Source organism: Marinobacter vinifirmus (assembly GCF_002258215.1).
Classification (GTDB): Bacteria; Pseudomonadota; Gammaproteobacteria; order Pseudomonadales; family Oleiphilaceae; genus Marinobacter; species Marinobacter vinifirmus.
In genome coordinates this window covers 57,672-114,144 of record NZ_NEFY01000003.1, presented here as the reverse complement: position 1 = coordinate 114,144, position 56,473 = coordinate 57,672, and the positions used below count along the sequence as shown (strand labels likewise).

Annotated in this window: 50 protein-coding genes, 1 tRNA gene and 1 pseudogene (2 of these 52 only partly in view); 24 read left to right on the top strand and 28 right to left on the bottom strand. The window is 61.0% G+C overall.

Going from position 1 to position 56,473, the window contains the following annotated elements; translation table 11 throughout:
- Positions 1-3,509, bottom strand: the 5' portion of a protein-coding gene (locus tag B9Q17_RS05000; protein WP_244177316.1) for a response regulator. Its footprint begins 37 nt before the window's first position; only the first 3,509 of its 3,546 coding nucleotides appear in the window; its start codon is at positions 3,507-3,509; its stop codon lies off the left edge, out of view.
- A 101-nt stretch (positions 3,510-3,610) separates the two neighbouring features.
- On the opposite strand from B9Q17_RS05000, the gene B9Q17_RS04995 reads away from it, so the two are divergent.
- Positions 3,611-4,711 carry a hypothetical protein gene (locus B9Q17_RS04995; RefSeq protein WP_094624362.1) on the top strand — a complete coding sequence of 367 codons (1,101 nt, stop codon included), beginning with the start codon at positions 3,611-3,613 and terminating at the stop codon, positions 4,709-4,711.
- A gap of 3 nt (positions 4,712-4,714) precedes the next feature.
- On the opposite strand, the gene B9Q17_RS04990 is transcribed toward B9Q17_RS04995, so the two are convergent.
- Both B9Q17_RS04990 and B9Q17_RS04985 read right to left on the bottom strand, forming a co-directional pair.
- A complete protein-coding gene (locus B9Q17_RS04990) occupies positions 4,715-4,942 on the bottom strand; it encodes a hypothetical protein (protein WP_094624546.1) in 228 nt (75 codons plus the stop codon).
- Between the two features lie 144 nt (positions 4,943-5,086).
- On the bottom strand, positions 5,087-6,373 hold the full coding sequence (locus B9Q17_RS04985) for a serine hydrolase domain-containing protein (protein ID WP_094624361.1): 1,287 nt from the start codon (positions 6,371-6,373) through the stop codon (positions 5,087-5,089).
- A 131-nt stretch (positions 6,374-6,504) separates the two neighbouring features.
- Between B9Q17_RS04985 and ybaK the strand changes: the two genes are divergently transcribed.
- The gene (ybaK, locus tag B9Q17_RS04980; protein ID WP_094624360.1) at positions 6,505-6,975 is read left to right on the top strand and encodes a Cys-tRNA(Pro) deacylase; all 471 of its coding nucleotides are present in this window, start codon (positions 6,505-6,507) and stop codon (positions 6,973-6,975) included.
- A 4-nt stretch (positions 6,976-6,979) separates the two neighbouring features.
- Complete coding sequence (locus tag B9Q17_RS04975) at positions 6,980-8,179, top strand: cation:proton antiporter (protein ID WP_094624359.1); 1,200 nt, start codon at positions 6,980-6,982, stop codon at positions 8,177-8,179.
- 79 nt (positions 8,180-8,258) lie between these two features.
- Here the strand turns inward: B9Q17_RS04975 and B9Q17_RS04970 are convergent, their stop codons facing one another.
- The 4 genes from B9Q17_RS04970 to B9Q17_RS04960 all read right to left on the bottom strand — a co-directional run bounded on the left by B9Q17_RS04970 (position 8,259) and on the right by B9Q17_RS04960 (position 13,339).
- Positions 8,259-10,502, bottom strand: coding sequence for an NADP-dependent isocitrate dehydrogenase (locus B9Q17_RS04970; protein WP_094624358.1), 2,244 nt, complete (start codon positions 10,500-10,502; stop codon positions 8,259-8,261).
- 107 nt (positions 10,503-10,609) lie between these two features.
- Positions 10,610-10,825 (bottom strand): hypothetical protein, encoded by a 216-nt coding sequence (locus B9Q17_RS18005; RefSeq protein ID WP_145840293.1) that lies wholly within the window; start codon positions 10,823-10,825, stop codon positions 10,610-10,612.
- A 120-nt stretch (positions 10,826-10,945) separates the two neighbouring features.
- A complete protein-coding gene (locus B9Q17_RS04965) occupies positions 10,946-12,934 on the bottom strand; it encodes an acetoacetate--CoA ligase (RefSeq protein ID WP_094624357.1) in 1,989 nt (662 codons plus the stop codon).
- A 45-nt stretch (positions 12,935-12,979) separates the two neighbouring features.
- Positions 12,980-13,339, bottom strand: coding sequence for a DUF6164 family protein (locus B9Q17_RS04960; RefSeq protein ID WP_094624356.1), 360 nt, complete (start codon positions 13,337-13,339; stop codon positions 12,980-12,982).
- An 82-nt stretch (positions 13,340-13,421) separates the two neighbouring features.
- On the opposite strand from B9Q17_RS04960, the gene B9Q17_RS04955 reads away from it, so the two are divergent.
- The 4 genes from B9Q17_RS04955 to B9Q17_RS04940 are packed head-to-tail and all read left to right on the top strand — an operon-like array spanning position 13,422 to position 17,921.
- Positions 13,422-14,831 carry a DUF2868 domain-containing protein gene (locus tag B9Q17_RS04955; protein WP_094624355.1) on the top strand — a complete coding sequence of 470 codons (1,410 nt, stop codon included), beginning with the start codon at positions 13,422-13,424 and terminating at the stop codon, positions 14,829-14,831.
- Positions 14,831-16,261: a GTPase/DUF3482 domain-containing protein gene (locus tag B9Q17_RS04950; RefSeq protein ID WP_094624545.1), complete on the top strand. Its 1,431-nt coding sequence runs from the start codon at positions 14,831-14,833 to the stop codon at positions 16,259-16,261. The genes B9Q17_RS04955 and B9Q17_RS04950 overlap by 1 nt, the downstream gene beginning before the upstream one ends.
- A 50-nt stretch (positions 16,262-16,311) precedes the next feature.
- The gene (locus tag B9Q17_RS04945) at positions 16,312-16,707 is read left to right on the top strand and encodes an ectoine synthase (protein ID WP_094624354.1); all 396 of its coding nucleotides are present in this window, start codon (positions 16,312-16,314) and stop codon (positions 16,705-16,707) included.
- A gap of 11 nt (positions 16,708-16,718) precedes the next feature.
- Positions 16,719-17,921: an MFS transporter gene (locus tag B9Q17_RS04940; protein ID WP_058342227.1), complete on the top strand. Its 1,203-nt coding sequence runs from the start codon at positions 16,719-16,721 to the stop codon at positions 17,919-17,921.
- A gap of 188 nt (positions 17,922-18,109) precedes the next feature.
- Here the strand turns inward: B9Q17_RS04940 and B9Q17_RS04935 are convergent, their stop codons facing one another.
- A complete protein-coding gene (locus B9Q17_RS04935) occupies positions 18,110-19,285 on the bottom strand; it encodes a type III PLP-dependent enzyme (RefSeq protein ID WP_094624353.1) in 1,176 nt (391 codons plus the stop codon).
- A gap of 106 nt (positions 19,286-19,391) precedes the next feature.
- Positions 19,392-19,583, bottom strand: a pseudogene (locus B9Q17_RS18555) (hypothetical protein); the annotation flags it as partial.
- A gap of 155 nt (positions 19,584-19,738) precedes the next feature.
- Here B9Q17_RS18555 and B9Q17_RS04930 point away from each other — a divergent pair.
- Positions 19,739-20,110, top strand: coding sequence for a DUF6746 family protein (locus B9Q17_RS04930; protein ID WP_022990464.1), 372 nt, complete (start codon positions 19,739-19,741; stop codon positions 20,108-20,110).
- A gap of 15 nt (positions 20,111-20,125) precedes the next feature.
- On the opposite strand, the gene hrpB is transcribed toward B9Q17_RS04930, so the two are convergent.
- The 7 genes from hrpB to B9Q17_RS04895 form a co-directional block, all read right to left on the bottom strand.
- Entirely contained in the window at positions 20,126-22,600 is a 2,475-nt protein-coding gene (hrpB, locus tag B9Q17_RS04925; RefSeq protein ID WP_094624352.1) for an ATP-dependent helicase HrpB, read from the bottom strand.
- Between the two features lie 469 nt (positions 22,601-23,069).
- Positions 23,070-24,272, bottom strand: a complete 1,203-nt coding sequence (locus B9Q17_RS04920; RefSeq protein WP_094624351.1) for a YbfB/YjiJ family MFS transporter — start codon at positions 24,270-24,272, stop codon at positions 23,070-23,072.
- Between the two features lie 91 nt (positions 24,273-24,363).
- A complete protein-coding gene (locus tag B9Q17_RS04915) occupies positions 24,364-25,029 on the bottom strand; it encodes an SCO family protein (RefSeq protein ID WP_094624350.1) in 666 nt (221 codons plus the stop codon).
- Positions 25,030-25,065: 36 nt separating this feature from the next.
- On the bottom strand, positions 25,066-25,986 hold the full coding sequence (cyoE, locus tag B9Q17_RS04910; RefSeq protein WP_094624349.1) for a heme o synthase: 921 nt from the start codon (positions 25,984-25,986) through the stop codon (positions 25,066-25,068).
- Positions 25,983-27,056, bottom strand: a complete 1,074-nt coding sequence (locus B9Q17_RS04905) for a COX15/CtaA family protein (protein WP_094624544.1) — start codon at positions 27,054-27,056, stop codon at positions 25,983-25,985. Before B9Q17_RS04905 ends, cyoE begins: the two co-directional genes overlap by 4 nt.
- Before the next feature lie 82 nt (positions 27,057-27,138).
- The gene (locus tag B9Q17_RS04900; RefSeq protein ID WP_094624348.1) at positions 27,139-27,780 is read right to left on the bottom strand and encodes a redox-active disulfide-containing membrane protein; all 642 of its coding nucleotides are present in this window, start codon (positions 27,778-27,780) and stop codon (positions 27,139-27,141) included.
- Positions 27,781-27,842: 62 nt separating this feature from the next.
- Positions 27,843-28,538, bottom strand: coding sequence for an SURF1 family protein (locus B9Q17_RS04895; protein ID WP_094624347.1), 696 nt, complete (start codon positions 28,536-28,538; stop codon positions 27,843-27,845).
- A gap of 60 nt (positions 28,539-28,598) precedes the next feature.
- Between B9Q17_RS04895 and B9Q17_RS04890 the strand changes: the two genes are divergently transcribed.
- On the top strand, positions 28,599-28,802 hold the full coding sequence (locus B9Q17_RS04890; RefSeq protein WP_094624346.1) for a twin transmembrane helix small protein: 204 nt from the start codon (positions 28,599-28,601) through the stop codon (positions 28,800-28,802).
- A gap of 8 nt (positions 28,803-28,810) precedes the next feature.
- Here the strand turns inward: B9Q17_RS04890 and B9Q17_RS04885 are convergent, their stop codons facing one another.
- From B9Q17_RS04885 to coxB, 4 genes are read right to left on the bottom strand one after another with little or no spacing between them, the layout of a single operon-like run.
- Complete coding sequence (locus B9Q17_RS04885) at positions 28,811-29,698, bottom strand: cytochrome c oxidase subunit 3 (protein ID WP_022990455.1); 888 nt, start codon at positions 29,696-29,698, stop codon at positions 28,811-28,813.
- Positions 29,699-29,714: 16 nt separating this feature from the next.
- Entirely contained in the window at positions 29,715-30,314 is a 600-nt protein-coding gene (locus B9Q17_RS04880; RefSeq protein WP_094624345.1) for a cytochrome c oxidase assembly protein, read from the bottom strand.
- 13 nt (positions 30,315-30,327) lie between these two features.
- The gene (gene ctaD / locus B9Q17_RS04875; protein ID WP_094624344.1) at positions 30,328-31,911 is read right to left on the bottom strand and encodes a cytochrome c oxidase subunit I; all 1,584 of its coding nucleotides are present in this window, start codon (positions 31,909-31,911) and stop codon (positions 30,328-30,330) included.
- 57 nt (positions 31,912-31,968) lie between these two features.
- Positions 31,969-33,030 (bottom strand): cytochrome c oxidase subunit II, encoded by a 1,062-nt coding sequence (gene coxB, locus B9Q17_RS04870; protein WP_482805297.1) that lies wholly within the window; start codon positions 33,028-33,030, stop codon positions 31,969-31,971.
- 322 nt (positions 33,031-33,352) lie between these two features.
- Here coxB and B9Q17_RS04865 point away from each other — a divergent pair, with 322 nt between their 5' ends.
- From B9Q17_RS04865 to B9Q17_RS04855, 3 genes are all read left to right on the top strand, one after another.
- On the top strand, positions 33,353-34,624 hold the full coding sequence (locus tag B9Q17_RS04865; protein ID WP_094624543.1) for an MATE family efflux transporter: 1,272 nt from the start codon (positions 33,353-33,355) through the stop codon (positions 34,622-34,624).
- Between the two features lie 190 nt (positions 34,625-34,814).
- Complete coding sequence (locus B9Q17_RS04860; protein ID WP_022990449.1) at positions 34,815-35,459, top strand: hypothetical protein; 645 nt, start codon at positions 34,815-34,817, stop codon at positions 35,457-35,459.
- A gap of 89 nt (positions 35,460-35,548) precedes the next feature.
- A complete protein-coding gene (locus B9Q17_RS04855) occupies positions 35,549-35,935 on the top strand; it encodes a DoxX family protein (protein WP_022990448.1) in 387 nt (128 codons plus the stop codon).
- 3 nt (positions 35,936-35,938) lie between these two features.
- Here B9Q17_RS04855 and B9Q17_RS04850 read toward each other — a convergent pair whose 3' ends face one another.
- Positions 35,939-37,654: a sensor domain-containing diguanylate cyclase gene (locus tag B9Q17_RS04850; protein ID WP_244177315.1), complete on the bottom strand. Its 1,716-nt coding sequence runs from the start codon at positions 37,652-37,654 to the stop codon at positions 35,939-35,941.
- A gap of 199 nt (positions 37,655-37,853) precedes the next feature.
- Between B9Q17_RS04850 and B9Q17_RS04845 the strand changes: the two genes are divergently transcribed.
- On the top strand, positions 37,854-38,084 hold the full coding sequence (locus B9Q17_RS04845; RefSeq protein ID WP_094624342.1) for a DUF1653 domain-containing protein: 231 nt from the start codon (positions 37,854-37,856) through the stop codon (positions 38,082-38,084).
- A 114-nt stretch (positions 38,085-38,198) separates the two neighbouring features.
- Entirely contained in the window at positions 38,199-39,521 is a 1,323-nt protein-coding gene (locus B9Q17_RS04840; RefSeq protein ID WP_094624341.1) for a Na+/H+ antiporter family protein, read from the top strand.
- Positions 39,522-39,931: 410 nt separating this feature from the next.
- Here the strand turns inward: B9Q17_RS04840 and B9Q17_RS04835 are convergent, their stop codons facing one another.
- Both B9Q17_RS04835 and prlC read right to left on the bottom strand, forming a co-directional pair.
- The gene (locus B9Q17_RS04835) at positions 39,932-40,201 is read right to left on the bottom strand and encodes a YheV family putative zinc ribbon protein (RefSeq protein WP_022990444.1); all 270 of its coding nucleotides are present in this window, start codon (positions 40,199-40,201) and stop codon (positions 39,932-39,934) included.
- A gap of 55 nt (positions 40,202-40,256) precedes the next feature.
- Positions 40,257-42,302, bottom strand: a complete 2,046-nt coding sequence (prlC, locus tag B9Q17_RS04830; protein WP_094624340.1) for an oligopeptidase A — start codon at positions 42,300-42,302, stop codon at positions 40,257-40,259.
- Between the two features lie 212 nt (positions 42,303-42,514).
- On the opposite strand from prlC, the gene B9Q17_RS04825 reads away from it, so the two are divergent.
- Together B9Q17_RS04825 and B9Q17_RS04820 are read left to right on the top strand one after the other, a co-directional pair.
- Positions 42,515-43,054 (top strand): gamma carbonic anhydrase family protein, encoded by a 540-nt coding sequence (locus tag B9Q17_RS04825; protein WP_094624339.1) that lies wholly within the window; start codon positions 42,515-42,517, stop codon positions 43,052-43,054.
- Between the two features lie 189 nt (positions 43,055-43,243).
- Positions 43,244-43,693, top strand: coding sequence for an Hsp20/alpha crystallin family protein (locus B9Q17_RS04820; RefSeq protein ID WP_022990440.1), 450 nt, complete (start codon positions 43,244-43,246; stop codon positions 43,691-43,693).
- A 9-nt stretch (positions 43,694-43,702) separates the two neighbouring features.
- On the opposite strand, the gene aroE is transcribed toward B9Q17_RS04820, so the two are convergent.
- The 5 genes from aroE to B9Q17_RS04795 form a co-directional block, all read right to left on the bottom strand.
- Positions 43,703-44,530, bottom strand: a complete 828-nt coding sequence (gene aroE / locus B9Q17_RS04815; RefSeq protein WP_094624338.1) for a shikimate dehydrogenase — start codon at positions 44,528-44,530, stop codon at positions 43,703-43,705.
- Positions 44,520-45,449 (bottom strand): oxygen-dependent coproporphyrinogen oxidase, encoded by a 930-nt coding sequence (gene hemF, locus B9Q17_RS04810; RefSeq protein ID WP_094624337.1) that lies wholly within the window; start codon positions 45,447-45,449, stop codon positions 44,520-44,522. Before hemF ends, aroE begins: the two co-directional genes overlap by 11 nt.
- 8 nt (positions 45,450-45,457) lie before the next feature.
- Positions 45,458-46,030 carry an L-threonylcarbamoyladenylate synthase type 1 TsaC gene (tsaC, locus tag B9Q17_RS04805; RefSeq protein WP_094624336.1) on the bottom strand — a complete coding sequence of 191 codons (573 nt, stop codon included), beginning with the start codon at positions 46,028-46,030 and terminating at the stop codon, positions 45,458-45,460.
- 46 nt (positions 46,031-46,076) lie between these two features.
- Positions 46,077-47,222, bottom strand: a complete 1,146-nt coding sequence (dprA, locus tag B9Q17_RS04800) for a DNA-processing protein DprA (RefSeq protein WP_244177314.1) — start codon at positions 47,220-47,222, stop codon at positions 46,077-46,079.
- Between the two features lie 83 nt (positions 47,223-47,305).
- Positions 47,306-48,322 carry a LysM peptidoglycan-binding domain-containing protein gene (locus B9Q17_RS04795; protein ID WP_022990435.1) on the bottom strand — a complete coding sequence of 339 codons (1,017 nt, stop codon included), beginning with the start codon at positions 48,320-48,322 and terminating at the stop codon, positions 47,306-47,308.
- 299 nt (positions 48,323-48,621) lie between these two features.
- Between B9Q17_RS04795 and def the strand changes: the two genes are divergently transcribed.
- The 8 genes from def to hsdR all read left to right on the top strand — a co-directional run.
- Positions 48,622-49,125, top strand: coding sequence for a peptide deformylase (gene def / locus B9Q17_RS04790; protein WP_058342206.1), 504 nt, complete (start codon positions 48,622-48,624; stop codon positions 49,123-49,125).
- A gap of 92 nt (positions 49,126-49,217) precedes the next feature.
- On the top strand, positions 49,218-50,153 hold the full coding sequence (gene fmt / locus B9Q17_RS04785; RefSeq protein ID WP_094624333.1) for a methionyl-tRNA formyltransferase: 936 nt from the start codon (positions 49,218-49,220) through the stop codon (positions 50,151-50,153).
- Positions 50,154-50,155: 2 nt separating this feature from the next.
- Entirely contained in the window at positions 50,156-51,457 is a 1,302-nt protein-coding gene (rsmB, locus tag B9Q17_RS04780; protein ID WP_094624332.1) for a 16S rRNA (cytosine(967)-C(5))-methyltransferase RsmB, read from the top strand.
- Positions 51,454-52,857, top strand: a complete 1,404-nt coding sequence (trkA, locus tag B9Q17_RS04775) for a Trk system potassium transporter TrkA (RefSeq protein WP_094624331.1) — start codon at positions 51,454-51,456, stop codon at positions 52,855-52,857. The genes rsmB and trkA overlap by 4 nt, the downstream gene beginning before the upstream one ends.
- 135 nt (positions 52,858-52,992) lie before the next feature.
- The gene (gene glyQ, locus B9Q17_RS04770; protein ID WP_022990430.1) at positions 52,993-54,015 is read left to right on the top strand and encodes a glycine--tRNA ligase subunit alpha; all 1,023 of its coding nucleotides are present in this window, start codon (positions 52,993-52,995) and stop codon (positions 54,013-54,015) included.
- A gap of 2 nt (positions 54,016-54,017) precedes the next feature.
- Positions 54,018-56,099, top strand: a complete 2,082-nt coding sequence (glyS, locus tag B9Q17_RS04765) for a glycine--tRNA ligase subunit beta (protein WP_094624330.1) — start codon at positions 54,018-54,020, stop codon at positions 56,097-56,099.
- Positions 56,100-56,186: 87 nt separating this feature from the next.
- Positions 56,187-56,263: transfer RNA gene (locus B9Q17_RS04760), tRNA-Pro, on the top strand.
- 126 nt (positions 56,264-56,389) lie between these two features.
- On the top strand, positions 56,390-56,473 hold the 5' end (the start) of the coding sequence (gene hsdR / locus B9Q17_RS04755) for a type I restriction-modification system endonuclease (protein WP_094624328.1). It continues 3,444 nt past the right edge of the window; the window shows 84 of its 3,528 coding nt (coding positions 1-84); its start codon is at positions 56,390-56,392; its stop codon lies beyond the right edge, outside the window.

Below are 56,473 nucleotides of genomic sequence, written 5' to 3'. Positions count from 1 at the left end.
GAAACCAGTGCCTTCAGAGCCTGGTCAATCATATGGTTCAGTTGTTCCAGCCGTTGTGCGATTTCCGGCCAGTCGTATTCACTCTGTCGCAGGCACTGCTCCAGCCTGCCCGCCTGTTCCGTCATCATCGGGTAGCCCATGGCACCGGCCGTACCCTTGATCTGGTGGCTCTCGGTGCGCAGCACGTCAACATTCCGGTCGTCCAGGGCCAGCTTCATACGGCGCTGGCGCTCCGCAAGGCCTGACAGGAAGCGGGAAACAAGGTGCGCCAGGTCATCATCAAGGCCTGAGCTGTCCACGGTCTGCGCTCCCAGATAGCGATCCAGCAGGGCCTGCAGGTGGCTCTGGTCGATGGGCTTGTTGAGCACGCCATCACAGCCGGCTGCCAGCAGGGCTTCGTTCTCGGCCTGGTCACCTGCGGTGAAGGCTATCAGGGGCCGGCGGAATCCGGCCTGGCGAAGCAGGCGGGTAGCTTCCACGCCGTCCATTCCCGGCATGTGGCGATCCATCAACACCAGGTGCACGGTATCCGACAGTGCGCGGCGCACGGCTTCATCCCCCGAGGCCACCAGAACCGGGTCCAGGCCCAGGCGCCGGAGCATGCGCTCCACCAGCCGGCGGTTGTCCTCGTTGTCTTCGGCCACCAGAACCCGGCCGGAATAGCTCCTGTCCGTAGCAGTAACCGGCTCCGGGCAGTGGGTCAGGTAGCGGGCCAGCATCTCGTAGAACCGCTGCTTGTCGATCGGCTTGGCCAGGTGCTCGTTACAGCCGGCCATCCGATATTCCGCAATATCCTCGGCCATAACATTAGCCGTAAGGGCAATAATGGGCGTATTGATACCTGCTTCACGAATCGCCTGGGTGGCATCCCGGCCGTTCATGACCGGCATCTGGATATCCATCAGGATCAGGTCGAAGTCTTCGCGCCTTACCCGTTCCAGGGCTTCGGCACCGTTAGCCACATGCACCAGCTCGGCGCCGGTACGGGCCACCAGCAGGGATACCAGCCGCCGGTTCACTTCGTTGTCTTCGGCACACAGGATACGGCCTGACAACCTCGGTGCCAGCACCATGGCAATAGCCCGGCGACGCTGGCTGAATTCCGAGGCATCCCGCAGGAAGTGCACCTGCTGCAGGCTGCCGGTGCTGATGGAAACCTCGAATTCGCTGCCCTCGCCGTAGGTACTGGTTACCCGGATATCCCCTCCCAGCAGCTCCGCCAGCCGGCGGGAAATACTCAGCCCCAGCCCGGTGCCACCGTACTGGCGGGAAATGGCGGTGCTGCCCTGGGCGAACGGATCAAACAACCGCTCCAGCTGCTCCGGCTTCATGCCGATACCGGTATCGACCACCCGGGCAATCAGGGTTTCGGCCTCGCGGTCACAGCGGATGACCAGGGAAATCGAGCCACTTTCCGTGAATTTCAGCGCATTTGCACACAGGTTGATGATAATTTGCCGGTATCGGGTGGGGTCCGTGCAGATCTGCTCCGGCAGCGGATACTCGCAGACAATGCGGAAATCCAGGCCTTTCTCCCGGGCCCGTGGCTCGAAGAACGCGCGGACTTCATCCAGCAACTCCGGCAGGTTCACCGGCACCACATCCACGTCCAGCTTGTTGGCGTCGATCTTGGAGTGGTCCAGGATATCGTTCACCAGCTCCAGCAGGTGCCGGCCACTGCGTACCACGGTTTCAGCGCTGCTGCGCTTTTCCCGGTCGTCCAGGTCCGGGTCCAGCAGGGTTTCGCCGTAACCGATGATCGCCGCCAGCGGCGTCCGGATTTCATGGCTCATGTTGGCCAGGAACTGGCTCTTGGCCTTGGCGGAGTTGCGGGCCAGCTCTTTCTCCAGCCGTTCCTGTTCCCGTTCACGTTCGATCTGCTGGCGCTGGTGGCTTTCGGTGGCATCGATGCAGGTGCCTTCCAGGTGCACTGGCATGCCCTCGGCATCGTAGGCGGTGTGCAAGGAGATGGTCGCCCAGCGCTCCTCGCCCTCACGGGTAAAATACCGGGCTTCGATGCCTTTAACCGTGCCCCGTGCTTCCAGCTGCTCCACCACCAGCCGCCGCAGGCGCTCATCGGCTATGCAGGTTTCCAGCACGTCCGGATTTTCACCCAGCAGTTCACGGCTGCTGTTGTAACCCAGAAGCTCTGCCATGGCCGGGTTGGCGGTCACAAATTTCCGCTCCGGTGACATCTGGAACACGCCTTCGATGGCGTTGTTGAACAGCGACTGGTAACGCCCAAGGTTGGCCAGGGCCCGGCGGTTCCAGGCCATGGCTTCACCCTGCACCTGCTTGATGCGGTCGGCCAGGGCAAAGGAGAACAGGATGATCTGGGCAGTCAGCCCGAACTGCGGGGCGTAGGTGGTAAAGGTATTCAGCGGCAGGTAGCCCATCACCGTCAGGGCATAGATACCAAAGCCGATCAGCGCCATGGTCCAGGCGTAGAAATAGGCCCGGGCGGCCGGGTTGTAGTAACGCCAGGACAGGTAACTGACCACGATCAGGATAATACTGAGCAGGATCGAATCCAGCACGATCCATTCCATCGCCACCGAATAGGGCATAAAGATGGACAGGCCAAAGGTGAGCACCACCGAATACAGGCACAGCCGCAGTACCTGGTCGAGGTCTGGTGAACGCTCACGGGTTTCCAGCAGGGAGCGGGCCATCAGCAGGCCAAAGAACCAGGTCAGGATGATCTGGTAGTGCAGGTAATCCTTGTTCAGCAAGGCTGGCCGTTCATCCAGCAACTGCACCCCGTGGACCTGCTCGGTAGAAATAAACACCGCCGCACCCACCAGGTAGAGCACATAGTAGATGTTGCTGCGTTCGCGCACCGACACCGCCACAAACAGGTTGTAGGCCAGGATCGCCAGGATGGCACCGAGCAGAACCCCGCGCACCGCTTCATCAATAGAAACTTTCTCGATGTATTCGTTCGGGTGCCAGAGGGTGATGGGCAGGCGGAAGGTGTTGGTATTGGTGATGCGCAGGAATACCCGCGTGCGGCTGTCAGGAGGCAGCTTCAGCCGGAAAGTGGGGTTGGGCACGGCCAGGTCGCGGTCTTCCCAGTTGTCCTGGTAGCCGGCCTGGCGCTGATCTACCAGCATGCCATCCCGCTCAAGAAACAACTCGACGCTGTCCACCAGCGGTAGCGCCAGCTCCAGTATCCAGTCGGTCTCGCCCTGCAGGGCATGGGTACTCAGGTCAAAGCGGGTCCAGTAAGCAGACCCGGTGTAGCCGAAGTTGAGCACGCCGGCTTCATGCTGGGTGAAGGCGTCGGCCTCAAGGTTTCTGAGATGATCGATCGACAGGCTCTGGTCCGGATCTTCCAGGTACCGCAAGCATCCGCCCAGGTCACGGATGGCACCGGTGTTCCGGTCAAGCCGGACTTCGCCACTGCGGCAGGCATCCTGGGCCATGGCCGGGGCCGGCAGAATAAGGGCTGCCAGTACAAGAAACAGAACCAGCACCGGAATCCCGGCCTGGGCGAACCGTTGCTGCAAAATGTGATCTCCGCGCGGGTAGCTGCGTGCTTTATCGTTTATTGTCAGCACAGCTCACTTTAGCCTTTCACAACGAATTTCGCACCCCGGGGCCTTCTGAAATGAGACATTCCTGCCTTTTTGTTGCCATATCACTGGCGTTGCTGACCCTGAGCGGATGCCGTGTGGAGAGTGGTGGCAGCGATGACTCCTCCGCCTTCAACCCGGCCGATGATGTCGACCTGACCTTCCGCACCTTTGAGCTGGCCGACACCGAACAGGCCCCGGACACTCTGAGCTTCACCCGTTTCAGTGATTTTTATCCGGGCATTGAGCCGGCCGGAAACGACGATACGGCCGGGAACCAGGAGCTTGTCGAAAGCATCCGGCGTCACATCGACCAGTTTATCGGCGCGCAACCGACAGACGATGGCAAGGCCTATACCCGGGCTCGAAACCCGCTCGACCTGATGAACCAGGTAATCAGCGTGGGCCGTGTGGATAACTTTGATGAAGGCAGGCGCTATATCCGCGAGCGAATCGCCTCGGGCGAAGCCGGTAATTACAACACCCGCAGCGCCGGCGCCATCATCCGGTTTACCGACCAGGATGCCGTGGCCAATCAGGAAGCGCTCAACAATCGCCAGTGGTTTTACCAGACCCTGGACTGGCGTTATCAGCCGCCCGCGGAAAACCTCGATGGCAAGGTTTACCGGGTGATTCAATATGTCGCCCGCAACGTTGAGGAAACGGAGCGCGAGCAGCAACCGCAGCTGCTCAGCCTGCTGTCCGGCAGCCGTTTCAACGCCAATGAATTCAGTAACCTTGGTTACAACCAGCCGGAGTTTGCCACCGTCGATTATGTCAGCCGGAGCTACGGCGGCATTGAGTTAAGGCAGGAGTTTGCAGCAGAGGCGCAGAAAGACACCCTGTACATCAAAAGCCCGGACCAGCAGATACTCGACCTGAGCAGCTATCAGAGTGCCGACGCCGACCCCAGTCCGGACTGCATCCGGGTTGAGCTGAACTACGCCATGAGCGAGGTACGCCTGTACACTTCCAATAACGAGCCGGCAAGAGTTCCGGACCCACAAGCGGATCCGGTCGACTACCCGACCGAAGAAGATATTCCCAGGGTACCGAACGAGAACAACTGTACCTACCAGCCGGAAGACCAGGCCATAACGTTCTGGAGTGCTGAATCGGCCGCCAACCGGCAGTAACGGCTACAAATCCCAGTTCTGCAAAAAACCCTTCTTGCGGCTGATCATGCGTTCATAGGTAGAAATCATCAGGGCAGCGTGGGGGGCCTTGGTCATGCGCAGGGTTTCGATACGGCGTTCAAGCCGCTCTACTTCGTTGCACAGCTGTTGCTGGACCTGGGAGCGCATGCTCTCGTGATAGTCCAGTTGCACACGGCGGGGTTCGAGCGGGGATAGCCTTGATTTTGGCATAGGGGTCTCATCCATTGAGTCTTTGGTAACTTCCACATCCTGAAAGTCTTGCGTGAAAAAGTGTGCCGGACTGTCCGACAAAGTTCAATTAAAATGAACAAGCTTTCACTTTTTTTAACACTCCGTTAACCCCAGTGCCCCAACTCACGCTGCCACCAGCCTGCGGCGATGCTCCGGCAATAACGGAAACTGCTTGCACACAGTATAGACAAACTTCCCCAGCGCGGGTAAATGATGGCCGACTATCGGGAAGCCGGTATTGAGCAGGCTGACCGAAATATCCCGGGCCGGGTCCGCCCAGCAGAACTTGTTGATCAAGCCCACGTGGCCAAAGGCATAGCGACTTTGCGGCCCCCAGAGCCCCACCGGATTGCCGCCCAGCATCATGCCGGCACTGAAGCGCATGGGCAGCATCATGGTACGGTCCACCTGGAGGGATCCGAACTGCTGGATCGCACGCCGAATGGTGAGTTCGCTGCAGATCCGCTGGCCATTCCAGGTGCCGCCATTCAGCATCATCTGAAAGAACCGGCTCATCTCCTCAGCGGTGCCACACAGGTTACCGGCGGGAATCACCGCTTCCTGGAAACGGGGATCATTGGTCACTCGCTCAACGGTCCCGATGTCGCCGCCCAGAGCCCGGTTAACAATCCAGGACACCGGAAACCTCGGGGTAGGCCCGGTGGCGTAGTTACTGGCCAGGTCCGGAAGGTGTTCCGCACCAATACCGTAGGTGAACCACTTCATGCCCATGGGCCCGCGCAGGTACTTGTCCAGGTAGGCATCAATGCTGTCGCCGGTCACCTTCTCCAGCACCCGCTGCAACACAAAGCCGCCGGTGATGGCGTGGTAAGCCACCTTGGCGCCGTCTACTTCCACCGGCCGGGCGTTACACAGCAATCGCCAGATTTCGTCTTTATCCCACAACACATCAATGGGGGTTTCCCGGGGAATGGCCGGAATACCGCCCCGGTGCGACAGGATCTGGTGCACGGTTATGGTGCGCTTACCGCTGCTGGCAAATTCCGGGCAGTAGTAGGACACCGGGTCCATCAGGTTCACCAGCCCCTGCTCGGCCAGCATATGCATCAGCAAGGCAGTCACCGCCTTGGAGGCAGAGAAAAAGCAGACGGGGGTTTCGGTAGTCATCGGCACCCGGGGCATCGAGCGGGGATCGTGGGGCCCGTTACCCCGGCTATGACCGATGGCGCGATGCAGCACCTGCTCGCCCCGATAACGCAAAGACAGCTGGATACCGGGATGAACCCCGGTCCGGTAAAGGGCTTCCACGCTGCGCCACACGGCTTCCGGAACCTCTGGGGCCAGGTCGACCCGTTCCGGGTGCTCCGAGGCAGTGTCCCGGAAGGTGACCGAGTGCAGGTCCCGGGGAATGGCGCTGAGGTTCAGGGCGCGGCGAGCCAGTGAATGCATATTGTTGCCTTTGTTTTATATCTGAATGGTTTCACTATAGATCAAAGCACATCATCCGGCAGCAACCGGGATGCAGTTACCGGCGCCCCGTGGTTTAATTCCGGCAAACCGTGATTGCAACAGGAGCCTGCATGACCCCCGGAATTCTCGCCGCCCAACGTGCCAGGGTAGCTTTTACCGTGCACGAGTACGAGCATGACCCGGCCGCCGAAAGCTACGGCAACGAAGCCGTGGAAAAAACCGGCGCCAATCCGGACCAGGTGTTCAAAACCCTGGTTGTCTCGCTGGATGGCAAAGACCTCGCCGTCGCCGTGGTGCCGGTATCCGCCATGCTCAGCCTGAAGCTGATTGCCCGGGCCGCCGGGGCCAAGAAGGCCACCATGGCCGACAAACAGCTGGTTCAGCGCACTACCGGCTATGTTCTGGGGGGCGTCAGCCCGCTGGGGCAGAAGAAGCAGCTGAAGACGTTTATCGACGACTCGGCCAGCAACTTCGCAACCCTGTTTGTCAGCGCCGGAAAACGGGGACTGGAGATCGAACTGGCTCCGGAAGACCTGGCCAGGCTCACCGGGGCCACCTTCGCGCCCCTGCAACAGGACTGACCCGGTGAATCACGCCAACGACCTTATCCTGATTGGCGCCACCCTGTTATTGGCCCTGGCGGCCCATGCGGTCGGCCAGAAAGTACATGTGCCCCGGGTCACCCTGTTGCTGTTGCTGGGCGCCCTGGCAGGGCCGGACCTTCTGGACCTGCTGCCGGCAGATGCCAGCCAGAGCTTTCACCTGATTACCCAGCTGACCCTGGCCATGGTGGGCTTTCTGCTGGGCGAGCGGATGTCTGCCCGGGACCTCAAGCAGGGCAAGGAGGCGCTGATTGTCAGCCTGGTGGTCACCTTTGTGACCGCTGCAGCCGTTACCTTCGCTACCTGGTGGGCCACCGGCAACCTGGCGGCAGCGCTCTTGCTGGGTGGCATTTCCACCGCCACGGCGCCGGCCGCCACGCTGGATGTACTGCGGGAATCCGGCGCCAACGGCCCGCTGACCCGGCTGGTGTTCCAGGTTGTAGCCATCGACGACGCCTGGGGCGCCATCCTGTTCAGTATCCTGCTGGTCAGCGCCGGACTGCTGATTGGCAACGGCGATACCCATGGCCCTACGGCTATGCTGCACGGGGTGATGGAGGTCGGAGGCTCGGTACTGCTGGGCATTGTCCTTGGCCTGCCCATGGCGTGGCTGACCGGCCGGCTGCGGCCCGGTGAGCCCATGCTGCTGGAATCCGCCGGCTTTGTGTTTGTAGCCGCGGGGCTGGCCGGCTGGCTCGGCCTGTCTTACCTGCTCACCTGCATGACCCTGGGCGTGGTCGTCGCCAACCTCGCCCGGCACCACGTGCGGCCATTCCGTTCAATCGACGGTATTTCCGAACCCTTCCTGGCACTGTTCTTCTTTATGGCGGGCTACCAGCTGGACTGGCTGGCACTGCCAACACTGGGCGCACTGGGAGTGGCCTATGTCCTGGCCCGGGTGGCAGGGCGCTTTGCCGGTGGCTATCTGGGCAGCGTGCTGGCCGGCTCGGCGCCCGACACCCGTAATCGCATCGGAGCCTGCCTGATGCCCCAGGCGGGCGTGGCCCTGGGCCTGGCGCTGGTAGCCACCGAACGGCTACCGGAACTGGGTTACATCCTGCCACTGGTCATCGGCGCGACCGTGGTATTCGAGATCATTGGCCCGCCACTGACGCTGATCCAGCTGCGCAAGGCGGGTGAGACCGGCAAGGGCTACCAGGAAGACCCTGACGAGGACGACTAGACAACAAAAAACCGGAGAGCCAATGGCTGTCCGGTTTTTTTGATCAGGGCCGGGAACCATCCCGGCCTGACACTGAGCCTCAGCTCACAGATGCCTGGGCGTCGACCAGGATCTTGTTCAGCGTAGCGCTGGGCTGCATAACGGCAGACACTTTCTCCGCCGGCGCGTGGTAGTAACCACCGATATCCGCCGGATTGCCCTGTACCACCGTCATTTCTTCCAGGATCTTGTCCTTGTTCTCTTCCAGCCGTGCTGACAGCTTGGCAAAGAACTCTTTCAGTTCCTTGTCCTCATCCTGCTTGGACAGCTCTTCCGCCCAGTAACGGGCCAGGTGGAAGTGGGAACCCCGGTTGTCCAACTCGCCGGTCACACGGGACGGAGACTGGTTGTTCTCCAGCAGCTTTTCGGTAGCCTTGTCCAGGGTCTGGCCCAGCAGGCGGGCGCGCTGGTTGTTCTGCTTCTCGCCCAGCTCGTCCAGGGACACTGCGGTGGCCAGGAATTCACCCAGGGAATCCCAACGCAGGTGGTTTTCCTGGATCAGCTGCTGTACGTGCTTGGGTGCGGAACCGCCAGCACCGGTCTCGTACAGACCACCGCCGTTCAGCAGCGGCACGATGGACAGCATCTTGGCGCTGGTGCCCAGCTCCAGGATCGGGAACAGGTCGGTCAGGTAGTCACGCAGCACGTTGCCGGTTACGGAAATGGTATCCAAGCCACGGATCAGGCGCTCCATGGTCCAGCGGATAGCGCGAACCGGAGACATGATGTGGATTTCCAGGCCTTCGGTGTCCAGCTCGGCCAGGTACTTCTCGACCTTCTTGATCAGCTGGGCATCGTGGGCACGCTCGTCATCCAGCCAGAATACCGCCGGCATACCACTGGAGCGTGAACGGTTGACCGCCAGCTTGACCCAGTCACGGATCGGCAGGTCCTTGGTCTGGCAAGCGCGCCAGATATCACCTTGCTCAACGTTGTGCTCAGTCAGTACAGTGCCGTCTTCAGCGACAACGCGAACGATACCGTCTTCCTTGATTTCGAAGGTCTTGTCGTGGGAGCCGTACTCTTCCGCCTTCTGGGCCATCAGGCCGACATTCGGCACAGTACCCATGGTGGTGGGATCGAACGCGCCGTGGGTCTTACAGAAGTTGATCACTTCCTGGTAGATGGTGGCGTAGGTGGACTCAGGCATCACCGCCTTGGTGTCCTTCAGCTTGCCATCACGGGCCCACATCTTGCCGGAGTTACGGATCATTGCCGGCATGGAGGCGTCTACGATCACGTCGCTCGGTACGTGCAGGTTGGTGATACCTTTCACGGAATCGACCATGGCGATTTCCGGACGGTGCTCGTAGCAGGCGTGCAGGGCTTCCTGGATTTCTTCCTGCTTGGATTCCGGCAGCTGCTTGATCTTATCAACTACGGAAGACAAGCCGTTGTTCGGGTTTACGCCGATTTCATTGAACACGTCGCCGTACTTGTCGAACAGCTCCTTGAAGAACACCTTCACCGCGTGACCGAACACGATCGGGTGAGAGATTTTCATCATGGTGGCTTTCACGTGCAGGGAGAACATCACACCGGTCTTTTCGCAGTCTTCGATGGCGTCTTCGAAGAACTTCACCAGCGCCTTCTTGCTCATGAACATGCCGTCGAGCACTTCGCCTTCCTGCAGCGGCAGGTCGGATTTCAGAACGGTTTGCTCACCCTTCTTGTTCTCGAACACGATGCGGGCGTTGGTGGCCTTGTCCAGGGTTACAGACTGCTCGCTGGAGTAGAAGTCGCCACCGCGCATGTGCGCCACGTGGGTACGGGAAGCCGGGCTCCACTCACCCATGGTGTGCGGGAACTTGCGGGCAAAGGCTTTTACCGCAGCCGGTGCACGGCGGTCGGAGTTACCTTCACGCAGTACCGGGTTAACGGCGCTGCCCAGTACTTTGGAGTAACGTGCGTGGATTTCTTTCTCTTCGTCGGTTTCCGGGTTTTCTTTGTACTCGGGAACCTTGTAGCCCTGCTCGTTCAGCTCTTTGATGGCAGCACGCAGCTGGGGAATGGACGCAGAGATGTTCGGCAGCTTGATGATGTTGGCGTCCGGATCCTTGGTGTACTCACCCAATTCAGCCAGGGCATCCGGCACCCGCTGGTCTTCCTCGAGGTAGTCCGGGAAGCCTGCCAGAATACGCGCCGCGAGAGAGATGTCGCTGGTTTCGAAGTCGATACCAGCCGGCTTGGCGAAGGTTTCCAGGATGGGAAGCAGTGACCGGGTAGCGAGGGCGGGTGCCTCGTCGGTCAACGTGTAGACAATCTTGGATTTGGAGTTGCTCATTTTCGTCCTCAGGCTATGGGGTGGGTTCAGGACGGTCATGGCGCATTCGGGCGTCTTGTGAACGTCCGGTTTTGCCAGTGACTGATTCGGAACTTTTGATAGAGCTACTAAGATAGCATTTTTTGCGGAATTTTGATTACGATCTTAGTATAAGAACGTACGGATAATGCCTGATCTTCGGTTACAGGCTGATGAAATGGCGGGAATTTACGAAACTTTCTAACATTTGTTCGTTTTTCTGGCTTTGGAGTGATCGCGGTGGGGGAAAGCCCTCCCAAAACACGCTCCTTCGGCCCATCCATGGGGCGCTTGGGCTCCGCCATCCATGGCTCCGCACAGTTTTGGGAGGGCTTTCCCCCACCGCTTATCGGACTGCCGAGCTGGTTTCCGCAACCCTTTGCTCAGCGATGACGGCCGTCACTTTGTCAACAAAACACCCCTGATCATTCCGGTAACAAGCCGGCTGTAGCCAAACGCTCCCGAATCCGGTCCAGCGCTTCCGGGTTACCCAGGGCATCCCGGTTATCGGCTTTGTTCGAGCCGTTGATCAGTCGGGCGACTGCCAACTCGACCTTCTTGCCGCTGCGGGTGTAGGGGATGTCGGGCACTTCGACGATGTGCCTCGGTACGTGCCGGGGGCTGGCGCCTTCGCGGATTCGGGTTTTCAGGGTTTTGACCAGGTCGTCGGTGACGGTCTGGCCTTCGGCCGGGACGACGAACAGCACCACTTCGACATCGCCATCGATCTGGCGGCCGACCACGAGGCTGTCTTTCACTTCGCTGATGGTTTCGACCTGGCGGTAGATTTCGGCGGTGCCGATTCTTACGCCGCCGGGGTTGAGGGTGGCGTCGGAGCGGCCGTAGATGATGGCGCCGCCGTGTTCGGTGAATTCGATGAAGTCGCCGTGGGCCCAGACTCCGGGGAAGGTGTTGAAGTAGGCGTCTTTATAGCGTTCGCCGTCCGGGTCCTGCCAGAAGCTGACGGGCATGGACGGCAGCGGCTGGCGGCAGACGAGTTCGCCGCGGCCTTCGCTGACCGGTTGGCCGTCGTCGCCGTAGGCCACAGCATCCACCCCCAGCAAACGGCACTGGATTTCGCCTCTTCGTACCGGCAACAGCGGGGTAGACCCCACAAAGCAGCCGCAGATGTCGGTGCCGCCGGCGATGGAGCCCAGCAGCGCGTTGGGGGCGCCGTCGGTGTAGATCCAGTCGTAGTCTTCCGGCAACAGCGGCGAGCCGGTGGAGAACACCACGCGCAGAGGATTCTGGTCCAGGGTTTTCGCCGGTTGCAGTTCGGCTTTGCGACAGCCGGCGATGAAGCGGGCGCTGGTGCCGTAGTGGGTGACTCGTTCCCTGGCCACGGTTTCCCAGAGGAAATTGAGGTTCGGGTAACCCGGGGAACCGTCGACGGTGATCACGGCGGCACCAGTCATCAGGGCGGAAGCCTGCCAGTTCCACATCATCCAGCCGCAGGTGGTGAAGTACAGGAAGCGGTCTTCCGGGCCCACGTCGCCGTGCAGCATCAGTTCCTTGGCGTGGTTGACCAGCAAGCCGGCGGTGCCGTGCACGATGCACTTGGGTTTGCCGGTGGTGCCGGAGGAATAGAGGGTGTAGACGGGGTGGTCCGGGTCCACCGGGGTGAACGAGGGCGCCTGGCCTTCGCCGGCCTTCAGGGCATTATCCCAGGTGGTAACGAGGTCCCCGGGTATCGGGGCCTCATCCGGCAGTTGGGCAATGCTCACCACAGTCTTGAGGGACGGCAGGCTGGCGATCAGTTCCGCGAAGTCGTCCTGGCGGGCGAACACTTTGCCGCCATAACCGTAGCCATTCACCACGATCAGGGCCGAAGGTTCGATCTGGCCGAAACGGTCGTTGATGGCGCCGATACCGAAATCCGGGGAGGCAGAGCTCCAGATGGCCCCGAGACTAGTGGCCGCCAGCATGCCGACCAGGGCTTCGTAGCCGTTGGTGACCACACCCGCCACGCGGTCGCCTTTCTGGATGCCCTTGCTGCGCAGAAAGGCTTCGAGGGCGCCGGCATCGGCTTTCAGTTCGGCATAGGTCTTGCGCAGCACCGGGCGGGTTTCGCAGTAGGCCACCACGGCTTCTTTGTCGGCATGGTCGCCATCAGCCAGCCGCAGCAGGTTGGCGGCGAAGTTCAGCTTCATGCCCGGGAACCATTCCGCGCCGGGCATTTCACGGTTGCCAAGCACCCGTTTGGCCGGTGTCTCGCAGACCAGGCCACAGTAATCCCAGACTTTCTTCCAGAAGGTGTCCAGCTCGGTGATCGACCACTGGTGCAGGGCGTGGTAATCGGCAAAGGGCCCAAAGCCCTGCTGTTCCAGCCAGGCCTTGAACTGGCCCATGCGGGACCGAGTGAGAGTGTCCTGGTCCGGTGTCCAGACCACCGGTGTTTGTACTGTGTTGCTCATCCGTTTCTCCGGATTGTTGTTAGTGTTCAGCTATAGCGGGCACTTCTAGCCAAGACGCACAAAGGGTAGTAAGGAAAATCCCAGAATCACGACAATCGCCACCAGCGCCGCCAGAAAGGTCGCCGGTCGTTTGCGGAACTGGTACCACAGCCCTGTTTCACCCCGCTCGCAGCGACTCTGGTATTGCTCACGCTGGCTTTCCAGCCTCTGTGCCTGGTACTCATCCAGTAACGCCCGGGCCCGGGCGGCTTCGTCGTCATCATGGGCCCAGAAGCCGCCCATGCTGATGCCCCAGCGGCTGGGCGGAGTTTCGTAGTAGCGCACCTCGTATTCTTCAAACAGGGCGCGGATTTCCTCGGCCTCGTCATCGGGTACGTTACGCAGGTTCATCAGGTGGTGGGGCATGGGTTTCCCGGCTGGCTTCGTTAGTGTTATTGGCTATATCCTAGCAGGAAAGCCAATCCGACCGAATTCATCAGGACACTGCATGAGCCACAACCCCCTTCGTCTGCTGCTGGATTTTGATGATCGCATCCAGCGGGACAGGGACCAGGCCCCCGCCTTTCTGCACCGCCGGGACCGGCGCTTTGCCCTGGACTGCCAGCAACGGGGCCAAAGCCCGGATGCCGCCCTGTGGCTGGAACAGATGGAGCGCCTGAGCGGCCCCGGTAACGCACGCCAGGCAGGCAGGGCGGTGCAGCAGCGCTGGCGGCGGATTAACGGCGGCTTTGCAGCGGCGGGGGCGGTGTTCGGCGTGCTTACCATGGCCGGCCTGCTGTTTTACGATGGCGGCCAGCGCATCAATGTCACGGTGATCATCGCGTTCGTGTTACTGCAGCTTTTGCTGGCACTGGCCACCACCGTGCAATCGCTGGCCGGATGGCAACCCTGGAGCTGGCTGCAACGGCGCCTGCAAGCACAGCCTCCCGGAACAACCCTGGCGCAATTGCAACCTGCGCTGATGGCCCGGGCCGCCCACACCGGTGGCAGCCTGTTTGCCCTGACTGGCCTGCTGACCTTGCTGGTGATGCTGGTGGTTCAGGACCTGGCCTTCGGCTGGAGCACCACGCTCAACACCGCCGCCCAGAGCTACCACAGCCTGATCCATGCCATTGCCAACCCTTGGAGCTGGCTGTGGCCTGCCGCAGAACCTTCCCGGGAACTGGTGGAAGCCACCCGTTTCTTCCGCGCCTCACCGGGCAGTACCGGCACCGATCCGGTTCAATGGGGGCAATGGTGGCCCTTCGTGGTGATGCTGTGGTTGACCTGGGTACTGCTGCCCCGCCTGCTTCTGCTGGCACTCAGCCAGTGGTTGCTGGCCCGGAAGGCGGAGCGCTTGCTGCAACGTCATCCCGGTATGCAGGCCCTGATGTACCGCATGGAAACTCCGACCCTGGACACCGGCAACCAGCACAACGATGCCGACGATTTGCCCGATACCCGCACCCGGGCCAGGCCCGGGCAGCTGCAGGACAGCCAGTACATTATCTGCTGGGCCGGAGCGGGGGAGCCGGAACTGCCGCAAGCATTGCTGGCGCAGGACAGCCGGGTACTCAAAGCCGGTGGCCGGGCGTCCCTGGCGGAAGATGACGGGGTACTGGAGAGCCTGGCTGAACAACTGGCCGGGGAGCGGGCTCCTTCTGTTGTGCTGGTTACCCGCAGCTGGGAACCGCCGACCGGGGAACTCCATGACTTCCTGGAGCAGGCCCGGGCACGCTGGCCGGATGGCACCACCCTGACCATTCTGCCACTGGCACCCGATGCCAACCGGGAACCGGCGGAACACCTGGTACAGCCCTGGCTGCGCTTCACCGAACGCCTGCCCGCCGGGTTTGCCAATGTTGCCCTGCTACCGGCGCTGCCGGATAACCCGTATCACACCGGGAGTACCGCATGATGAACCAGAAACCGGTGTTTGCGGTGGTGGGCCACCCCAACAAGGGCAAATCCAGCGTGGTGGCCACCCTGTCCCAGAACGACGCCATCGCCATTGCCCTGGAACCGGGCACCACCCGGGCCGGGCAAGCCTACCCGCTGACCGTCGACGGCCAGGAACTGTACACCCTGGTGGATACTCCCGGCTTCCAGCGCCCCCGAAGGGTATTGCAATGGCTGGAAGCCCACAGCCTGTCGGCCTCAGACCACCCGGAAACCGTGCGCGCCTTCGTGTTGCAGCATAGGGGCGACGACCGCTTTGTGGATGAATGCGAACTGCTGGCACCGATCACCGAAGGGGCCGGCATTATCTACGTGGTGGACGGCTCCGTACCCTACAGCACCGAACACGAAGCGGAGATGACCATTTTGCGCTGGACCGGGCGCCCCAGCCTGGCCCTGATCAACAGCATCGGCGACGACGATTACAGCGACACCTGGCAATCTGCCCTTGGCCAGTTCTTCCAGGTTGTCCGCAAGTTCGACGCCGTACGCGCCCCGTTCGAACAACATCTGAGCCTGTTGCGGGCCTTTGGCCAACTGGAGCCGGACTGGGAACAGCCCCTGGAACAGGCCACTCACCTGCTGTCAGAACAACGTCGCCAGCGCCGGCAACAGGCGGCCCAGCTGATCGCCCGGGCACTGGAAGACCTGATGTCCTGGCAGGAAAAGCGCACCCTGACCCTGGACCAGATTGCCGGCACCAGCGATGCCACCCTGGCCGAAACCCTCCGGGAACGCTGGTATCAACGTCAGCGCAAACGGGAGCAAACCCTGCGGGTGAGCATCGAACACCTGTACCAGCACCAACGCATACAGCGGCAGGAAGCGGAACTGGAGTGGGCCAGCCAGCATGACCTGTTCTCGGAAGACACCCGCCAGCACTGGGCCGTGAGCAAGAAATACCTGGCCGGAGCCGGCTTTGGTGCCGGGGCCGTGGGCGGTGCCGGGCTGGACGCCCTGACCCTGGGCTCATCCCTGGGTGCCGGCGCTCTGATAGGTGGTGTACTGGGGGCAGCGGGCAGTTATTTTTACGGAGACAGACTGGTACTGCCGGCCCTGAACATCGGCCCCATAAAAGACGGCCTGAAAACCGCCAGTTTTGGCCCTGTACAGGACAGCCAGTTCGGCTATGTTGTTTTAGGTCGGGCCGTGGACCACTGGTGGCACATCAGCCATCGCAACCACGCCGGCCGGGATTTACTGGAACTGGAACCGGCGGATCACCACTGGCTGGAACAGCTCGACAAAGCCAGCCGAAGGGAGATCCAGAAAGCCTTCGACCGGTGCCGCAAACAGCGCTCCCTGAGCCATTCCCAGCGGCAGGACCTGGCCTCGGCCATCGAGCAGGCCATGGCGGTTTATGATGACTGGCGGTTGAACCGGGCCTGACAGACATGTTTATACTGTATGGCTATTCCATCACCAAATGAGGAATGCGAATGAAAATCGTACGAGTGCAAGACATCATCGGTACCGAGCGCGAAGTCAGCGCCCAGCAATGGACCAGCCGCCGCCTGCTGCTGAAAAAGGACGGTATGGGTTTCTCTTTCCACGAAACCATCATCCCGGCCGGCACCGAGCACACCTTCTGGTACAAGCACCACCTGGAAGCGGTTTACTGCGTAGCCGGTAACGGCCGCATCAAGGACCTTGCCAACGGTGAAGTGCACGAAATTACCGACGGCACCCTGTACGCCCTCGACAAGCACGACCGTCACACCCTGTACGGCGGCACCGAAGACATGCGCCTGATCTGCGCCTTCAACCCGCCGGTTACCGGCCAGGAAGTGCACGACGAAGACGGCGCCTATCTGCCGGACACCAGCGAAGACTGATTCGCACCATCGTGGCAAGCAACTCCGCCGCGACCACACCGCCACCGCCAGCCAGGTTGCTGCCGGTGGCGGTGCTGCTTTGGCTGGCCGGTGTTTACCTCCGGGTACCTATACTGGTCGCCCCGCCCCTCGCGCCATTTATTGCTGACGAGCTGGCCCTGAGCCAGGCCCTCACCGGCGCCCTGACCACCCTGCCCATCCTGATGCTCGCCATCGGCGCCATGCCCGGCTCCCTGTCGATCTCCCGCATCGGCCCCAGAAACACCCTGGCCATGGCCATGGTTATTATGGTGATCGGTTCCGCCGGCCGGGGCCTGGTGCCCGACACCTTCACCCTGATGCTCGCCAGCGCCGTGATGGGGCTGGGCGTTGCCATGATGCAACCGGCACTGCCGGCACTGTTACCACGCTGGCTGGAACCCCACCACATTGCCATGGGCTCTGCCATCTACATGAACGGCATGCTGATGGGTGAATTCATAGGCGCCGGCATCACCCTGCCGGTACTCATGCCGCTATTGGACAACAGCTGGCGTGCCACCCTGCTGGTCTGGTCGCTACCGGCCCTGCTGGTGGCCGCCGCCCTGTTCCTGCCCAAACGGGACATGGCCCGCCCGGTACGCCGCGCCGCCTGGCTGCCGGACTGGAAAAACCCGCTTACCCTGCGCATTGGCCTGCTACTGGGCCTGTCCGGCTCCATGTTCTTCGGCCTCAATGCCTACATGGGCAACCTGCTGGAGCAGCAGGGCAAAATCAGCATGCTCTCCGAAGCCCTGTTCTGGTACAACATTGCCCAGGTCTTCGCCTCCCTGGTGGTGCTCAAAATGGCCCGCCGCTGGGTAGGCAGCCGCACCACCATCGTCATAACCGCGGCCCTCAGCATCCTCGGCACCACCGGCACCGTGTTCCTGGAAGGCTGGTGGTTCATCGCCAGCGCCACCGTCATGAGCTTCGTCGCCGGCATCCTCCTGATCCTGCTCGTCGCCCTGCCACCGCTCCTGGTCAGCTCCGCCGAAACCGGCCGCCTCTCCGCAGGCACCTTCCTGGTGGGCTACACCATGGGCTTCTGCGTGCCCATGCTCGGCGGCCTCATCGCCGACACCACCGGCGACCCCAGACACGCCATCATCACCATGATCGCCTACAGCGTACTGGTCCTGCCCCTGGCCTTCACCCTGGACCTGGAACGAAAAAAGGACCAGCCCGAAAGCTGATCCTTTGTTTCCTTCCAATATCCAACAGCCGTGCCGGCTCCCCGCAAAGAGCTAGCAAGCCGTGGGGCGGGGGTGAGCTTTCCGCCGGAAAAAAGATGTCTGAGCGAAGCGAGTTGTTTTTTCCAGAGGAAATCTCACCCCCGGCCCTGCGGCTGGACTCCGAAATAAAGCGGAGCCAGACTCCGAACTTAGATGTAGTAGTCCTTCAACGGAGGAAACCCGTTAAACTCGATGGCACTGTAAGTGGTGGTATAAGCCCCGGTCGACAGCCAGTACATCCGGTCCCCAATCGCCAGGTTCAAAGGCAACGGATACTTATGGTGCTCATACATAATGTCGGCACTGTCACACGTCGGCCCGGCAATCACACAGTCCTCGCCTTCACCGGTCTTCTCGGTCCAGATCGGAAACTTGATCGACTCATCCAGCGTCTCGATCAGGCCGGAAAACTTGCCCACATCGGTAAACACCCATCGGTGCAGGGCCGTGCGGGACTTGCGTGAAATCAGCACCACCTCACTCACCAGCACCCCGGCGTTCGAAATCAGCGAGCGCCCCGGCTCGATAATGATCTCCGGCAGCTCCTCACCGAAATCCTCCTGCAGGAAACGCAGGATCTCCCGGGCATAGACACTCAGCTCGTTGGTACGGGTCAGGTAATTGGCCGGGAAACCGCCACCCATGTTGATCATCTTCAACTCGATGCCGTCTTCTTCCTTCAGGCGCTCGAAGATCACCTTCACCTTGTTCAGCGCCGCATCCCAGGCACCGATTTCCCGCTGCTGGGAACCAACATGGAACGACACGCCATAAGGCACCAGGCCCAGATCCCGGGCCAGGATCAGCAGGTCCATGGCCATATCGGTCTGGCAGCCGAACTTGCGGGACAGTGGCCAGTCGGCCGTCAAGGTACCTTCCGTCAGGATACGCACATACACCTTCGAACCCGGGGCCGCCTTGGCAATGTTGCGCAGGTCTGCTTCGGAGTCGGTGGCATACAGACGCACACCCTTCTCGTAGAAGGTGCGAATGTCCCTCGCCTTCTTGATGGTGTTGCCGTAGCTGATGCGGTCGCCGGTGACACCCAGCCCCATGACCTTGTCCAGCTCATACACCGACGCGATATCGAAATTGGCACCCTTGTCCCGCAGCATGGTCAGAATCTGCGGGGCCGGGTTGGCCTTCACCGCATAGTAGACGCTTGCGTAGGGGAAACCGTCGATCAGCTCATCGTACTGGCGTTCGATGGTCTGGGTGTCGATCACCACAAACGGGGTTTCCTTGCCATCGGCAAAGTCCTTGATCCGCTTGAACGTCTCGGCGCTGTAGTAATCGGCGATATCGGCGTTGGGGGTCTGGTTCATGGGTGGTGTGTCCCTCCACAGGGTAAACGGACATAAAAAAGGGTAGCACAGACTCGCCGTGCCACCCGTGAATGGCGCGATCATCAGGCTTTTTTCTGATCACCACAAATGCGCATATGTACCCATAAATCAGGCATTTCAGGCCGTGCACCAGGGCACTGAGCTGCCAGTATTCGGGGAACAACACCCAGTCTGCTTCCTGCAGCAAAGGCTTGTGGCGCAAAAAATGTTCAGGTTTGAGGACCGTGGTGTCCGGAAAGCCGAGAGTACGGAACACGTTGAAGGAAACAAGGTGCATGGTTATCGCCGCACAGGATAGAAAGTGGCGGCATTTTATCCAGCTTCCGGCCACTGGCAAGCGGTATTTTTCCGTTTGTACGCGAATTCCTGTTGCACGCCCAGATATTATTGGTAATAATTCGCATTAACGTTTAACAGTGAAGAGGATGCTCCATGAAAACCACCCTGCAAATTGCCGCAGCCGCTGCGGCCCTGCTGTTCGCCGCCCTCGCATTCGCCGATGACGACTACGAGCATTACAAGGGCGAACCTTCAAAAACCCTCGAACAGGCGGTTGCCAACCTCTCCGAGTACAACAACCGGCTGGAAAAAGTACTTGCCGGCGAGCTGACCCCGGAAGCCATGAACGAAGTGCACCAGCTCACCTACACCCTGGAAAATGCCCTGGGCAAGATGGATGACGAGCTGGAAGACATTGCCGAGCGTCTGGAACTGGTCCACAAGGCTTCCGAGCGCGCCGACCCGGATACCGTGAAGCAGGAAGGCGCGGTGTACCTGGAAAAGAGCCGCACCATCGTAAAATAACCGTTACGGTCAGGCTCACCTGGCCGGGCGTTTTTTCGTACCCTGCTGGGCCACGGCAGTGAGCGGGTCTTCCGGCCAGGGATGTTTGGGGTAGCGGCCCCGCAGTTCCTTGCGCACTTCGGGGTAGGCGTTCTGCCAAAAACTGGCGAGATCCGCCGTTACCGCCAGCGGCCGTTGGGCGGGGGACAGCAGGTGAATCACCACCGGCACCCGGCCGCGGGCCACTTTTGGGGTTTCTGTCCAGCCAAACAGCGCCTGCAGCTTGGCCGCCAGCACCGGGCCGTTGTCGGCGCTGTAATCCAGGGTCACGTTCTGGCCCGTAGGAATGGTCAGAGATCGGGGCGCCAGCTCTTCCAGTTGCTGTTGTTGCGGATAATCCAGCAGAGAATTCAGGGCCTGGACGAGGTTGATACTGGCCAGGTCTGACCAGCGCTTCATGCCCGCCATAAAAGGCGCCAGCCAGGTCTCCAGAGTGTCCAGCAAAGCCTGGTCGCTGACCTCCGGCCAGTCACCGGGAAACTGAGCTGCCAGCAATCGCACCCGGGCAACCCACTGGCGGGCACCCGGATTCCAGGGCAGGCTGTCCAGCCCCTTGCGGCGCACCGCATCCAGCAAACCCTGCTGGATCAGTTCCGGGGCTACCTGTTGCAGGGGCTTTTCCGCCAAGATCAGGGCACCGAGTTTGCGAACCTTCCGGGCCACCACGGTGCCGCGTTTGTCGTCCCAGAACGCTTCTTCCCGCTCTTCAATGTGCCCGGCCAGATCCTGCTCCAGGTCCACCAGGTCTACCGGCGCCGCGAGGTACATCGTTGCTTCCCGGGCCTTGCCGTCCAGGTCGGCGGCCACCAGCCACCCCTGCCGGGCCAGCAGGTCTTCATCTCGCAATACTGCGCCCTTACCGTTGCTGAGCTGGTAACGGGGTGTTGTGCCCGGTCGCCGGCGGGCTATGCGGTCCGGATAGGCCTGGGCCAGCACCCGGCCGACATCGGTTTCTGCCGGTAAATCCTGCACAAACTGGCCCCGACACAGCCGCTTCGCCGCCTGCTGAACCGCTTTCAACCGAGCCGGATCCAGGCCCCGGTGACCACGCTCGCCCCGCAGCACCCGAATCCGTTCATGCAGGTCGGCGCCAGAGCCCGGCCCCAGCAAGTCCCGCTCTTCCAGCAGCGCCGCCAGTTCTGCCGCCAGTTGCTCCAGCCCCAGCGCACGGCCCCTGATCACCATATGGGCCAGCCGCGGATGCAGGCCCAGCTCCCGGGCCGCCTTGCCGTGGTCGGTAATGGCCCCCTCGGCATCCAGCAAATCCAGCCACTGCAATAACTCCACCGCCTGCTGCCAGTGCGCCTTCGGCGGTGCATCAATCCAGGCCACCTGCTCCGGCGACCGGGCACCCCACTGGGCCAGCTCCAGCACCAGCGGTGCCAGATCCGCCTGCTGGATCTCCGGCGGCGTGTAATCCGCCAGCCCGAACTGCTCGGACTCGCTCCACAACCGGTAACATACCCCCGGCTCAACCCGCCCGGCCCGGCCTTTACGCTGCTCGGCAGAAGCCTTCGACACCCGGCCGGTGACCAGCCGCGTCATCCCGCTGTTCGGATCAAACACCGCCCGACGCTGCTGGCCGGCATCAATCACCACCCGCACGCCCTCAATGGTCAGACTGGTCTCGGCAATGGCCGTGGCCAGCACAATCTTGCGGGTTCCCTCTGGCGCCGGAGAAATCGCCCGGTCCTGCTCCTCGGATTTCAAATTGCCATACAGCGGCGCCAGCACCACGTTATCCGGCAACGGCCCCGCCAGCTGCTGCGCCACTCGCCGGATCTCGCCAGCGCCGGGCAGGAACACCAGCAGGGAACCGGTCTGCTCCCGAAGCGCCTCCTGGACCACCGCCACCACCTGGTCCACAACCCGGCCATTGCGGGGCAAGGGCCGATACGCCACCTCCACAGGAAACGCCCGCCCCTCCGAAGTAATCACCGGCACATCCCCCAACACTCGGGCAATGGGCGCGGTATCCAGCGTGGCCGACATCACCAGCAACCGAAGATCCTCCCGCAACGCCTGCTGGCTCTCCCGTACCAGGGCCAGGCCCAGGTCTGCCTGAAGTGATCGCTCATGAAACTCATCAAACAACACCGCGGCATAGTCTTCCAGCATCGGGTCGTTCTGAATCAGGCGCGTGAGAATGCCTTCGGTAACCACCTCAACCTGCGTGGCCCCGGATACCTTGGTATCCAGCCGGGTCCGATACCCCACCGTCTGCCCCGGAGCTTCCCCCAACTGCTTCGCCATATACCGAGCCGCCGACCGGGCCGCCAGCCGCCTCGGCTCCAGCATCAGGATCTTCCGGTTCTCCCGCCACGGGGCATCCAGCAAAGCCAGCGGCACCCTCGTCGTTTTACCGGCGCCCGGGGGTGCCTGCAGCAGGGCTGTGCTGCCCTCGTTCAGGGTTTGTTTTAGCTCTGGGAGTATGTGTTCTATTGGGAGCATGTTTTGGGTTGGGTTTAGCCTGGTTGTTTCGGGGGGTGGCGCGGGGGGTGTTTTAATTTTTTGGCCGAAAAAGAACTCGCTGCGCTCAGACACCTTTATTCGACCAAAAAATTAAAACACCCCCCACACCTTGCGTAACTTTTAGGGTATCTCAAGAGGTTACCATGGTCTGTCTGAGGTTAAGCTGTTTAACCTTTTAACCAGTCAGGTCAGGTTCGCCTGCTATTAGTCAAACACCCTTGGAAACAAACCAGTATCAATCTCAAAGTGCTACCGAAAGCCATCAGCTCTGAGCTTTTCAACCAAACAGTTTTTCAAACCAGCGGAACCGCCGTTGTCAGCTAGAGCGGGGTGGTGGGGTATTTTTTCCGCCGGAAATGAATGTCTGAGCGCAGCGAGTTTCATTTCCAAGGCAAAAAATACCCCACCACCCCGATCAATCCCCCGCAACCAGCAGTCTGGGGCCAAATCAAGGCCGCGAATGCCACAAGTCAGGCCGGGGCACAAAGAACGCGAACACGAGGCCAAACACCAGGGCCGCGACACCGATACCAAAAGCAGACACCAGGGTACCGCCGGAGTCGAGCCACTGCTTGGTGAGCCACGGCCCCACCATCTGGGTGAAGCCGTAGAGGGCCACCATGGCTGCGGACAAGCGCGGGCCCTGGTGGGGATGGAGAGCGCGGCCAATGCGTTGGGTGAGGAGAACAGTGCCCAGGAAGGTGCCTCCGACCAGGACCGCGCACAGCACCAAACCGATGGCCCCGGGCCAGAGCACGGCAGCCAGGACACCGGCCAACTGTATGATGAAATTCAACCGCAGCGCCGGCAGGTCGCCCATGATGGCACCGAGTTTGTTCCAGAGCCAGGGCGCGGGGATGGTGAACAGGGCTACCAGCATCCAGGTGCCATCCTGCAGGAAGTGGCCATCCGGCAATTCGATTTTCGCCAGCAGCGGCAGGAAGGTCATGGGCAGGATGTAGCCCAGGCCGGCACCGGCGTATGAGAGAAACAGCGGGATGCTGGCGCGGTCGATCAGGGGGGTGTTGGTGATGGCCTGGCCGGAATCATCGTGTTCCCGCACCGGCACATCCAGCTTGCGCAGCTGCATGACACCCCACCAGGCCAGCGGGATGGACACCAGTGCCGCCGGCCACCATCGCTGGGCACCTTCGAGGAAATCCGCCGTGCCGGATACCAGGCCGCTGGATACCAACAGGCCGGCACCCACGCCAATGTACACGAGGCCACTCATGGTGGCGCGGTTGCGCAGGACCAGCCATTCCAGGATCAGCGCCGGAGCCTGTACAAACACCACGCCGTTAGCCACGCCATTGAGCCAGCGGGTGGTGGAGATGACCGTGAGGTTGTCGGTCTGGGTCATGATCAGGGTGGTGAGTACATGCACGGCCAGGAACAGGGGCAGCATGAAACGAATCTGGTCGATGCGATGCCAGCGGATGGCCAGCATGGCGCCCATCAGGTAGCCAAGGTAGTTCCAGGTGGCTACCGCGGCGCCGTCCGGGGCGCTGAACTGGTTGTCGGCCACCAGGTAGGGCAGCAGCGGCGTGTAGATAAACCGGCCAAGGGTGTGCACCACCAGCAGCACCAGGCTGCCGGCCAGCAGTACCGTGAACAGCTGTTTCGGGGTGGCAGTTGGAGAAGACGTCATGAGCACGGCCCGGGTTCTGGTGGCTGGATATCAGAGCCGGGCAGTGTAAGGGAGGCGCAGGGTTTTGTCAGTGGGACCTTGGCCCAACCCCTCAGGCTCCCGAAGCCCGGGGGTCGTTTGCCTTCGCCCACTGGTAGATCCGCTCGTAGGCCTGTACCAGTTCTTCCGGCTTGTGGGGAGGCTGGATCAGCGCCTGCAGTTTTCCCTGCGGGTTCAGCAGGGCGAAGTGGCCGCTGTGGTCCACCAGCAGCTGACCATCAACCTCCCGGTGCACAAACACGGCGCTGACGCTTTTCGCCACTTCCCGAAGGATGTCCAGGTCGCCGGTCAGGCCATGGAAGTTTTCACCGAAGAAGCCGGTATAGGCTTTGAGCTTTTCCGGGGTGTCGTGTTCCGGGTCGGCCGTCACCAGCAGGTAATCCGGCCGGGGCAGTTCCGCCGGCAGCAGGCTGTTGGTTCGGCGCAGGTTTGCCATGGCGGCGGGGCAGATGTCCGGGCAGTTGGTGTAGCCCACAAACACAAAGGTCCAGCGGCCTTTCAGGCTGTCCCGGGTCACGGTTTCACCCTGCTCATTGGTGAGGGTGAACTCGGCAAGTTCACGGGGCTGGTCGTACACGTAGGTGTTGTACTGGCTCAGATCCGGTGCCGGCGCGGGTTCGCTGCTGCCGAGGAACACCTGCCGGCCGACGGTCAGGCCAAAGATCAGTACAACAAGCAGTAACAGTACAAACAGCGTAATGCGTAACGACCGCCCCATGGGGCCTCCAACTCAGGTTAGTGCAACCGCCTCTGTTCAGAAAAAGACGAAGTGATCCACCAGTAACACCCCAAACAGCGCCATCAGATAGGTGATGGAGTACTTGAAGGTGTTCAGGGCCACCCGGCGATCATCCCCCTTCAGCAGGCGGATAGCATACTGCAAGAACCTCAAGCCTAGCGCCAGGGCACCGATCAGGTAAATACCACCAGACATGCCTGTGACAAAAGGTAGCAGGCTCACCGCCAGCAGCATCAGGGTGTACAGCAGGATGTGCAGCTCGGTGTACTTGTTGCCATGGGTGACCGGCAGCATGGGAATGCCTGCCTTGGCGTATTCTTCCTTGCGGTGAATGGCCAGGGCCCAGAAGTGGGGCGGGGTCCAGGCAAAGATGATCAGCACCAGCAGCAGCGCATGGCCTTCCACCTGTCCGGTAACCGCGGTCCAGCCCAGCAGCGGTGGCATGGCACCGGCCAGGCCGCCGATAGTGATGTTCTGGGGCGTGGCCCGTTTCAGAAACAGGGTGTATACGCCGGCATAGCCCACCAGTGATGCCAGGGTCAGCCAGGCGGTCAGTTCGTTCACCTGCCAGATCAGGACAATCATGCCGGCGGCCGCCAGCATCACCGCAAACAGGATGGCATCGAAGGGAGCAATCCTCCCGGTGGCTACCGGGCGCTTGCGGGTGCGGGCCATGACGGTGTCGATCTTCTGGTCCACTACGTGGTTCACCACGGCCGCCGCCCCGGCCAGCAAGGCAATGCCCAGGTTACCGAACAGCAGGATGTCCCAGCCCGGCACCCCCGGCGCCGCCAGCAACATACCGATCACCGAGGTCAGGATCATCAGAGCCACCACCCGGGGCTTGGTCAGCTCCAGGTAGTCGCGCCAGGAAATCCGGCCCGATACTGACTTTGCACTGTGCTGGGCCGGCAGCGCCTTTGCTTGCTCGCTCATGCCGTAACCTCCCGGTTTATGGTTGTTGTATGGGATTCTGTTGATGCAGCCCTGGATGTTTGCGGCTGCGGAAGCTGGTGATGCCGCCAGATCAAGTGGATAACGGACAACAGCAGGCCCGCCCCCATGGCGTTGTGGGCGACCGCAATGGCCAGTGGTATGTGCAGCCAGACGTTGGCCAGGCCAAGGCTGATCTGTAACACCAGTGCCCCGGCCACCAGCAAGACGCTGTTTTCCAGCCGGCTTTCACCCCGCTGCTGCCATAGCCTGAGCAGCAGGAGGCCCAGATACACCAGCACTATCAGCGCACCTAACCGGTGAGTGACGTGAATAGCCACCCGGCCATCGGCTGTCAGCTGGCCGCCCAGATAATTCGGGCCTACATGCTGGGCAATGTCGAAGCCATGGCGGAAATCCATCCCTTCCGGCCACCACTGGCCCTGACAGGTGGGCAGGTCGGTACAGGCGACAGCGGCATAGTTGGCCGCCGTCCAGGCTCCCAGGGCAATCTGCAGCACCACCAGTAGCAGGCCGCCATAGAGCCACGGACGAAGCCGGGCAAGGGACAATGAAGCAGTAGCCACTGCCGGCGGCTCACCCCGGGCCCGCTTGCGCAGGCGCAGGGTCAGTAACAACAGCAGGCTGAGGGTCGTGAAGCCTCCGAGCAGGTGCAGGGCCACCACCTGGGGCCAGAGCTTCAGGGTGACTGTCCACATACCGAAAGCGCCCTGCAGCACGATAAAACCGGCAATAAACAGGAGCAGCCGCAACGGCAACTGCTCCCTCCGGTGCCGGATGGCGGCAATTGCCAGCCCAAACACCACCAGCCCCAGGGTACCGGCGGCATAGCGGTGAATCATCTCCGGCCAGCCCTTGGACACATCCACCGGAGTTTCCGGGAAGCGGGCATTGGCAATGGCAATGCTGGTTTCACTCTGGGGTACGGTCAGAAAGCCATAGCAGCCAGGCCAGTCCGGGCAACCAAGCCCGGCGTCCACCAGCCGGGTCCAGGCGCCCAGCATGATTACCACCACCGCCAGACCGCAGGCAAAAGCGGACCAGCGGGCCATGGGCTTGGCAACGGATGGCTTTTTCGCCTCAGGCAAAGACAGCTCGGGGTTCAATTCCGGTTTCACGGCCCTGACCTCCCGATCAGCCAATCTGGGACAGCTTCAACAGGTGTTTAAGGTCTTTGAGCATCTGTTTGCCGGTGTGCTCGGTTCCGTAATGCATCATCACGTTACCAAACGGATCGACCAGCAGAATCCGGGGCTCGTTGGCGGGGTTCACGCCTGCAGGCCAGGCCGGTGTTGCTCCGGGAGCAACCCGAAGCCGCTCCATCAGGCTGTATTCCTCGCTCCAGCGGGCTTCCAGTGCGGCCGGGGGGCTAGCAAGGTACGCCGCACGGCCAACCCTCGGGGCATTCTTGCCCAAGGCAATGTTCACCTGCCGGGCCAGGTACAGTAACTGTTCGCAATCCTTCTGGCAGCTGCCAGCGGTAACCAGCATCAGCCACTTGGCCTCCGGCTGGTCTACCCCAAACCGGTCGGCCAGGGCTACGCCACTTCCGGTTTCCAGGTTCAGTGCCTGTACCGGCACCACGGGCTGCAGCAACTGGCCCTGGTTGGAATGGCCGGCGGGGTTCAGCCAGCCGGTATAAAACATGATAGTGGCCAGCACCATGGGGCCAAAGCCCACTGCAAACAGCAACAGTGCGGTACGCCGGCCACGGCGGGTCTGTTCGGGGGTGGGCTCAACACCGGGAGTCACGTTATCAGCCGTTGTCGTTGTCATTATCGGCTCCTGTCTTTCGATTCTTTCGAGGTCTGGCTGTTCTTTTTATAACTCGCCACTTTTTAACTCGCTACTTTATAACTCGCTACTACAGTCAATATAGTCAGCGCTGCGGCAAGCGCAAACCACTGGGCCGCATATCCGTAGTGGGTCTGCGGGCCCATCACATCCGGCACCCGGTCGGCCCGGTAGGCGCCGGGTTGCTGGCTGTCGGCCAGGGCAACAATCATGGCTGCAGGATCAACGCCCTCCCCGGCCACCAGCTCTGCCGGCAATGCCTGAACCCTTCTTGGCCAGGAACCGGATTCCGGCTCCGTAGCTGCCAGCACGGGTGGCTCCGGGTAATCCGCCAGCCGGCCATTCAGGGTGTACAGATCCTCCGGCGTGGTTACCAGCGGTAACTGCTCCCGCGTGCGCGGCGCCTGTATCCAGCCCCGGTTCACCACCACCGGCGGGCCTTCAAGGGGGTGGAACAGCGTCAACACTTCGTAGCCGGGCATGCCGTCCCGGGTACGGTTATCCAGCAGCCAGGTCTGCTCACCATAAAAGCCGGTGATCGACACCGGTTGCCCGGGTTTCAGCGCACCGGCGGACTGTTCTGCCCAGGCCTGGCTGGCCGACTCTGCCTGCCAGGTTTCCAGCAGCGCGGTTTTCTCCGCGGCGCGATTCAGTTGCCACACGCCAAGACTGGTCAGCAGGGGCAGAAACAACCCGGAAAACACCAGTAATCGCCAGTCAAACTGCCAGTGGCGAGCCATCAAACAGGTCTACCCATGCTCTGCTATAGTGAGTGAAAGCTAAAAATAACGGGAATTCCCATGCTCAAGATTGCCATCGTTGTGTTGCTCGTTGCGGTTATGGCCAGCCTGTTCAGCGGTCTGTTTTTCCTGATCCATGACGGCGGCAAAACCCGGCGCGTGGTGAATTCCCTCGCAGTCCGGGTTGCCCTGAGCGTGCTCTTGCTGGCGCTGATACTTGTAGCTCTCTGGTCCGGCAACCTGACCCTGAACCCCACGCCGTAACCGCTCCGTCAGATTACATACACAAAGACGAACAGCCCCAGCCACACCACATCCACAAAGTGCCAGTACCAGGCGGCCGCCTCGAACCCGAAGTGGTTGTCTTCCGTAAAGTGCCCCTTGATGATCCGCACCAGCATGATGAACAGCATCAGGGTACCCAGCATTACGTGGGCACCGTGGAAACCGGTGAGCATAAAGAAGGTGCTGCCGTAGATACCGGATTGCAGGGTCAGGTCCAGGTCGCCATAGGCGTGCGCGTATTCATAGCCCTGCACAAACATGAACACCACCGCCAGGGCAATGGTGGCGGCCAGCCACAGCTTTACCTTGGCCCGGTTACCGGCTTTCAGGGCGTGGTGGGCGATGGTGACGGTGAACGATGAGGTCACCAGCAAAATGGTGTTGATCAGCGGCAGGCCCCAGGGGCCGATCACTTCTTTCGGGCCCTGATAAACCTGGGGGTCCGGGTTGTTGATCAGCGGCCAGCTGGCCTGAAACCCTTCCCAAAGCATGTTGGTGCTGCCCTTGTCGCCTTCACCGCCAATCCAGGGCACCACAAACACCCTTACGTAGAACAGCGCCCCGAAGAAGGCGGCAAAGAACATGACTTCCGAGAAGATAAACCAGCTCATGCCCCAGCGGAACGAGCGGTCCATCTGGTCGCTGTACAGGCCGGCCCGACTTTCGCGGATCACGCTGCCAAACCAGCCAAATAGCATGTAGGCCATGATCAGCGCGCCAATCCAGAACATGAACCAGGAGCCGCCGGTGCTCTCGCCCTGATTGCCGTTCACCATAATTGACGCTGCGCCATACAGGGTTACGCCCAGGCCCACAGTGGCAACGATGGGCCATTTGCTCTGTTCGGGAACGTAGTAGGTCTGGTGATCCGCCATAGCTGTCTCCGATGGCTTAGCCGTTATTGTTGGTTGTTGTTGCGCCTGCCCTGGCCGAACCGGACCCCCTTGCCTGTGGGTCCTGGTCGTAGAGGGTGTAAGACAGGGTCAGCTTGGTAATGTGCTCCGGCAGCTCCGGGTCGACAATGAACACCAGGGGCATTTCCACGCTTTCCCCGGCGTCCAGGGGCTGCTGGTTGAAGCAGAAACACTCGGTCTTGTGAAAATACAGGGTGCCTTCGGAGGGCGACAGGCTGGGTACCGCCTGCCCCACCATGGCATGGTCGGTGGGGTTGGCGGCATAGAAGTTCACCGTGACCGCCTCACCCGGATGCACCTTCACACTCCGCTGTACCGGCCGGAACTCCCAGCTCATACCCGGGCCGTTGCTGGCCAGGAACTGCACGGTGACCGTGCGGTTCTCGTCCACCTGGTTCGACACCCCGGTTTCATAGCGCCCGCCGGTCTTGCCGTTAATGCCGGTGATTTCACAGAACACGTCGTACAGGGGCACCAGGGCAAAGCCAAAGGCAAACATGCCCACCACGCCGGCCATGCACCAGGCGATCACCCGGCTGTTACTGCGCTTGCCCTGTTGTGGTTGCTGTTCGGCCATGGTGACCTCCCGGTTATTTCACTTCCGGCGGTGTAGAGAAAGTGTGATAGGGCGCCGGCGACGGCACCGTCCATTCCAGCCCTTCAGCTCCATCCCACGGCTTGGCCGCGGCCTTTTCACCACCGCGCACGCACTTGACGACAATGAACAGGAACAGCAGCTGGGTCACACCGAACATGAAGGCCCCGATACTGGACACCATGTTGAAGTCCGAGAACTGCAGGGCGTAGTCCGGAATCCGCCGGGGCATGCCTGCCAGCCCCAGGAAGTGCATAGGGAAGAAGGCCAGGTTCATGCCGATAAACGACAGCCAGAAGTGGGTCTTGGCCAGGGTTTCGTCGTACATGTGGCCGGTCCACTTGGGCAGCCAGAAGTAAGCCGAGGCGAAGATACCGAAGATGGCCCCCGGCACCAGTACATAGTGGAAGTGCGCCACCACAAAGTAGGTGTCGTGGTACTGGAAGTCCGCCGGGGCGATGGCCAGCATCAGCCCGGAGAAGCCACCGATGGTAAAGAGGATGATAAAGGCCACGGCAAACAGCATGGGGGCTTCAAAACTGAGGGACCCCCTGAACATGGTGGTTACCCAGTTGAACACCTTCACCCCGGTGGGCACGGCAATCAGCAGGGTGGCATACATAAAGAACAGCTGACCCGCCAGCGGTATGCCCACGGTAAACATGTGGTGCGCCCATACCAGGAAGGAGAGCAGGGCAATGGCGCCCACGGCATACACCATGGAGGCATAGCCGAACAGCGGCTTGCGGGAGAAGGCCGGTACGATATGGGAAATAGCCCCGAACGCCGGCAGGATCATGATGTACACCTCCGGGTGCCCGAAGAACCAGAACACATGCTGGAACAGTACCGGGTCACCACCGCCGGAAGCATCGAAGAAACTGGTGCCGAAGTTGATGTCCATCAGCATCATGGTGACCGCACCGGCCAGCACCGGCATCACGGCAATCAGCAGGAAGGCGGTGATCAGCCAGGTCCAGACAAACAGGGGCATTTTCATCATCTTCATGCCCGGTGCCCGCATGTTCAGGATAGTGGCAATCACGTTGATGGCACCCATGATGGAAGACACACCCATAATGTGGATGGCAAAGATGAAGAAGGTGGTACTCGGGGGCCCGTAGGTGGTTGATAGCGGGGCGTAGAAGGTCCAGCCAAAGTTGGGCGCGCCACCTTCCATAAACAGGGTCGACACCAGGATCAGGAAGGCACAGGGCAGCAGCCAGAAACTCCAGTTATTCATCCGTGGCAGTGCCATATCCGGCGCGCCGATCATCAGCGGCAGCATCCAGTTGGCCAGCCCCACAAAGGCCGGCATCACCGCGCCGAACACCATGATCAGGCCATGCATGGTGGTCATCTGGTTGAAGAACTCCGGCTGCACAATCTGCAGGCCGGGCTGGAACAGTTCGGCCCGGATCACCATCGCCATACTGCCGCCCAGCAGGAACATGGCGAAGCTGAAGATCAGGTACATAGACCCGATGTCTTTATGGTTAGTAGTCAGCAGCCAGCGGCTGATGCCTTTGGCCGGGCCGTGGTGATGTTCCTGGCTGTGGGTATCTGCAACCGAACTCATGAAAACCCCCGTTACCGCCGTTTTTTATGGCTGGTGATTGTTGTTATCTGGCGTCGATTACTCTTGGTTCTTGTAATCAAAAATCTCTTTCGGCGTGACCATCTCGCCGGTGTTGTTACCCCAGGCATTCCGCTCGTAGGTAATCACCGCGGCCAGGTCCACTTCACTCAGCTGACCACCGAAGGCCTGCATCGCTGTGCCGGACTTACCATTCACGACGATATCGATATGCGCGGCCATGTCCTCTGTTGCGATCTGGCTGCCCTTCAGTGCCGGGAAGGCCGGCGGCATGCCAGTACCATCCGGCTGGTGACAGGAAGCACAGGCACTGGCGTAGGCCTTCTCGCCCCGTTCCATCAGCTCATCCAGGGTCCAGTCTTTCTCGGTCAGCTGGCGCTCGGTTTCTGCGGCGGCTCGCTGTTCGGCTACCCAGGCGTTGTATTCCTCTTCGGGCACCGCCTCCACTACCACCGGCATAAAGCCGTGGTCCTTGCCGCACAGCTCGGTGCACTGGCCGCGATAGATGCCCGGCTCGTCCACGCGGGTCCAGGTTTCGTTGATAAAGCCGGGGATGGCGTCTTTCTTCACACCGAACTCCGGCACCCACCAGGAGTGAATCACATCGTTGGCGGTGAGCAGGAAGCGCACTTTCTTGCCCACCGGAATCACCAGCGGGTTGTCCACTTCCAGCAGGTAGTTCTCACCCTTGGCCTGGCGGTTCTCGATCTGCTCCCTCGGGGTGGACAGGCTGGAGAAATAACCGAAATCGTCGTTGATGTACTCATAGCGCCAGCGCCACTGGTAACCGGTAACCTTGATGTCCACCTCGGACTCGCTGGTGTCGTACATCTCCACCAGGGTTGCCGTGGCAGGCACGGCCATGGCCACCAGAATGGCCAGGGGAATAATGGTCCAGAGGATTTCCACCACGGTGTTTTCGTGGAAATTGGCGGGCTTGGCACCCTGGGATTTACGATGGGCAAAGATCGACCAGAACATGACCCCGAACACCACCACACCGATGGCCACGCAGATCCAGAGAATGGTCATGTGAAGGCTGAAAATCTGGTTGCTGGTACCGGTTACCCCCGGAGCCATATTCATGGTCCAGTCCGCCATGACTACAGCCGGTGACAACAGACCAGCAGCTAGGGCAACTGCCCGCTTGGCATGCACGCGCATACTGTGTCTCCACAGAGTGTTATTCTTGTCGGATTTTGCGTCATCCCTCTGCGGTCTGTTCCGAAGCTCGCAACAGCGGAACCACCGAGAGTGAAAGCCTGCTTACGGATACATCAAATGTCAGTGTAGACACAGATCAAAAAAAGACTAAAAAATCATTAAACCTAAAATGGATAAGTAACCCGTTTTGATAAACAGAATTTATAAGGCCGTTGTTCGCCCTACCGATCGCCGCCTGTGGACACTGGCCTGGCCGCTGATGCTGACCAACCTCACCGTGCCCCTGCTGGGGCTGGTGGATACGGCCGTGCTTGGCCACCTGGACAGCCCGGAATACCTGGGCGCGGTGGCGGTGGGCGCCAACCTGTTCACCATCCTGTACTGGACCTTCGGCTTCATGCGCATGGGCACCACCGGCCTGGCCGCCCAGGCCTGGGGCCAGCGGGATGCCTTTGCCCAGGTGGCGCTGTTGCTGCGTTCGCTGTTGCTGGCCGTAGGCATTGGCCTGTTACTGATCCTGTTTCATCAGCCGCTGATTGCGTTGGGCCTGAAGTTGATGAACCCCAGCCCGGATGTTGCGGCACTGGCTGCGGAATACGCTGCCATCAGAATCTGGAGTGCGCCGGCGGTGCTGTGCCAGTACACCCTGGTGGGCTGGCTGATTGGCACCCAGTTCCCCCGCGGGCCCATGGTGATGCTGATCATCGCCAACGGCATCAACATCGTGCTGGACGTGTTCTTCGTGACCGTTCTGGGCTGGAACAGCCGGGGCGTGGCCATGGCCACCGTGATGGCCGAATACGGGGCCACCGCCATCGGTGTAATGATCGTGCTCAAACGCATGCCGGAGGGCCAGCAGCTGACCCGGGAGCTGTTCGGCAAGGTATCGGATTACCTGCGCATCCTGCAGGTGAACCGCTACATCATGGTGCGTACCATCACCCTGCTGCTGTGCCTGGCCTTCTTCACCGCCCAGGGTGCCCGGCAAGGGGATGTCATCCTGGCCGCCAATGCCGTGCTGATCACTTTCCTGCTGGTGATCTCCAATGCCCTGGACGGCTTTGCTAACGCGGCCGAAGCGCTGATCGGCGAAGCCATCGGCCGGGGCAGCAGGCGACGCTTCAAGGCGGTGTTCGCCAGCGCCCTGCGCTGGTCACTTTGGGGCGCATTGCTGCTGACCATCGGCTTTGTACTCGGGGGCCGCTGGCTGATCAGCCTGTTAACCGGCATTGAAGAAGTACAAACCACCGCCTGGCAATACCTGCCCTGGCTCTGGATGTTACCGTTCGCAGCGGTGTGGAGTTACCTGCTGGATGGAGTCTTCATCGGGGCGACCCGCACCCGGGAAATGCAGGACACCATGCTGTTCTCAGCGCTCGGCGTGTTTTTGCCGGTGTGGTGGCTGACGACCGGCTGGGGCAACCATGGCCTGTGGCTGGCACTGATCAGCCTGATGCTGGCCCGTGCCGGCAGTATGGGTTGGTTGTGCTGGCGCTACACCCGCCAGGATGTGTGGTTTCAGCCCCGCTAGGCAGCCGGGGTTTCGGTTTTCCGCAGGGGATTTTGCCGCCTGCCGGCAGCGCCATAAAAAATATTGGCTACACTGTTTTTAAACGGCAGGCAGTTCAGCTGGCCAGCCCGGCCGACTGCCACTTGGTTGCTCCTGGAGAAGGGGAGGCGCCTTGCGACCTCATTTTGTACCTACATCGGCATCTCCTGACATGACACCACAGGCAGTCCTCGAGATTATTGACCAGGCACGTCGCCAGGAAGCCCGCTCGGGGAGCTTTCTCCGGCAGCTGAAAGACAAGGCGACCAGGCTGCCGTCATCGATCGTAATCGACGGCCAGCCTGCCACCTGCCTGTTCCAGTTTGCCGTGGAATACATCGAAATGGCGCCACGGCTGATCGAGTGCGTAGACACCTGCGCCATCGACGCCGGCACCAAGCCCCTGTTCCAGCCATTCATTGATGCCGCTATCCGCTATTTCACCCAGCCCTCGGTGCTGCTGGTCCGCTACGACGGCCTCGACGGCCTGCTGATCCGGGCCTACCTGTGCCACCGGCTGATGGAAGAAATGCACGACAACAACCGCTCGATCCGGGCCGGCGAGCTGATAGACCTGGAAGCCACCCGGGCCAACCTGCTGGCCCACGAACTGATCGGCGAACCGTTCGCCAACGAGCTGGACGATGCCATCACCGTCACCGTGTTGCAGATTGCCGGCACCCCGGATTACTACGACCTGGACCTTGACCCCTTCGTGGAGCAGTTCAACAACCGGGCCTGGGACTGGATGCGCAATTACTGGGAAAACCTGCTGGAGCGGAACCACATCCGGTTTTCCCTTGGCCCGGCCCTGTAAAACAACATCCTGACCAACAAGTCACTGAATTTCTGTGCAATAACCCTGTATCCTTCGGCCGTCCATTCACTGTTCCGGAGGCTTGCCCTGTGCTTGAGAATACCGACCTTGGAAAACTGATTGTCCGGCTTACCCTCGGTGGCCTGCTGCTGTTTCACGGCATCGCAAAACTGTTTAATGGCATCGGTTTTATCGAGGCCCAGCTGGCCAGCCATAACCTGCCGGCGATACTGGCGTACGGTGTGTATATCGGGGAAGTGGTGGCACCACTGATGGTGATTCTGGGGTATCAGACCCGCATTGGCGCGCTGATCATTGTCTTCAACATGCTTGTGGCCATTGTGCTGGTGCACAGCCACCAGCTGCTGTCGCTGGCCGGTAACGGCGGCTGGGCACTGGAACTGCAGGGCTTTTTCCTGTTTACCGCGCTGGCCGTGGTGTTTATGGGGCCGGGCAAGTACAAGCTGAAGAACTAAGCCTCAGCCCCGGTCTGCCGGGGCAACAGCCTCATCACGCCACACCTCGACCCGGTTGCGGCCGTTGGTCTTGGCGGCATACAGGGCTTCGTCGGCACGGCGCACCAGCTCCTGGCTGCCCGCGCCGATGGCCGGGCGCATGGTGGCCACACCCACGCTGATGGTCAGCTCCACCGGTGTACCGCCCTGCCCGGAAGGAACGGGTTTACCCGCCACGGACTGGCGCATGCGCTCAGCCACCTGGCGGGCACCTTCGCCGTCTGTCGCCGGTAACAACACCGCAAACTCTTCCCCGCCATAGCGGGCTACCAGGTCGCTGGCGCGCAGAATCTCGCCCTGCAGGGTTGCTGCCAGCGAGACCAGGCAATCATCACCCACCAGGTGGCCAAAGCTGTCATTCACCTTTTTGAAGTGATCGATATCCAGCATCAGCAGGCTCAGCTCCTGGTCGTGGCGCATGGCCCGGTTCCACTCGATGTCCAGCTTGTCGTCAAAGCGCCGCCGGTTGGCGACCCGGGTCAGGCCATCGGTCAGGCTCATGGAGCGTAGCTGGTCGTTGGCCTGCTCCAGCTCCTCGGTGCGCTCCCGAACCCGGGTTTCGAGCATCAGGTTGGCTTCCCGCTGGATCTCCAGGGCATGCTCCTGGGCTTCCTGCCGGCGCCGGCGCTCCAGGTTGATGCGATAGGCCAGCGCCAGTGACAACACCACCACCTCGATAGCCACACCCACCTGGGGTGCTACCTCGATGGCCCGGTTGCTGGGAATCAAACCCAGCTTGGCCAGGGCCAGTAACAGGTGGGCAATCAGCAGCGGTGTCCAGGCCACCACATAGAAACCGGCCAATACCTGCCCGCGCCGCCACACCAGCACACCCACCGCCCACGCCGCTGCCGTCACGAAGGCCGCCAGGGTGCTGATCAGGGCAATGGCGTACTGATAGGAACCCAGAAATCCGTAACCGATGGCGAGCAGGCAGGCCATCAGCAATACCTGGAGTAACCGGTAAGCGCCCCGGCTGTATTGCCGCACCGACAGGAATTTCATGGTGAACACCAGGGCCAGCGACAGCCCCAGGGGAACCATAACAGCGGTCAGATACTGGTTGACCACCGGCAGGTCCGGCCAGAACCACTGGAACAGCAAGCCGTTGAAATTCAGCTGAACCAGGCCGGCACTCAGCACCGTGAGGACGTACCACAGATAAGTCGGGTAGCGAACAATGGCGAACAGAAACAGGTTGTACAGGGCCAGCGCCACCACAACACCAACGAACATGGCTTGCCAGCCATAGGCAATCTGCTCGTAGGCGAGGAATTCGGCCGACGGTGTGACTTTCACCGGTATCTGGATCGAACCCTGGGTTTTCACCCGCACCCAGGCGGTCACCGGTTCGGTATTGGAAGGCACCAGGAACACGAAGGTACGATGCTCTATCGGGCGGGAACGGAACGGCAGGGTATCGCCGGTATGCCAGGTTTCAACGATATTCCCGGCCTGCTCCCAATAAACAGATACTTCATCAAGCAGGGGATAGCCTACCTGCAGCAGCCGGTTACGGGGCTCGGGCGGAACCTCGACACGCAACCAGAAGGTACCGTCACTGAACCCGAGGTTCAGTACCGTATCGGCCTCGTGGGCCTGCCAGCGCTCCTTTGGCAGGCTGCGCACTCCGTCGATACCCAGTGAACCATCCGGCACCTCCAGCCATTGGAATCCCACTGGATCTGCCTGCGCTCCACCAGCACCCAGTGCCAGGAAAAGGCACAAAATGATTTGCAGAACAGCAGCGGAAAAGCCTTTCATTCAGGTTCGGAGTCCCGGTTGGTACGGTCAGGTATACTCTTCAGTTTAGCTCGAAACCGGCACTGGATCCCTTATCATTAGGGGATAAACCTGCACCACCACCCGCGAGGACAGCATGTCAGAACGAAAACACCCGATAGAACCGGGCCGCTACCGGCATTACAAAGGCCAGGATTACGAAGTGATCGGCGTGGCCCGCCACAGCGAAACCGAAGAGCCGCTGGTGGTGTACCGCTGCCTGTACGGCGACTACAGCCTGTGGGTAAGGCCCCTGGCCATGTTCCGTGAAACCGTGGAAGTGGCCGGCGAACAGGTACCGCGCTTTGCCCGGGTGGATGCTGACTGACCGTTACACAACCTCTTTGACTGATGCGGTCATTTCCTGCACATTAGCGCACTTTTCGTGCCGCCGGTGCCCAAAAGGTGCCGGTAAACCCAATATTCCTACCCGGAGTCTGCCATGAATGCCGTTGTTGCCGCGGTACTGATCATGCTCGTACTGAGCCTGTGCCGCATCCACGTTGTCGTTGCCCTGATCATCGGTGCCATTTCCGGTGGCCTGGTGGCCGGAATGTCCCTTGAAGACACCATCAATGCCTTCAACTCCGGCCTCGGTGGCGGTGCAACCGTGGCGTTGTCCTACGCCACCCTGGGCGCCTTCGCCGTGGCCATCGGCAAATCCGGCCTGGCCCACGCCCTGGCCGACAAAGCCCTGGCCATGGTAGGCCGCCAGGATGAAGGCGGCGCGGCCACCGGCATCCGCTTCATGATCATCGGCCTGTTGCTGGCCGTCGCCATTTCGTCCCAGAACATCCTGCCCATCCACATCGCCTTTATTCCCCTAGTGGTGCCGCCGTTGCTGTTTGTCATGGCCAAGCTGCACATGGACCGCCGGCTGGTAGCCTGTGTACTCACCTTCGGCCTGATTACCCCGTACATGTTCCTGCCAGTGGGCTTCGGCGGCATCTACCTGAATGAAATCCTGCTGGCTAACGTAGCCGACAACGGCGTAGACGCCAGCGAACTGAACGTCATGTCCGCCATGGCCCTGCCGGCCCTGGGTATGTTCATCGGCCTGCTGATCGCGGTGTTCTTCAGCTACCGGGGCGGCCGGGGCTACGACATGAAACTCATCGAACGCACCGAGCGGGTGGATGTGAAATACAGCCCGAAAACCCTGATCATGGCGCTGGTGGCCATTGTGGTGGCGTTTGTGGTTCAGCTCTGGCTGGGTTCGATGATCCTGGGCGCACTGGCCGGCTTTGTGCTGTTCAATGTTTCCGGTGTGGTGAAGTGGAAAGAAGCCGATGACCTGTTCACCGAGGGCATGAAAATGCTGGCGATGATCGGCTTCATCATGATCGCCGCCAACGGCTTTGCCGAAGTCATGCGGGAAACCGGCGAGATCAAGAGCCTGGTAGAGGGCTCTGTGGCCGCCATCGGTGAGAACAAGGCCCTGGCCGCACTGCTGATGCTGGTGGTCGGCCTGCTGATTACCATGGGTATCGGTTCGTCGTTCTCCACCATTCCCATCATCGCCGCCCTGTACGTGCCGCTGGCCCTGCAACTGGGTTTCAGCCCCCTGGCGATCGTCGCCCTGGTCGGTACCGCCGGTGCCCTGGGTGATGCGGGTTCACCAGCGTCTGATTCCACCCTCGGGCCAACTGCCGGCCTGAACGTGGACGGTCAGCACAACCACATCTGGGATACCGTGGTGCCTACGTTCCTGCACTACAACCTGCCGTTGCTCGCCTTCGGGTGGTTGGCCGCGATGGTGCTCTGACGCCGTTTTGGGAGCTTGCCGTCCTGATCGTAGCCTGCCTGTTTGGGGGGCATATTCTTGATCGTAGCCTGCTGGTTTTGGGGGCTGCGATGGGGTGGGTCAGGTTTTTTCCCTTGGAAATGCAACTCGCTGCGCTCAGACATCCATTTCCGGCGGAAAAAAACCTGACCCACCCCCTCACGTCGTACCAATGAGGGGTACGGAAGGAAAAGAAGAAAGAAGAAAAGAGAAAAAAGAAAGAAACCAAACCCTAATCAAACGATTTCCGTGCAGTTTGGCTTAGAGGGTACGGGGGTGCTTTTCTGCAGGGAAAAAGATGTCTGAGCGAAGCGAGTTGTTTTTCCCGGAAGAAAAGCACCCCCGTGGCCTCTAACCCCCCCAAAACCGGCAGGCTAGGGCCAGGGCCAGACCTACTCACCAGAGCCAGAGTCGGAATCGGAGCCAGATTTAAAGAACACCACCTGTTTGACGGTATGGTCATCGGTGTTGCCCTTTTTGTTTACCCGCGTTTCGATTTCCGGGGCCTCGGGCTGGGGCTGGTCGGACAACGCATCGGTGTAGCCGCAGGCCACGCATTCGCGAACCTGGTCGCCGGCGTCGGTGGTGAACATGGTAATTTTGTCCATCTCGGCGCAGCGGGGGCACACGGCGCCGGCGATGAAGCGTTTCGGACTTGCCATAACGTTACTCCAGAAGAACACCCGGTTGCCGATACGACAACCGGGGTGGATTGTATCAGGCAGCTTCGTCCGTGATGCCGGTTTGTTTCAGCAGGGCATCCACCTGCGGTTCGCGGCCCCGGAAGGCTTTGAACAGTTCCATGGGCTCCTGCGAGCCGCCTTTTTCCAGGATGTTGTGCAGGAAGGCCTGGCCGGTTTCCGGGTCGAAGATGCCTTTCTCTTCGAACAGGGAGAAGGCATCCGCTGCCAGCACTTCCGCCCACTTGTAGCTGTAGTAGCCCGCGGCGTAGCCACCCGCGAAGATGTGGGAGAAGCCGTTGGGGAAGCGGTTGAATTCCGGCGACTGCACCACCGCGATGTCTTCCCGCACCTTGCGGTGCATGTCCAGCGGGTTGGTGGGGGCTTCGTCGGTGAATTCCGCATGCAGGCGGAAGTCGAACAGCGAGAATTCGAGCTGGCGCACCATGCCCATGCCGGACTGGAAGTTCTTGGCCGCCAGCAGTTTTTGCAGCAGGTCTTCCGGCAGCGGTTCGCCGGTTTCGTGGTGGCTGGCAATCAGGGCCAGGGATTCCGGGTTCCAGCACCAGTTTTCCAGGAACTGGCTGGGCAGCTCCACCGCATCCCAGGCCACGCCGTTGATGCCGGATACGTCCATCACCTCCACCTGCGTGAGCATGTGGTGCAGGCCGTGGCCGAATTCGTGGAACAGGGTGGTGACTTCGTCGTGGGTCAGCAGCGACGGCTTGCCATCCACCGGCGGGGTGAAGTTACAGGTCAGGAACGCCACCGGCAGCTGCAGCTTGCCGCGCATATCGCGCCAGCGCACCCGGCAGTCGGCCATCCAGGCACCGCCACGCTTGCCCTGACGGGCGAACAGGTCCAGGTAGAACCAGGCGATGGGCTGGCCGTTGCGGCTAATGCAGTAGGCCTTGGCGTCTTCGTGCCAGGTTTCTACATCTGCGTGCTCTTCAATCTGCACATCAAACAACTTCTCCGCCACCCGGAACAGGCCCGGCACCACTTTATCCACAGGGAACCAGGGGCGCAGGGTTTCCGGGGAAATGTCGTACTGCTTCTGGCGCAGCTTCTCGCTGTAGTAGCCGATGTCCCAGGCCTGCAAGTCGTCCACGCCGTGCTCATCTTTCACAAACGCCTTCAGCTCGGCAATTTCCTTCTCTGCCTGAGGCTTCGACTTGCCCGCCAGCTGGTTCAGGAAATCCAGCACCTCGTCGGTATTTCGGGCCATCTTGGTAGCCAGAGACCGCTCCGCATAATTATCAAACCCGAGCAGTTGGGCCAGGGCGTGACGACGTTTGAGGATTTCTCCCATCACCGGCGTATTGTCCCAGGTACCCGCATCCGGGCCCTGATCAGAGGCGCGAGTGACAAACGCCTCGTAAACCTCCCGGCGCAGCTCCCGGTTGTCGCAGTAAGTCATCACCGGGTAGAAGCTCGGGAAATCCAGGGTAATCACATAGCCATCCAGCTCCTTCTGGCGGGCCGCCTGCTTGGCGCCCTCAATGGCGGTTTCCGGCAGACCGGACAGCTCGTCCACATCGGTAATGTGCTTGAACCAGTGCTGGGTAGCATCCAGCACGTTGTCGCTGAACTTGTTGGACAACTCCGCCAGCTCCCGGGACAGATCCGCATAACGCTTCTTCTTGTCCTCCGGAAGATCCACACCACCCAGACGGAAATCCCGCAGGATGTTTTCAATGGACTTGCGCTGGGGCTCACTCAACTCCTTGAAATCCTCCCGTGCAGCCAGCTTCTTATAGGCCTCGCACAGGGCACCGTTCTGGCTCACCTCCGTGCTGTACTCAGTCAGCTTCTCCAGGCAGTTCTTGTACACCTTGCGCAGGTCGTCGTTGTTCATCACACCATTGAGATGGGAAATCACCGACCAGGCGTTACTGAGCTTGTTCTCCAGCGCCTGCATGGGCTGGGCCAGGGTGTCCCAGGTGGGATCATCCTGCTGCGCCAGCTCCTGAATTTTCACGCGGTTTTCGCTGAGAATCTGGTCAATCGCCGTTTCCATGTGCTCGGTGCGGATGTGACCAAATTTCGGTAACAAATCATCTGTCAAAAGCGGGTTATTCATAGGTCCCCTTCTCAGCTGTCCGGGTTTAGGTTACTTTCAGGCAACTCCAATGCTTGGGGGAGTCTTTGGGAGGAGGGCTTTCCAAAAATTTGCGGAGCCATGGATGGCGGAGCAGAAGCGCCACAGGGATGTGCCGCAGGAGCGGTTTTTGGAAAGCCCTCCTCCCAAAGACTCCTTCCCCTCAATTCGAGGCCAGTCAAAAGGTATATGTAATGGCGAATGTACGAACTCACAAGGGTATCACACCACAATTTGGCGAACGCACCTGGGTAGACGATAGTGCGGTAGTCATCGGAGACGTTCAAATGGGTGAAGACTGCTCCGTCTGGCCCATGACCGTCATCCGCGGCGACATGCACAAAATCCGCATCGGCGACCGCTGCAGCATCCAGGACGGCTCCGTACTGCACATCACCCACGCCAGCGACTTCAACCCCGGCGGCTGGCCGCTGATCCTCGGCGACGACGTCACCGTCGGCCACAAAGCCCTGCTGCACGGCTGCACCATCGGCAGCCGCGTACTGGTGGGCATGGGCTGCACCGTCATGGACGGCGCCGTGGTGGAAGATGAGGTGATAATTGGCGCCGGCACTCTGGTGCCCCCGGGCAAACGACTGGAATCCGGCTATCTGTATGTCGGTTCCCCCTGCAAACAGGCCCGGGCCCTGAGCGACAAGGAAAAAACCTTCTTCAAATACACCGCGGCTAACTACGTGAAACTGAAAGACGAATACCTGAACGCCTCCGAATAACGACGCTTTCCGCCCCTGACATGGATCAATTTCTGATCAGGGGCGCCTTGAAAAATCTCCGCCTGAACCTACTTTCCTCAATAGCAGAAGTTCACGGAGTCCATCCGGGGGGCGCCACCGGCATGGAGCTGTTCCGCGAGCGAAGCTGAAGACAATCTCAGATTCGACATCGTTACAGGAGGAGTTCCCATGAGCAACATTACACGCTGGAATCCGATCAGCGAGTTTGATGACCTGATGAACCGCTACAACCGTATGTTCGGGCTGGTCCGTAATGAGCGGGAAGGCAAGGACCTGTTCAGCCGCAGTGACTGGGCACCGGCAGTGGATATCAAGGAAACCGCCGATGCCTTCACGGTAGAAGCCGAACTGCCGGGCATGAACAAGGATGATGTGAAGGTCACCGTGCACGACGGCGTGCTCACCATTCAGGGTGAACGCAAGAGCGAGGAAGAAACCAAGGACAAGAAGCTGCACCGCATCGAGCGTTTCTACGGCAGCTTCATGCGCCGGTTCACACTGCCCGACAACGTGGACGAGAACAGTGTGAAGGCTAACTTCAAGGATGGCATGCTGACGCTGACCCTGCAGAAGGCCGAGCCGAAAGAACCCAAGGCCATCGAAGTGGAAGTGCAGTAACCGCCCGGTTCAGTCGTTACGCAGCTCGTCGATCACGGGTGCGGTCTCAGGCCGCACCCCACGCCACACATAAAACGATTCTGCTGCCTGCTCCACCAGCATGCCCAGCCCGTCAAACACCCGGGTAGCGCCGTTGTCCTGCGCCCACCGGTTGAAGGTGGTGGTCTGCAGGGAATACATCATGTCGTACACCACCGTGTTGCCCCCCAGAATCGACGCCGGCACCGGCGGCAGGTCACCCTGAAGGCTGGCGCTGGTGCCGTTGATCACCAGGTCAAACGCTCCGGCTGCCTGTTCGAAACCGCAGGCAGAGAGTGCGGTATCACCGGCCTCACCGGCAAACAGGCGCACCAGCGCCTCGGCCTTGGCCACGGTGCGGTTGGCGATGGTCAGGCTGGCGGGTGCTTCTGCCAGGATCGGCCCCAGCACACCCCGCACCGCACCGCCGGCACCCAATACCAGGATACGCAGGCCTTTGAGGGCCACGCCGTGGTTGCGGGTTAGATCCCGCACCAGGCCAACACCGTCGGTGTTGTCAGCCACTAGGGCATCGTCGGCATCAAGGTACAGGGTGTTGGCGGCACCGGCTTTTTCCGCCCGTGGCGTGCGGTGTTCTGCCTGGGTCCAGGCCTGTTCCTTGAACGGTACGGTTACGTTCAGGCCTTTGCCGCCACGCTCGAAAAAGTGCCTGATGGTGCCCGTGAAATCATCCATGGGCGCCTGGATGGCGGTGTACTCCAGCGGCTCGTCGGTCTGGCTGGCAAACAGGCTGTGAATACGGGGGGATTTGCTGTGGCTGATGGGGTTACCCACCACCGCATAGAGTTCATTTGTCATCGCTTTGCTCCAGCCAGTTCCGTCCGGTCAGGAAATAATCCGTCAAACGCGCCTCTTCGCTGCCCGGCTCCGGCTTCCGGTCGTAGTCCCAGCGCACCAGCGGCGGCAGTGACATCAGGATAGACTCGGTGCGCCCGCCGGACTGCAACCCGAACAGGGTGCCCCGGTCGTACACCAGGTTGAACTCCACATAGCGGCCGCGGCGGTAAAGCTGGAATTCCCGCTCCCGCTCGCCCCAGGGCGTGTCCATCCGGCGCCGGACAATCGGCTCATAGGCTTCAATGTAACTGTCGCCCACCGCCTGCATAAAGGCAAAGTCCTGCTCGAAGTTTCCGGTGTTGTAATCATCGAAGAACAGGCCGCCCACGCCCCGGGGCTCCTGGCGATGCTTCAGGTAGAAATAGTCGTCGCACCACTGCCTGAACTTCGGGTACACCTCGTCGCCGAACGGCTGGCAGGCACTGCGGGCCGTTTGATGCCAGTGCACGCAATCGTCATCAAAGCCGTAGTAGGGAGTCAGGTCGTAGCCGCCGCCAAACCAGTACACCGGCTCGCCGTCCTTCGGGGTGGCAATGAAAAAGCGCACGTTAGCGTGGGAGGTGGGCACATAGGGGTTCTCCGGGTGTATCACCAGTGATACACCCATGGCCTGCCAGGGGGCACCGGCCAGGTGCGGGCGGTGGGCGGTGGCAGAGGCCGGCATGGTGTCGCCCATCACATGGGAGAAGTTCACCCCGCCTTTTTCAATCACACCGCCATCGGCCATCACCCGGCTGATACCACCGCCACCCTCCGGCCGGTCCCAGCTGTCACGAATGAAGGACGCGCGGCCATCCACGGCTTCCAGCCGCTGGCAAATGCGTTCCTGGAGGCCCAGAAGGTATTCTTTTACGGCCCGGGTATCCGGCTGCTGTGACATGCTTGCTCCTAACGAAACTGTTTTCCGGTAACGATATCAATAATCCGGCTGGGTTTGCGGTTGCCGCCCAGGGCGCCGGGCACGATGCGGTCGAGCTGGTTGCCGAAATAGCGGCGCACCTGCCAGATGTTGCGGGCCGGCTGGCGGCCAGCCGGGTTGCAGGAAGTCGACACCAGCGGCATGCCGGTGGCCTCGCACAGGTCGCGAACCACCGGGTGGTCACTCACGCGCACGGCAATGGTGCTGTGCCGGCCGCGAACCCAGTCCGGGATCTGTACCAGCACATCCGGCACCAGGCAGGTGATCGGCCCGGGCCAGTGTTGCTCGGCTTCCCATTGCAACACCCGGGGCAGGGGATCCAGCAGGAAGCGTACCTGCTCCACCGAGGCGGCCACCAGGATCATGCCCTTTTCCATGGGCCGCTGCTTGAGCTCCAGGATCCGCTCAACCGCGTCCTGGTTCCAGGGATCGCAGCCCAGGCCCCAGACTGCTTCGGTAGGGTAGGCAATCACGCCGCCGGCCAGCACGGTGCGCCGGGCACAGTGTAATTGCCAGGGATTCAGGGAAGACTTCGCCGCCATAGTGAAACCGGTCAATCCACACAGATTATGGGTGATGATGCACCGGTCAGCCGGCTCTCAGGTAGCCTCCCGGAGCCGAATGGGCCAGCCCTTCCAGTTCCAGTAACAACAGGGACTGCATCAGCTGGTCCGCTGGCAGGCCGGTGAGCTGGCCCAGTGCATCGGTAGATTGCGGATCATACCCCAAAGCCTCGAACACCGCGATTTCCCGGCTATCCAAACCGGCCAGCACCGGCCCTTTATCCACAGCCTCCCCAGCCTCCGGTTGCGCCTGCATGGACCACCAGGTGCCCAGCTCTTCCAGGATGTCATCAGCGGTTTCCACCAACCTGGCCCCCTGTTTGATCAACTGGTGGCAGCCCCGGGCTACCGGGCTGTGCACCGAACCGGGAATGGCGAACACTTCCCGGCCCTGTTCCAGCGCGGTGCGGGCCGTAATCAGCGAACCGCTCTTCAGGCTGGCCTCCACGACCAGTACACCCCGGCTAAGGCCACTGATAATCCGGTTACGCTGAGGGAAGTAGGCGGCCCGGGCCTGAGTGCCGGGCGGGTATTCCGAGACAATCAGGCCGTTTTCAATGATCCGGTGTGCCAGCTGCCGGTGCTGGGCGGGATACAACCGGTCGAGCCCGCAACCCACCACGGCCACGGTCGGATGGCCGGCATCCAGGGCACCCGCGTGGGCTGCACCATCAATCCCCAACGCCAGGCCGCTGGTTACCAGCAAACCCCGCCGGCCCAGCTCGGCAGCGAACTTCCGGGCATGGTCCAGGCCCGTACGGGTGGCATTTCGACTGCCCACCACGCCAACCTGGTCCTGCAGCAACAAGCCGGTATCGCCCAGTGCATATAGCAGCATGGGCGCATCGTGTATCTGGCGCAGGGCTTCCGGGAAGTGGTCATGGTGCTGGCCGATCAGCCGGATACCGTGCTGCCGGCATTGCGACCGGATTTTCATCAGTTCCGCCAGCACCGGGTGGGACAGGTCTTCGGCTTGCCAGCCATGGATCGCCGACATGGTTTCAGCCGACAGCCCCAGCGCTTTTAGGGTGGCCGGGTTCATCGACAAGACATCGGTCAGGCAGTCGGCATTGGCCAGCACCCGCTCGCGGGCACGGGTGGCAAAGCGGGGTAACAGGGAAAGCAGCAGCCACTGGTTGTCCAGCGACCGGTCAAGACTCGATACAGACATTTTTTCATCCTTGAAAACAACAATGGCCGGACACTCCGGTCCGGCCATTTTACCTCAGCACACAGGCCTGATCAGGCCCGGGCTCAGGGGTTAACTACCTTGTCGCCCACCGCCAGCGGGCGGGTCGCCTTGAGAATCAGGCCGTAGCTCATCTTCTCGTAGGTCTGGAACACCATCAGCAGGCCGGCACGCTCGGACGGCAGCTCGATGGTTTCATTGGTAACCGGGTCACGCACCAGGTTGCCACTCTTGAGAATGGCCATCACGTTGCCAGGCTTCAGGCCTTCACGCTCGCCACGGTTGATCGCCACCACGTTGTACTGGCCAATCTGGTTTACACCACCGTCTACCGAGATCATCACGCCTTCGATGTCCTGATCCGGAGAACTGGGCACAAAGTTGGTGGTCAGGCGACGGTCTTCGTTCACCAGCAGGCGATCGCCAATGCGCACTTCCTCGCTGGACTTGTTCAGGTTAACGGTCAGGACGTCACCGTCCTCAGCCGCAACGGTACCACGGGCAATGCTGCGGGCTTCCAGGCCCAGGAATTCGCCGGTTTCCGGATCACGGAATTCCTTGCTGCGGCGGAACACACCCACGCGGTCGGCGGGCTTCTCGCCACGGGCGTAGATCTTGTCGCCGGCACCAGTAATGATGCGGCTGTCTTCACCTTCCAGCACGTAGGGCGCGCCGTTCAGTTCTTCCGGCGACACAATGCGGGTATCGGTCAGGAAGCTGGCAATGGCGTCCAGCGGGATGGCAGGAATTGGCGTGTCGATGGCTTCAGAGCGAACCTGCGGCGACAGCTTCACCACATCGCTGGTGGCCACCTTGGTGATGCGTGGCTTGCCGTCGATATACACCAGTGCCAGGCGATCGCCCGGGTAGATCAGATGAGGGTTGGCAACCTGCGGGTTCACGTGCCAGATTTCCGGCCAGTACCAGGGGTTATTCAGAAATCGCCCTGAAATGTCCCAAAGGGTATCCCCTTTCACGACAGTGTAACGCTCAGGATGATCAGCCCTGAACTCGGGTTCTGCATGGGCCCAGGAGGTAAACAGCAGCGCCGTGGCTGCCAGAGCGTACAACAGTTTCCTCATTGTCTGTATCCTTGATCGCGTGCCTAGAATCTATGCGTTAGGTAATGCCGCTGCGGTATGACGGCAGCTTATTACGTTGTTATTCCCGTTACTATAGAAGAAGTCTGGCGATTTGTGATGTTATCTTTTGTTCTTCCAGTGAATTCTTTGGTTTCCCTGAAAGATTTTAGCTATCGACTGATCAGTTTGTACTCAATCGGTAATTTATCGGATAATACAGGCCAAGACGTTACTTCATGATAGGTTCATGAAGAAATTTTGCGCAGACCGCTGTCGCATTTCAGAGAAGCCAAGGCACTATGATTCTAGAAATTCTTGAGTATCCGGATCCCCGTCTTCGCACCATCGCCAAGCCTGTGAATGAGGTGACCGACGAAATCCGCACCCTGATCGACGATATGTTCGAGACCATGTACGATGCCCGCGGCATCGGCCTGGCGGCTACCCAGGTAGACGTACACAAGCAGATCATCGTGATGGACCTGTCCGAAGACAAGAGCGAGCCCCGGGTATTCATCAACCCGAAGGTGGAAGTGCTGGACGGAGACCTGGAAGCCATGCAGGAAGGCTGCCTGTCGGTACCAGGCTTCTACGAAGACGTGAAGCGTATCGAACACTGCCGGATTACCGCCAAAGACCGTAACGGCGAAGAGTTCGTCCTTGAAGCCGAAGGCCTGCTGGCCGTGTGTATCCAGCATGAAATGGATCACCTGAACGGCAAGCTGTTTGTGGATTACCTCAGCTCGCTCAAGCGCAACCGCATTCGCAAGAAGCTGGAAAAGCTGCACAAGCAGAGCGCCTGAGACAATGGCTGAAGCATCGCCAGCGCAGAACTGAATTCAGACCGGGTTACGACCCGGTTTTTTCGTATCAACGACACAGAGAAGCAACCACCGTGCGCATTGTTTTTGCCGGAACACCGGATTTTGCCGCCATTGCCCTGAAGGCCCTGCTGGAAGCCGGCCATAATGTGGTGGGCGTATACAGCCAGCCCGACCGCCCTGCTGGCCGTGGCCGCAAACTCATGCCCAGCCCGGTCAAACAGGTGGCACTGGATGCCGCCATTCCCGTGTTCCAGCCGGTCAGCCTGAAGCCCGAAGAGGCCCAGCAGGAGCTGGCGGCACTGCAACCGGATGTAATGATCGTCGCCGCGTACGGTTTGATCCTGCCCAAAGCCGTGCTGGAGATCCCGACCCACGGTTGCCTGAATATCCACGCCTCCCTGTTGCCGCGCTGGCGCGGTGCCGCTCCGATCCAGCGGGCCATTGCCGCCGGCGATGCCGAAACCGGTATTACCATCATGCAGATGGATGAAGGCCTGGACACCGGTGCCATGCTGCTGAAAGTGAGCACTCCGATAAACGCCGACGACACCGGCGGCAGCCTGCACGACCGACTTGCCGACATGGGCGGCGAAGCCATCGTGGACGCACTGGCCCGGCTGGCACAAGGGGAGCTGACCGGTGAGCCCCAGAACGATGCCGACGCCAACTACGCCCACAAGCTGTCCAAGGAAGAAGGCCACATCGACTGGAGCCGCAGCGCCACCGACATCGAACGACTGATCCGCGCCTTCAACCCCTGGCCCGGCACCTTTACCGACCTGGGCGAACAACGCATCCGCATTCACCGGGCATCTGCGCTGGAGCAGGGCAGCGGCAAAGCCCCCGGCACGGTACTGAGCCGGGAGCGGGATAGCGTTGAGGTGGCCTGCGGCACCGGCAGCCTGAAAATCACCTCGGTCCAGTTGCCGGGCAGCAAGGCCCAGAGCATCAACGACCTGATCAACGGCGGCAAGCAAGTACTGTTGCCCGGCCAGGAGCTGAACTGACCATGGCCTACCAGCCCCTGCCGTTTCGTGCCGTCGCCGCCAACGTGTTGCTGGCGGTAGAAAACGGCCAGTCATTAACCCAATGCCTGCCGCCGGCCCTGAACCAGTTGCCGCCGGAACAACGGCCCCAGCTGCAAGCCATCTGCTATGGCACCTGCCGCTGGTTTCACCGGCTTGACGGCGAGCTGAACCAGCGCCTGAAAAAGCCCCTGCGCAAACCGGACCGGGTGATTCACCACCTGATGCTGGTGGCCCTGTTCCAGCTGAGATTCAGCGAACAAGCCACCTACGCGGTGTTGAACGAAACCGTAGAAGCCTGCCGGGCGCTGGACAAGCCGCACCTGACCGGGCTGGTCAACGGCGTATTGCGGGCGGCGGAAAGGGAAGGGGCGCCGGAGCCGAACGACGACAGCAGCCGCTACAGCCACCCGGTGTGGATGGTGGAAAAGCTGCGCCACAACTGGCCGGAAGACTGGCAGGCCATTCTGGACGCCAACAACACCCAGGCCCCCATGACCCTGCGGGTCAATGCCCTGCGTTTCCGCCGTGAGGAATACCTCGATTTGCTGGCCGAGGCCGGTATTGAAGCCAGGCCAACCCGTTTCGCCCCCCACGGCATTCAGCTGGAACGCCCGGTACCGGTCGAGCGCCTGCCCTGGTTCGAAGATGGTGGTGCCAGCGTTCAGGACGAAGCCGCCCAGCTGTGCACCACACTGCTGGACCTGCAACCCGGCCAGCGGGTACTGGATGCCTGCGCCGCGCCCGGCGGCAAGACCTGCGCCATCCTGGAAGCCTGTGGCGAACTGGATGAAGTGGTCGCCATCGACGAATCCGCCGAGCGCCTGCCCCGGGTCCAGGAAAACCTCGACCGGCTCGACCTGCACGCTACCCTGACCCAGGCCGATGCCGCCGATATCGACAGCTGGTGGGACGGCACCCCGTTCGACCGCATCCTGCTGGACGTACCCTGCAGCGCCACCGGCGTGATCCGCCGGCACCCGGACATCAAACTGCTGCGCCGGGAGTCCGACATTGTGCCCCTGGCCAGCATCCAGCTTGGCCTGCTCGACGCCATGTGGTCTATCCTGAAACCGGGTGGTCGGCTGGTGTATGCCACCTGCTCGGTGTTTCCCCAGGAGAACCACCGTATAATCCAGCGATTCCTCAAGCAGCAGGAACAGGCAACGCTGGTTCAGATCAATGCCGACTGGGGCCGCGACATGGACACCGGGCGCCAGCTGCTACCAGACCCGGACAGCCACGACGGCTTTTTCTATGCCGTGCTGGAGAAACCTGACGCATGAAAATCCTGATTCTCGGCGCCGGCCAGGTGGGCGGCACCCTCGCTGAAAACCTGGCCAACGAAGCCAACGACATCACCGTGGTGGACAACGACAGCGTGCGCCTGCGGGAACTGCAGGACCGGCTGGATATCCGCACCATGCACGGCCGGGCCTCGTACCCCACCATCCTGAAAGATGCCGGCGCCGAAGACGCCGACATGGTGATTGCGGTAACCAACAGCGATGAAACCAACATGGTGGCCTGCCAGGTCACCAAGCTGCTGTACAAAACCCCCACTACCATCTGCCGGGTGCGTGCCGGGGCCTATCTGGGCAAGCAGGAACTGTTCTACAACAAGGACACGGAGAAAGAGCTGGACCGTTTGCGGGGATTCCCGATCGACGTACTGATCAGCCCGGAACACCTGGTGACCCAGCACATCACCCGGCTGATCGAATATCCCGGCACCCTGCAGGTACTGGAATTCTCAAAGGGCCAGGCAAGGCTGGTAGCCATTCGGGCGACCCAGGGTGGCCCGCTGGTCGGGCGGGAGCTGTCTTACCTGCGCACCCACATGCCCAAGATCGACACCCGGGTAGCGGCCATCTTCCGCAAAGACCGCGCCATCATGCCCCAGGGCGACACGGTGATCGAAGACGGCGACGAGGTGTTCTTCATTGCCGCCGCCGACCACATCCGCTCGGTGATGAGCGAACTGCAGCCGCTGTCCAAACCCTACAAGCGCATCTTTATCTGTGGTGGCGGCAACATCGGCTACCGCCTGGCCAACACCCTGGAAAGCCGCTACCAGGTCAAGATCCTGGAGCGGGACCACGAGCGCTGTGTGATGCTGTCCGAGCGCCTGCAGAAAACCGTGGTGCTGGAAGGCAATGCCGCCAACAAGGACATCCTGCTGGAAGAAAACATCGAAAGCACCGATGTATTCTGTGCCGTTACCAACGACGACGAAGCCAATATCATGGCATCGTTGCTGGCCAAGCGCCTGGGTTCCCGCAAGGTACTGACCCTGATCAACAACCCGGACTACGTAGACCTGATCCAGGGCGGCGACATCGACGTGGCGATCTCGCCCCAGCAGACCACCATCGGCAGCCTGCTCACCCACGTGCGCCGTGGCGACGTAGTAAATGTTCACTCACTGCGCCGGGGCGCGGCCGAGGCCATCGAAGCGATTGCCCATGGCGATCACCGGTCCTCCAAGGTGGTGGGCAAGCGGCTGGATGAAATCCACCTGCCGCCGGGCACCACCATCGGGGCCATCGTGCGCCATAACGAAGTGCTGATCGCCCACGACCACCTGCGGGTGCAGCCGGACGACCACGTGATCCTGTTCCTGGTGGACAAATCCCGCATCCGGGATGTCGAAAAACTGTTCCAGGTGGGCCTCACCTTCTTCTGATTGACCCCAGACAAAACAACACCCTGGCTGGCACTTAGAAATGCAGCGCCAGCCAGCGTATAATGCGCGTTTTCATTTTTCGGAGTGCTCCGCAAAGCGGGGCGCCACACACAGACTGACCAGCAGGCAAACGTCGTGACAGACAAGGCAACCAACAACTCCGCGCCGGATATCAAGACCTTCCAGGGTCTGATCCTGGCATTGCAGAATTTCTGGGCGCAGCACGGCTGCGTGGTTCTCCAGCCCCTCGACATGGAAGTGGGCGCCGGTACTTTCCACCCGGCCACTTTCCTGCGCTCCATCGGCCCGGAAACCTGGAACTCCGCCTACGTTCAGCCCAGCCGCCGCCCCACCGACGGCCGCTACGGCGAAAACCCGAACCGCCTGCAGCATTACTACCAGTTCCAGGTAGTGCTTAAGCCGTCACCGGACAACATCCAGGAGCTGTACCTGGATTCCCTGCGTGCCCTGGGCCTGGACCCGCTGGTGCACGACATCCGCTTTGTGGAAGACAACTGGGAATCCCCGACCCTGGGCGCCTGGGGCCTGGGCTGGGAAATCTGGCTGAACGGCATGGAAGTCACCCAGTTCACCTACTTCCAGCAAGTGGGCGGACTGGAATGCTATCCGGTCACCGGCGAGCTGACCTACGGCCTTGAGCGCATTGCCATGTACATCCAGGGCGTGGACAGCGTGTACGACCTGGTCTGGACCAACGGCCCGGATGGCGTGGTCACCTACGGCGACGTTTTCCACCAGCAAGAGGTGGAGATGTCCACCTACAACTTCGAACACGCCGACACCGAGTTCCTGTTCCACAGCTTCGATGTGTACGAGCGGGAAAGCGCCCGCCTGATCGAAGCCGGCCTGCCGCTGCCCGCCTACGAGCAGGTACTCAAGGCCTCCCACACTTTCAACCTGCTGGACGCCCGCCACGCCATTTCCGTGACCGAGCGCCAGCGTTTCATCCTGCGCGTACGCACCCTGGCACGTTCAGTCGCCCAGGCCTACTTCGAAAGCCGCCGCAAGCTGGGCTTCCCGCTGGCTCCGGAGCATCTCCGCAAGGAAGTACTGGCCGCCGCTGAAGCCGCCGACGCCAAGGCAAGCAAGAAGGGCAAGAAAGCCAACAAGGCACCGCAGGAACAGGGGAACGCATAATCATGGCAACACAGGATTTTCTGGTCGAACTGGGTACCGAGGAACTGCCTCCGAAAGCCCTCAAGCCACTGTCTGACGCCTTCACCCAGGGCATTGTCAAAGGCCTGGAAGACGCTGGCGTAGAATTCGGTGCCGTGGAAAGCTTCGCGGCCCCCCGCCGCCTGGCCGTGCGCATCCGTAACCTGGCCGATGCCCAGCCCGATAAGGCGGTCGAAAAGCGCGGTCCGGCCGTAAAAGCGGCCTTCGACGACTCCGGCAACCCCACCCGGGCCCTGACCGGTTTTGCCACCTCTCTGGGCATTACCCCGGACCAGCTCGACACCCTGGAAACCGACAAGGGCGCCTGGCTGGTGTACCGCACCGTCGAAAAGGGCAAGCCCACCGTCGAACTGATGCCCGAGCTGGTGGAGAAATCCCTGGCCGCACTGCCCATTCCCAAGCGCATGCGCTGGGGTGCCGGTAAAACCGAATTCGTACGCCCGGCACACTGGCTGGTGCAGCTTTACGGCAACACCGTGATTGAAACCCCGGTGATGAACCTGAAGCCAGGCAACAAAACCCGCGGCCACCGGTTCCACTGCCCGAAAGAGCTGATTGTGCCGACCCCGGCCGACTACGAAGTGGTGCTGAAGCAGGAAGGCTACGTGCTGGCAGACTTCGCCGAGCGCCGTGAACAGATCCGAGCCGGTGTCAACGCCCTGGCCGAGAAAGAAGCCAACGGCAAGGCCGTGATCGACGAAGACCTGCTGGACGAAGTCACCGCACTGAACGAGTGGCCGGTGCCGCTGATGGGCCGCTTCGAAGACCGCTTCCTGGAAGTGCCGGCCGAAGCGCTGATCTCTTCCATGAAGGAGCACCAGAAGTACTTCCACGTGGTGGATGCCAGCGACAACATGCTGCCGCTGTTCATCACCGTGGCCAACCTGGAAAGTAAAGATCCTTCACAGGTGATCTCCGGTAACGAGAAAGTGATCCGCCCGCGCCTCTCGGATGCCGCCTTCTTTTACGAGACCGACCGCAAGACCAGGCTGGAAGACCGCATCGAGGCCCTCAAGCCCATCGTGTTCCAGGACAAGCTCGGCAGCATTTACGACAAATCCGTGCGGGTAGCGGCGCTGGCGAAGAAGATCGCCGAGGCCATCAACAGCGACCCGGCCCTGGCCGAACGCGCCGCCATGCTGGCCAAGACCGACCTGGTGACCGAAATGGTGCTGGAGTTCACCGACCTTCAGGGCATCATGGGCCAGTACTACGCTGCCAATGACGGTGAGCACGAAGACGTCGCCAAGGCCCTGAACGAGCAGTACATGCCGCGCTTCGCCGGCGACGACCTGCCCACCACCCTGACCGGTTGTGCCGTGGCCATCGCTGACCGTATCGACTCGCTGGTGGGCCTGTTCGGCATCAACCAGCCGCCGTCCGGCACCCGCGACCCGTTCGCCCTGCGCCGGGCTTCCCTGGGTGTGCTGCGCATCATCATCGAGCGCCAGCTGCCGCTGGACCTGCAGACCGTATGCGAATGGGCCGAGCAGAACTTCACCGTGCTGACCGAGAACAACACCGCCAGCACCGTAGTGGACTACATGCTTGATCGCTTCCGCGCCCATTACGACGAGCAGGGCATTGGCGCCGAAGTGTACCTGGCCGTACACGCCCGCCGCCCGACACGCCCGCTGGACTTCGACCGCCGGGTAAAAGCGGTGGAAGCCTTCCGCCAGCTGCCGGAAGCCCAGGCCCTGGCCGGCGCCAACAAGCGGGTGTCCAACATCCTCACCAAGCAGGGTGGCGACAGCATCGGCGAGGCTGTGGATAACTCACTGCTGCAGGATGCCGCCGAAAAGAACCTGGCCGCCAGGGTAGAAGAGCAGGCGCAGAAAGTACTGCCGCTGTTCGAACAGGGCGACTACGCCAGCGCGCTGACCTCCCTGGCCAGCCTGCGCGAGCCGGTAGACACCTTCTTTGACGAAGTCATGGTGATGGCAGACGACGAGGCCGTGCGCAACAACCGCCTGGCCCTGCTTAACCGCCTGCGCAACCTGTTCCTGCGGGTAGCCGACATCTCCCTGCTGCCAACCGCAGGCTGAAGGGCGGCTCCGCAGTTATACGGATAAATTTCCCCACGGATGGGGGTAGTAAAACGGCCGGCAATCCGTATAATACCGGCCGTTGATCGGCGTGTAGCGCAGCTTGGTAGCGCACTTCGTTCGGGACGAAGGGGTCGGAGGTTCGAATCCTCTCACGCCGACCATTTTCCCTCCTTTTTGTATTTCCAAAGATTGATTCCTTACGGGCTCCACCGCCCGAAGCCCCTGAATTTCTGTATCCTTGATAAGTCTGCTAATGTTCTGCCGTAAGACTGTCGCGGAGGGATACATTGAACAAGGCAACGGAATTCAAGTCCGGCAACTTTTCGTTTTTGTCAGAGCACGATTCCTTATTCGTGGAACTGGCCGAATCC

Bases quoted from the DNA above. Each gene is read 5' to 3' on its own strand.
- B9Q17_RS04995 (WP_094624362.1), top strand. From the start codon at position 3,611: ATGAGACATTCCTGCCTTTTTGTTGCCATATCACTGGCGTTGCTGACC.
- B9Q17_RS04990 (WP_094624546.1), bottom strand. From the start codon at position 4,942: ATGCCAAAATCAAGGCTATCCCCGCTCGAACCCCGCCGTGTGCAACTG.
- B9Q17_RS04985 (WP_094624361.1), bottom strand. From the start codon at position 6,373: ATGCATTCACTGGCTCGCCGCGCCCTGAACCTCAGCGCCATTCCCCGG.
- ybaK (WP_094624360.1), top strand. From the start codon at position 6,505: ATGACCCCCGGAATTCTCGCCGCCCAACGTGCCAGGGTAGCTTTTACC.
- B9Q17_RS04970 (WP_094624358.1), bottom strand. From the start codon at position 10,502: ATGAGCAACTCCAAATCCAAGATTGTCTACACGTTGACCGACGAGGCA.
- B9Q17_RS18005 (WP_145840293.1), bottom strand. From the start codon at position 10,825: ATGGCGGAGCCCAAGCGCCCCATGGATGGGCCGAAGGAGCGTGTTTTG.
- B9Q17_RS04965 (WP_094624357.1), bottom strand. From the start codon at position 12,934: ATGAGCAACACAGTACAAACACCGGTGGTCTGGACACCGGACCAGGAC.
- B9Q17_RS04960 (WP_094624356.1), bottom strand. From the start codon at position 13,339: ATGCCCCACCACCTGATGAACCTGCGTAACGTACCCGATGACGAGGCC.
- B9Q17_RS04955 (WP_094624355.1), top strand. From the start codon at position 13,422: ATGAGCCACAACCCCCTTCGTCTGCTGCTGGATTTTGATGATCGCATC.
- B9Q17_RS04950 (WP_094624545.1), top strand. From the start codon at position 14,831: ATGAACCAGAAACCGGTGTTTGCGGTGGTGGGCCACCCCAACAAGGGC.
- B9Q17_RS04945 (WP_094624354.1), top strand. From the start codon at position 16,312: ATGAAAATCGTACGAGTGCAAGACATCATCGGTACCGAGCGCGAAGTC.
- B9Q17_RS04935 (WP_094624353.1), bottom strand. From the start codon at position 19,285: ATGAACCAGACCCCCAACGCCGATATCGCCGATTACTACAGCGCCGAG.
- B9Q17_RS04930 (WP_022990464.1), top strand. From the start codon at position 19,739: ATGAAAACCACCCTGCAAATTGCCGCAGCCGCTGCGGCCCTGCTGTTC.
- hrpB (WP_094624352.1), bottom strand. From the start codon at position 22,600: ATGCTCCCAATAGAACACATACTCCCAGAGCTAAAACAAACCCTGAAC.
- B9Q17_RS04920 (WP_094624351.1), bottom strand. From the start codon at position 24,272: ATGACGTCTTCTCCAACTGCCACCCCGAAACAGCTGTTCACGGTACTG.
- B9Q17_RS04915 (WP_094624350.1), bottom strand. From the start codon at position 25,029: ATGGGGCGGTCGTTACGCATTACGCTGTTTGTACTGTTACTGCTTGTT.
- cyoE (WP_094624349.1), bottom strand. From the start codon at position 25,986: ATGAGCGAGCAAGCAAAGGCGCTGCCGGCCCAGCACAGTGCAAAGTCA.
- B9Q17_RS04905 (WP_094624544.1), bottom strand. From the start codon at position 27,056: ATGGCCCGCTGGTCCGCTTTTGCCTGCGGTCTGGCGGTGGTGGTAATC.
- B9Q17_RS04900 (WP_094624348.1), bottom strand. From the start codon at position 27,780: ATGACAACGACAACGGCTGATAACGTGACTCCCGGTGTTGAGCCCACC.
- B9Q17_RS04895 (WP_094624347.1), bottom strand. From the start codon at position 28,538: ATGGCTCGCCACTGGCAGTTTGACTGGCGATTACTGGTGTTTTCCGGG.
- B9Q17_RS04890 (WP_094624346.1), top strand. From the start codon at position 28,599: ATGCTCAAGATTGCCATCGTTGTGTTGCTCGTTGCGGTTATGGCCAGC.
- B9Q17_RS04885 (WP_022990455.1), bottom strand. From the start codon at position 29,698: ATGGCGGATCACCAGACCTACTACGTTCCCGAACAGAGCAAATGGCCC.
- B9Q17_RS04880 (WP_094624345.1), bottom strand. From the start codon at position 30,314: ATGGCCGAACAGCAACCACAACAGGGCAAGCGCAGTAACAGCCGGGTG.
- ctaD (WP_094624344.1), bottom strand. From the start codon at position 31,911: ATGAGTTCGGTTGCAGATACCCACAGCCAGGAACATCACCACGGCCCG.
- coxB (WP_482805297.1), bottom strand. From the start codon at position 33,030: ATGGCGGACTGGACCATGAATATGGCTCCGGGGGTAACCGGTACCAGC.
- B9Q17_RS04865 (WP_094624543.1), top strand. From the start codon at position 33,353: ATGCTGACCAACCTCACCGTGCCCCTGCTGGGGCTGGTGGATACGGCC.
- B9Q17_RS04860 (WP_022990449.1), top strand. From the start codon at position 34,815: ATGACACCACAGGCAGTCCTCGAGATTATTGACCAGGCACGTCGCCAG.
- B9Q17_RS04845 (WP_094624342.1), top strand. From the start codon at position 37,854: ATGTCAGAACGAAAACACCCGATAGAACCGGGCCGCTACCGGCATTAC.
- B9Q17_RS04840 (WP_094624341.1), top strand. From the start codon at position 38,199: ATGAATGCCGTTGTTGCCGCGGTACTGATCATGCTCGTACTGAGCCTG.
- B9Q17_RS04835 (WP_022990444.1), bottom strand. From the start codon at position 40,201: ATGGCAAGTCCGAAACGCTTCATCGCCGGCGCCGTGTGCCCCCGCTGC.
- prlC (WP_094624340.1), bottom strand. From the start codon at position 42,302: ATGAATAACCCGCTTTTGACAGATGATTTGTTACCGAAATTTGGTCAC.
- B9Q17_RS04825 (WP_094624339.1), top strand. From the start codon at position 42,515: ATGGCGAATGTACGAACTCACAAGGGTATCACACCACAATTTGGCGAA.
- B9Q17_RS04820 (WP_022990440.1), top strand. From the start codon at position 43,244: ATGAGCAACATTACACGCTGGAATCCGATCAGCGAGTTTGATGACCTG.
- aroE (WP_094624338.1), bottom strand. From the start codon at position 44,530: ATGACAAATGAACTCTATGCGGTGGTGGGTAACCCCATCAGCCACAGC.
- hemF (WP_094624337.1), bottom strand. From the start codon at position 45,449: ATGTCACAGCAGCCGGATACCCGGGCCGTAAAAGAATACCTTCTGGGC.
- tsaC (WP_094624336.1), bottom strand. From the start codon at position 46,030: ATGGCGGCGAAGTCTTCCCTGAATCCCTGGCAATTACACTGTGCCCGG.
- dprA (WP_244177314.1), bottom strand. From the start codon at position 47,222: ATGTCTGTATCGAGTCTTGACCGGTCGCTGGACAACCAGTGGCTGCTG.
- B9Q17_RS04795 (WP_022990435.1), bottom strand. From the start codon at position 48,322: ATGAGGAAACTGTTGTACGCTCTGGCAGCCACGGCGCTGCTGTTTACC.
- def (WP_058342206.1), top strand. From the start codon at position 48,622: ATGATTCTAGAAATTCTTGAGTATCCGGATCCCCGTCTTCGCACCATC.
- rsmB (WP_094624332.1), top strand. From the start codon at position 50,156: ATGGCCTACCAGCCCCTGCCGTTTCGTGCCGTCGCCGCCAACGTGTTG.
- trkA (WP_094624331.1), top strand. From the start codon at position 51,454: ATGAAAATCCTGATTCTCGGCGCCGGCCAGGTGGGCGGCACCCTCGCT.
- glyS (WP_094624330.1), top strand. From the start codon at position 54,018: ATGGCAACACAGGATTTTCTGGTCGAACTGGGTACCGAGGAACTGCCT.